The 54,731-nt window shown below is 64.6% G+C and carries 60 protein-coding genes and 2 tRNA genes (3 of these 62 only partly in view); 38 read left to right on the plus strand and 24 right to left on the minus strand.

Features of this window, described 5'->3' with window-relative positions; all coding sequences use genetic code 11:
- Nucleotides 1-1,498 carry the 5' portion of a S9 family peptidase gene (locus tag ATN00_RS04290; protein ID WP_062062562.1) on the minus strand. It extends 563 nt beyond the left edge of the window, so only the first 1,498 of its 2,061 coding nucleotides appear in the window; it begins with the start codon at nt 1,496-1,498; the stop codon falls past the left edge of the window.
- A 114-nt stretch (nt 1,499-1,612) separates the two neighbouring features.
- Here ATN00_RS04290 and ATN00_RS04295 point away from each other — a divergent pair, with 114 nt between their 5' ends.
- A complete protein-coding gene (locus ATN00_RS04295; protein ID WP_062062565.1) occupies nt 1,613-3,394 on the plus strand; it encodes an aminopeptidase P family protein in 1,782 nt (593 codons plus the stop codon).
- A 3-nt stretch (nt 3,395-3,397) separates the two neighbouring features.
- Here the strand turns inward: ATN00_RS04295 and ATN00_RS23600 are convergent, their stop codons facing one another.
- Nucleotides 3,398-3,547 carry a hypothetical protein gene (locus ATN00_RS23600; RefSeq protein WP_184204970.1) on the minus strand — a complete coding sequence of 50 codons (150 nt, stop codon included), beginning with the start codon at nt 3,545-3,547 and terminating at the stop codon, nt 3,398-3,400.
- Between the two features lie 113 nt (nt 3,548-3,660).
- Between ATN00_RS23600 and ATN00_RS04300 the strand changes: the two genes are divergently transcribed.
- A tRNA-Thr gene (locus tag ATN00_RS04300) sits at nt 3,661-3,735 on the plus strand.
- Nucleotides 3,736-3,807: 72 nt separating this feature from the next.
- Here the strand turns inward: ATN00_RS04300 and ATN00_RS04305 are convergent.
- Nucleotides 3,808-5,829 carry a TonB-dependent receptor plug domain-containing protein gene (locus ATN00_RS04305; protein WP_062062568.1) on the minus strand — a complete coding sequence of 674 codons (2,022 nt, stop codon included), beginning with the start codon at nt 5,827-5,829 and terminating at the stop codon, nt 3,808-3,810.
- A gap of 338 nt (nt 5,830-6,167) precedes the next feature.
- Between ATN00_RS04305 and ATN00_RS04310 the strand changes: the two genes are divergently transcribed.
- The 4 genes from ATN00_RS04310 to ATN00_RS04325 all read left to right on the plus strand — a co-directional run bounded on the left by ATN00_RS04310 (nt 6,168) and on the right by ATN00_RS04325 (nt 8,663).
- Nucleotides 6,168-6,242 (plus strand) — tRNA-Gly (locus ATN00_RS04310).
- A gap of 344 nt (nt 6,243-6,586) precedes the next feature.
- The gene (locus ATN00_RS04315) at nt 6,587-6,784 is read left to right on the plus strand and encodes a hypothetical protein (protein WP_062062570.1); all 198 of its coding nucleotides are present in this window, start codon (nt 6,587-6,589) and stop codon (nt 6,782-6,784) included.
- Entirely contained in the window at nt 6,784-7,962 is a 1,179-nt protein-coding gene (locus ATN00_RS04320) for a nucleoside triphosphate pyrophosphohydrolase family protein (protein WP_062062572.1), read from the plus strand. The genes ATN00_RS04315 and ATN00_RS04320 overlap by 1 nt, the downstream gene beginning before the upstream one ends.
- Complete coding sequence (locus ATN00_RS04325) at nt 7,959-8,663, plus strand: uracil-DNA glycosylase (protein ID WP_062062574.1); 705 nt, start codon at nt 7,959-7,961, stop codon at nt 8,661-8,663. The genes ATN00_RS04320 and ATN00_RS04325 overlap by 4 nt, the downstream gene beginning before the upstream one ends.
- Here the strand turns inward: ATN00_RS04325 and ATN00_RS04330 are convergent.
- From ATN00_RS04330 to ATN00_RS04350, 5 genes are read right to left on the minus strand one after another with little or no spacing between them, the layout of a single operon-like run.
- Nucleotides 8,630-9,409, minus strand: coding sequence for a hypothetical protein (locus tag ATN00_RS04330; protein WP_062062576.1), 780 nt, complete (start codon nt 9,407-9,409; stop codon nt 8,630-8,632). The genes ATN00_RS04325 and ATN00_RS04330 overlap by 34 nt on opposite strands.
- The gene (locus ATN00_RS04335; RefSeq protein ID WP_062062578.1) at nt 9,381-10,061 is read right to left on the minus strand and encodes a C1 family peptidase; all 681 of its coding nucleotides are present in this window, start codon (nt 10,059-10,061) and stop codon (nt 9,381-9,383) included. Before ATN00_RS04335 ends, ATN00_RS04330 begins: the two co-directional genes overlap by 29 nt.
- Before the next feature lie 5 nt (nt 10,062-10,066).
- Nucleotides 10,067-11,077 carry an ImmA/IrrE family metallo-endopeptidase gene (locus tag ATN00_RS04340; protein ID WP_082635089.1) on the minus strand — a complete coding sequence of 337 codons (1,011 nt, stop codon included), beginning with the start codon at nt 11,075-11,077 and terminating at the stop codon, nt 10,067-10,069.
- A gap of 2 nt (nt 11,078-11,079) precedes the next feature.
- Entirely contained in the window at nt 11,080-11,454 is a 375-nt protein-coding gene (locus tag ATN00_RS04345) for a helix-turn-helix domain-containing protein (protein ID WP_062062580.1), read from the minus strand.
- A complete protein-coding gene (locus ATN00_RS04350) occupies nt 11,451-11,789 on the minus strand; it encodes a hypothetical protein (RefSeq protein WP_062062582.1) in 339 nt (112 codons plus the stop codon). Before ATN00_RS04350 ends, ATN00_RS04345 begins: the two co-directional genes overlap by 4 nt.
- 481 nt (nt 11,790-12,270) lie before the next feature.
- Here ATN00_RS04350 and ATN00_RS04355 point away from each other — a divergent pair, with 481 nt between their 5' ends.
- The gene (locus ATN00_RS04355) at nt 12,271-14,352 is read left to right on the plus strand and encodes a ParB/RepB/Spo0J family partition protein (protein ID WP_062062583.1); all 2,082 of its coding nucleotides are present in this window, start codon (nt 12,271-12,273) and stop codon (nt 14,350-14,352) included.
- 104 nt (nt 14,353-14,456) lie between these two features.
- On the opposite strand, the gene ATN00_RS04360 is transcribed toward ATN00_RS04355, so the two are convergent.
- Nucleotides 14,457-15,257, minus strand: coding sequence for a TIGR02391 family protein (locus tag ATN00_RS04360; RefSeq protein WP_062062585.1), 801 nt, complete (start codon nt 15,255-15,257; stop codon nt 14,457-14,459).
- Between the two features lie 379 nt (nt 15,258-15,636).
- On the opposite strand from ATN00_RS04360, the gene ATN00_RS04365 reads away from it, so the two are divergent.
- A complete protein-coding gene (locus tag ATN00_RS04365; RefSeq protein ID WP_062062588.1) occupies nt 15,637-15,936 on the plus strand; it encodes a DUF736 domain-containing protein in 300 nt (99 codons plus the stop codon).
- 43 nt (nt 15,937-15,979) lie between these two features.
- On the opposite strand, the gene ATN00_RS04370 is transcribed toward ATN00_RS04365, so the two are convergent.
- Both ATN00_RS04370 and ATN00_RS04375 read right to left on the minus strand, forming a co-directional pair.
- Nucleotides 15,980-16,741, minus strand: a complete 762-nt coding sequence (locus tag ATN00_RS04370) for a hypothetical protein (protein WP_062062591.1) — start codon at nt 16,739-16,741, stop codon at nt 15,980-15,982.
- A 398-nt stretch (nt 16,742-17,139) separates the two neighbouring features.
- Complete coding sequence (locus ATN00_RS04375) at nt 17,140-18,351, minus strand: IS256 family transposase (RefSeq protein WP_062062594.1); 1,212 nt, start codon at nt 18,349-18,351, stop codon at nt 17,140-17,142.
- Nucleotides 18,352-18,463: 112 nt separating this feature from the next.
- Between ATN00_RS04375 and ATN00_RS04380 the strand changes: the two genes are divergently transcribed.
- The 11 genes from ATN00_RS04380 to ATN00_RS04430 all read left to right on the plus strand — a co-directional run bounded on the left by ATN00_RS04380 (nt 18,464) and on the right by ATN00_RS04430 (nt 26,946).
- Nucleotides 18,464-19,291 carry a DUF932 domain-containing protein gene (locus tag ATN00_RS04380; protein ID WP_062068398.1) on the plus strand — a complete coding sequence of 276 codons (828 nt, stop codon included), beginning with the start codon at nt 18,464-18,466 and terminating at the stop codon, nt 19,289-19,291.
- Between the two features lie 228 nt (nt 19,292-19,519).
- Nucleotides 19,520-19,771, plus strand: a complete 252-nt coding sequence (locus ATN00_RS04385; protein WP_062062597.1) for a helix-turn-helix domain-containing protein — start codon at nt 19,520-19,522, stop codon at nt 19,769-19,771.
- Between the two features lie 135 nt (nt 19,772-19,906).
- Nucleotides 19,907-20,170 (plus strand): DUF2285 domain-containing protein, encoded by a 264-nt coding sequence (locus tag ATN00_RS04390; protein ID WP_062062600.1) that lies wholly within the window; start codon nt 19,907-19,909, stop codon nt 20,168-20,170.
- Between the two features lie 147 nt (nt 20,171-20,317).
- Nucleotides 20,318-21,097, plus strand: a complete 780-nt coding sequence (locus ATN00_RS04395) for a DNA -binding domain-containing protein (protein WP_062062602.1) — start codon at nt 20,318-20,320, stop codon at nt 21,095-21,097.
- Between the two features lie 120 nt (nt 21,098-21,217).
- A complete protein-coding gene (locus tag ATN00_RS04400) occupies nt 21,218-21,484 on the plus strand; it encodes a helix-turn-helix transcriptional regulator (RefSeq protein WP_062062605.1) in 267 nt (88 codons plus the stop codon).
- Between the two features lie 5 nt (nt 21,485-21,489).
- Nucleotides 21,490-22,383: a replication initiator protein A gene (locus tag ATN00_RS04405; protein ID WP_062068400.1), complete on the plus strand. Its 894-nt coding sequence runs from the start codon at nt 21,490-21,492 to the stop codon at nt 22,381-22,383.
- A 269-nt stretch (nt 22,384-22,652) separates the two neighbouring features.
- Nucleotides 22,653-23,174, plus strand: a complete 522-nt coding sequence (locus tag ATN00_RS04410) for a DUF2840 domain-containing protein (RefSeq protein WP_062062607.1) — start codon at nt 22,653-22,655, stop codon at nt 23,172-23,174.
- Entirely contained in the window at nt 23,171-23,749 is a 579-nt protein-coding gene (locus ATN00_RS04415) for a S26 family signal peptidase (RefSeq protein WP_062062610.1), read from the plus strand. Before ATN00_RS04410 ends, ATN00_RS04415 begins: the two co-directional genes overlap by 4 nt.
- Nucleotides 23,730-24,062, plus strand: coding sequence for a DUF736 domain-containing protein (locus tag ATN00_RS04420; RefSeq protein WP_062062612.1), 333 nt, complete (start codon nt 23,730-23,732; stop codon nt 24,060-24,062). Before ATN00_RS04415 ends, ATN00_RS04420 begins: the two co-directional genes overlap by 20 nt.
- A gap of 3 nt (nt 24,063-24,065) precedes the next feature.
- A complete protein-coding gene (locus ATN00_RS04425; protein WP_062062614.1) occupies nt 24,066-24,956 on the plus strand; it encodes a lytic transglycosylase domain-containing protein in 891 nt (296 codons plus the stop codon).
- A gap of 259 nt (nt 24,957-25,215) precedes the next feature.
- Entirely contained in the window at nt 25,216-26,946 is a 1,731-nt protein-coding gene (locus tag ATN00_RS04430) for a relaxase/mobilization nuclease domain-containing protein (protein WP_062068402.1), read from the plus strand.
- Nucleotides 26,947-27,161: 215 nt separating this feature from the next.
- Here ATN00_RS04430 and ATN00_RS04435 read toward each other — a convergent pair whose 3' ends face one another.
- The 6 genes from ATN00_RS04435 to ATN00_RS04465 form a co-directional block, all read right to left on the minus strand.
- Complete coding sequence (locus ATN00_RS04435) at nt 27,162-28,331, minus strand: SAVED domain-containing protein (RefSeq protein ID WP_231746453.1); 1,170 nt, start codon at nt 28,329-28,331, stop codon at nt 27,162-27,164.
- On the minus strand, nt 28,235-28,711 hold the full coding sequence (locus ATN00_RS04440; protein WP_062062617.1) for a Mov34/MPN/PAD-1 family protein: 477 nt from the start codon (nt 28,709-28,711) through the stop codon (nt 28,235-28,237). Before ATN00_RS04440 ends, ATN00_RS04435 begins: the two co-directional genes overlap by 97 nt.
- Nucleotides 28,701-30,437 carry a ThiF family adenylyltransferase gene (locus ATN00_RS04445; protein WP_062062620.1) on the minus strand — a complete coding sequence of 579 codons (1,737 nt, stop codon included), beginning with the start codon at nt 30,435-30,437 and terminating at the stop codon, nt 28,701-28,703. Before ATN00_RS04445 ends, ATN00_RS04440 begins: the two co-directional genes overlap by 11 nt.
- On the minus strand, nt 30,434-31,648 hold the full coding sequence (locus ATN00_RS04450) for a nucleotidyltransferase domain-containing protein (RefSeq protein WP_062062623.1): 1,215 nt from the start codon (nt 31,646-31,648) through the stop codon (nt 30,434-30,436). Before ATN00_RS04450 ends, ATN00_RS04445 begins: the two co-directional genes overlap by 4 nt.
- A gap of 156 nt (nt 31,649-31,804) precedes the next feature.
- Nucleotides 31,805-32,562 (minus strand): IS5 family transposase gene (locus tag ATN00_RS22765; RefSeq protein WP_156415217.1). Its coding sequence is split into 2 segments (ribosomal slippage): nt 31,805-32,229 and nt 32,229-32,562, totalling 759 coding nucleotides; the frame shifts between segments, so codons are not numbered across the junction.
- A gap of 44 nt (nt 32,563-32,606) precedes the next feature.
- Nucleotides 32,607-33,509, minus strand: a complete 903-nt coding sequence (locus ATN00_RS04465) for an AbiJ-related protein (RefSeq protein WP_231746379.1) — start codon at nt 33,507-33,509, stop codon at nt 32,607-32,609.
- A 157-nt stretch (nt 33,510-33,666) separates the two neighbouring features.
- Between ATN00_RS04465 and ATN00_RS04470 the strand changes: the two genes are divergently transcribed.
- Nucleotides 33,667-34,782, plus strand: coding sequence for a DUF3800 domain-containing protein (locus ATN00_RS04470; RefSeq protein ID WP_062062630.1), 1,116 nt, complete (start codon nt 33,667-33,669; stop codon nt 34,780-34,782).
- A gap of 623 nt (nt 34,783-35,405) precedes the next feature.
- On the plus strand, nt 35,406-36,455 hold the full coding sequence (locus ATN00_RS04475) for a PAS domain S-box protein (RefSeq protein WP_082635061.1): 1,050 nt from the start codon (nt 35,406-35,408) through the stop codon (nt 36,453-36,455).
- A gap of 28 nt (nt 36,456-36,483) precedes the next feature.
- Here the strand turns inward: ATN00_RS04475 and ATN00_RS04480 are convergent, their stop codons facing one another.
- Genes ATN00_RS04480 through ATN00_RS04495 form a run of 4 tightly spaced genes read right to left on the minus strand, consistent with a single transcriptional unit; the run spans nt 36,484 to nt 38,879 of the window.
- The gene (locus ATN00_RS04480; RefSeq protein ID WP_231746361.1) at nt 36,484-37,344 is read right to left on the minus strand and encodes a trypsin-like peptidase domain-containing protein; all 861 of its coding nucleotides are present in this window, start codon (nt 37,342-37,344) and stop codon (nt 36,484-36,486) included.
- On the minus strand, nt 37,341-37,586 hold the full coding sequence (locus ATN00_RS04485) for a hypothetical protein (RefSeq protein WP_062061368.1): 246 nt from the start codon (nt 37,584-37,586) through the stop codon (nt 37,341-37,343). Before ATN00_RS04485 ends, ATN00_RS04480 begins: the two co-directional genes overlap by 4 nt.
- Nucleotides 37,583-38,224, minus strand: coding sequence for an HdeD family acid-resistance protein (locus ATN00_RS04490; RefSeq protein WP_062061365.1), 642 nt, complete (start codon nt 38,222-38,224; stop codon nt 37,583-37,585). The genes ATN00_RS04485 and ATN00_RS04490 overlap by 4 nt, the downstream gene beginning before the upstream one ends.
- A 16-nt stretch (nt 38,225-38,240) precedes the next feature.
- Nucleotides 38,241-38,879, minus strand: coding sequence for a Bax inhibitor-1/YccA family protein (locus ATN00_RS04495; RefSeq protein WP_156415324.1), 639 nt, complete (start codon nt 38,877-38,879; stop codon nt 38,241-38,243).
- 435 nt (nt 38,880-39,314) lie between these two features.
- Here ATN00_RS04495 and ATN00_RS04500 point away from each other — a divergent pair, with 435 nt between their 5' ends.
- The 4 genes from ATN00_RS04500 (at nt 39,315) to ATN00_RS04515 (ending at nt 41,465) form a co-directional block, all read left to right on the plus strand.
- Nucleotides 39,315-39,788: an Hsp20 family protein gene (locus ATN00_RS04500; protein WP_062061360.1), complete on the plus strand. Its 474-nt coding sequence runs from the start codon at nt 39,315-39,317 to the stop codon at nt 39,786-39,788.
- A gap of 84 nt (nt 39,789-39,872) precedes the next feature.
- Nucleotides 39,873-40,394, plus strand: a complete 522-nt coding sequence (locus tag ATN00_RS04505; protein ID WP_062068276.1) for an Hsp20/alpha crystallin family protein — start codon at nt 39,873-39,875, stop codon at nt 40,392-40,394.
- Between the two features lie 94 nt (nt 40,395-40,488).
- Nucleotides 40,489-40,866: an NADH dehydrogenase ubiquinone Fe-S protein 4 gene (locus tag ATN00_RS04510; RefSeq protein ID WP_231746454.1), complete on the plus strand. Its 378-nt coding sequence runs from the start codon at nt 40,489-40,491 to the stop codon at nt 40,864-40,866.
- A gap of 35 nt (nt 40,867-40,901) precedes the next feature.
- On the plus strand, nt 40,902-41,465 hold the full coding sequence (locus tag ATN00_RS04515; protein WP_062062632.1) for a hypothetical protein: 564 nt from the start codon (nt 40,902-40,904) through the stop codon (nt 41,463-41,465).
- A gap of 43 nt (nt 41,466-41,508) precedes the next feature.
- On the opposite strand, the gene ATN00_RS04520 is transcribed toward ATN00_RS04515, so the two are convergent.
- Genes ATN00_RS04520 through ATN00_RS04530 form a run of 3 tightly spaced genes read right to left on the minus strand, consistent with a single transcriptional unit; the run spans nt 41,509 to nt 42,382 of the window.
- On the minus strand, nt 41,509-41,883 hold the full coding sequence (locus ATN00_RS04520; RefSeq protein WP_062061351.1) for a hypothetical protein: 375 nt from the start codon (nt 41,881-41,883) through the stop codon (nt 41,509-41,511).
- Nucleotides 41,880-42,149 carry an usg protein gene (locus ATN00_RS04525; RefSeq protein ID WP_062061348.1) on the minus strand — a complete coding sequence of 90 codons (270 nt, stop codon included), beginning with the start codon at nt 42,147-42,149 and terminating at the stop codon, nt 41,880-41,882. Before ATN00_RS04525 ends, ATN00_RS04520 begins: the two co-directional genes overlap by 4 nt.
- Nucleotides 42,146-42,382 carry a hypothetical protein gene (locus ATN00_RS04530; RefSeq protein ID WP_062061345.1) on the minus strand — a complete coding sequence of 79 codons (237 nt, stop codon included), beginning with the start codon at nt 42,380-42,382 and terminating at the stop codon, nt 42,146-42,148. The genes ATN00_RS04525 and ATN00_RS04530 overlap by 4 nt, the downstream gene beginning before the upstream one ends.
- Before the next feature lie 250 nt (nt 42,383-42,632).
- On the opposite strand from ATN00_RS04530, the gene groES reads away from it, so the two are divergent.
- On the plus strand, nt 42,633-42,947 hold the full coding sequence (groES, locus tag ATN00_RS04535) for a co-chaperone GroES (RefSeq protein WP_062061342.1): 315 nt from the start codon (nt 42,633-42,635) through the stop codon (nt 42,945-42,947).
- Nucleotides 42,948-43,002: 55 nt separating this feature from the next.
- On the plus strand, nt 43,003-44,622 hold the full coding sequence (gene groL / locus ATN00_RS04540; protein ID WP_062061339.1) for a chaperonin GroEL: 1,620 nt from the start codon (nt 43,003-43,005) through the stop codon (nt 44,620-44,622).
- 367 nt (nt 44,623-44,989) lie between these two features.
- The gene (locus ATN00_RS04545; RefSeq protein WP_062062635.1) at nt 44,990-47,020 is read left to right on the plus strand and encodes a conjugal transfer protein TraG; all 2,031 of its coding nucleotides are present in this window, start codon (nt 44,990-44,992) and stop codon (nt 47,018-47,020) included.
- On the plus strand, nt 47,017-47,436 hold the full coding sequence (locus ATN00_RS04550) for a CopG family ribbon-helix-helix protein (protein WP_062062637.1): 420 nt from the start codon (nt 47,017-47,019) through the stop codon (nt 47,434-47,436). The genes ATN00_RS04545 and ATN00_RS04550 overlap by 4 nt, the downstream gene beginning before the upstream one ends.
- 140 nt (nt 47,437-47,576) lie before the next feature.
- Nucleotides 47,577-48,563: a P-type conjugative transfer ATPase TrbB gene (gene trbB / locus ATN00_RS04555; RefSeq protein WP_062062641.1), complete on the plus strand. Its 987-nt coding sequence runs from the start codon at nt 47,577-47,579 to the stop codon at nt 48,561-48,563.
- Nucleotides 48,560-48,895, plus strand: coding sequence for a TrbC/VirB2 family type IV secretion system protein (locus ATN00_RS04560; RefSeq protein WP_062062644.1), 336 nt, complete (start codon nt 48,560-48,562; stop codon nt 48,893-48,895). The genes trbB and ATN00_RS04560 overlap by 4 nt, the downstream gene beginning before the upstream one ends.
- On the plus strand, nt 48,892-49,173 hold the full coding sequence (locus tag ATN00_RS04565) for a VirB3 family type IV secretion system protein (RefSeq protein WP_010127353.1): 282 nt from the start codon (nt 48,892-48,894) through the stop codon (nt 49,171-49,173). Before ATN00_RS04560 ends, ATN00_RS04565 begins: the two co-directional genes overlap by 4 nt.
- Entirely contained in the window at nt 49,170-51,659 is a 2,490-nt protein-coding gene (trbE, locus tag ATN00_RS04570) for a conjugal transfer protein TrbE (RefSeq protein ID WP_062062647.1), read from the plus strand. Before ATN00_RS04565 ends, trbE begins: the two co-directional genes overlap by 4 nt.
- Nucleotides 51,656-52,372 carry a P-type conjugative transfer protein TrbJ gene (trbJ, locus tag ATN00_RS04575; RefSeq protein ID WP_062062650.1) on the plus strand — a complete coding sequence of 239 codons (717 nt, stop codon included), beginning with the start codon at nt 51,656-51,658 and terminating at the stop codon, nt 52,370-52,372. The genes trbE and trbJ overlap by 4 nt, the downstream gene beginning before the upstream one ends.
- An 8-nt stretch (nt 52,373-52,380) precedes the next feature.
- Nucleotides 52,381-52,683, plus strand: a complete 303-nt coding sequence (gene trbK-alt, locus ATN00_RS04580; RefSeq protein WP_062062653.1) for a putative entry exclusion protein TrbK-alt — start codon at nt 52,381-52,383, stop codon at nt 52,681-52,683.
- Nucleotides 52,680-54,044 carry a P-type conjugative transfer protein TrbL gene (gene trbL, locus ATN00_RS04585; protein WP_062062656.1) on the plus strand — a complete coding sequence of 455 codons (1,365 nt, stop codon included), beginning with the start codon at nt 52,680-52,682 and terminating at the stop codon, nt 54,042-54,044. The genes trbK-alt and trbL overlap by 4 nt, the downstream gene beginning before the upstream one ends.
- A 6-nt stretch (nt 54,045-54,050) precedes the next feature.
- Nucleotides 54,051-54,731, plus strand: the 5' portion of a protein-coding gene (gene trbF, locus ATN00_RS04590) for a conjugal transfer protein TrbF (RefSeq protein WP_062062660.1). The gene runs 3 nt beyond the window's last position; 681 of the gene's 684 nt are visible here — the first part of the coding sequence; the start codon lies at nt 54,051-54,053; its stop codon lies beyond the right edge, outside the window.
- Nucleotide 54,731, plus strand: a 1-nt sliver of a protein-coding gene (trbG, locus tag ATN00_RS04595) for a P-type conjugative transfer protein TrbG (RefSeq protein ID WP_062062663.1). Its footprint extends 1,010 nt past the window's final position; only 1 of the gene's 1,011 nt is visible here; the start codon is cut by the window's right edge — 1 of its three bases falls inside, at nt 54,731; the stop codon falls past the right edge of the window. Before trbF ends, trbG begins: the two co-directional genes overlap by 4 nt.

The raw sequence follows: 54,731 nt of genomic DNA on the forward strand, positions 1-54,731 counted from the left end.
CCAGATACCATTGCTGCCCCAGATCGTCCCCGCCCCGGATATGCGCCAGCGCAAAAGCGAAGCCGCGGTCCAGCAGCGAGAGCCGCGTGGTCGAGAAACCCGGCTCCATCGCGATGCCATAAGCGCCATAACCATAAAGATGCAGCGGCGCGCTGCCGTCGCGGGGCAGGTCCTTGGGATAGACAATGGAAACGGGGATCGGCGTCCCGTCCCGCGCCGCGATCATCAGCCGCTCGGTCTCATAACGGGTCGCGTCATAGCCGGACGGGATTTCCTGAACCTTCAGCACCTCCAGCTCGCCCGTCGCCAGATGATAGTCGTAAATGGTGTCGGGCGTGACCATCGATTCATAGCCGATCCGCAGCTTGGTCACATCATATTCGGGATTGTCGTCCAGCGACGCCGAATAGCTGGCTTCGGGGAAGGGGATGCGTTTCGCCCGGTGAGTGGCGTAGTCGCGCAGTTCGATCTGATCGAGGCCGTCCTGCCGCCCCTCTGTGACGTAGAAGCCCTTGAACAGTGTGAAATCGGTCAGGTAGAAATGATCGTCCGGTCCGATCACTTCCTCCCACTGATCGGGCGTTTCCAGCGATGCCTTCACCAGCCGGAAGTTGGGATGGGCGTCATTGGTGCGGATGTAGAGCGTGCCGTCATGCTCATCGACTTCATATTCGCGCCCCGGCTTGCGCGCTGACACCAGCAGCGGCTGCGCGGCCGGATTGTCGGCGGGGAGCAGCCACACCTCGGTCGTCACATGGTCGCCGGTCGCGATGACGATCCACTTTTCCGATGACGTAAGGCCCACCGACACGCGGAAGCCCTCGTCATCCTCGTGGAACAGCTCGACGTCGCTTTCCACGCTCTGCCCCAGCCAGTGCAGCCGCGCATTGTCCGTCCGCCAATTCTCGTTGGCGAGGCCGTAGAGCAGCCCCTTGCTGTCGCTGGTCCACACCAGCGCGGACAGGGTGCCGGGGATCACCTCCGGCAGCAGTTCGCCGGTCGCCAGATCCTTGATCCGCGCCTCGAACCGCTCCGATCCGTTATTGTCGATGGCATAAGCGAGGTAGCGCCCGTCCGGGCTGACCGACATCGCGCCCAGCCGGAAATAATCATGCCCCTCCGCCAGCGCGGGTTCGTCGAGGATCAACTGGTCCGCGCCGCCCGCGACGGGCCTGCGATACCATTTGCGATATTGCGCCCCGATCTCGAACGCGCGCCAGTAGACATGGTCGCCGTCCTTTTGCGGCACCGAACTGTCGTCTTCCTTGATGCGGCCTTTCATCTCCGTGAAAAGGGCATCGGTCAGCGCCTTGCGCGGGGCCATGGCCTGCTCGAACCAGCCATTCTCCGCTTCCAGATAGGCCAGGACATCCTTGTCCTGCACATCGGGATAGCCCGGATCGCGCAGCCATGCCCAGGGATCCTCCACCGTGATGCCGTGGCGGGCGAAGCTGTGCGGACGGCGTGCGGCGACGGGCGGCTTGGCGGTATCGGTCATGCAATTCCCATATTCTGTCATGCGGCGGGCGGACACTGGCAGAAGCGCCGCGCCCTCTCTATGTTGGCGGCATTACAGCCAATGCCAAGAGGCTCGTTAAACGAGGAAGCTTCCATGTCCACCTATGAAGATCGTCTCAAGGCCCTGCGCGCGCAACTGGCGCGCGACCGGCTGGACGGTTTCGTCGTGCCGCTGACGGACGAGCATATGAGCGAATATGTCGGCGCCTATGCCCAGCGCCTTGCCTGGCTCACGGGTTTTCAAGGATCGGCGGGCAGCGCTGTCGTGCTGCCGGAGGAAGCGGCGATCTTCGTTGACGGGCGCTACACCTTGCAGGTGCGCGAGCAGGTGGACGCCGCGCACTGGCAATATGAGAGCGTGCCGCAGACCTCCATCGCGGCGTGGCTCAAGGATCATGCGTCGCAGGGCGCGCGCATCGGCTATGATCCATGGCTCCATACCCGCGCATGGGTGCGCCAGGCGAGCGAGGCTCTGGCCGAGCGCGGCGCGGAACTGGTCGCGGTCGACACCAATCCGGTGGACGCGGTCTGGCCCGACCGCCCCGCGCCCAGCGCCGCCAGGCTGGCGGTGCATGAAGACCGCTACGCCGGAAAGAGCGCGGCGGAAAAGCGGCAGGAGATGGCCGACTGGCTGACGGCGAAACATGCCGATGCGGCGGTGCTCTCCGCGCTCGATTCCATTGCATGGACCTTCAACATCCGGGGCAAGGACGTGGACCGCACGCCGGTCGCGCTCGCCTATGCCGTCGTGAACGCCGATGCGACCGCCGATCTTTATGTCGCGCCCGAAAAGATCGACGAGGCCGTGGTGCAGCATCTGGGCAATGCCGTGCGCGTGCACGACCGCGCGGCCTTCCCCGACGCGCTCAAGGGCTTCGCGGGCAAGACGGTCGTAGCCGATCCCGAGCGTGCGGTCGCCGCGATCTTCGAAGGATTGGAGGAAGGCGGCGCGCATGTGCTGGCGCTGCGCGATCCCGCCATATTGCCCAAGGCGATCAAGAACCCGGTCGAGATCGCCGGACACAGAGCCGCGCAAAGCCGCGACGGGGCGGCGCTGTCCCGCTTCCTGCATTGGGTCGCGACCGAAGCGCCCAAGGGCGGCGTCGATGAACTGGGCGCCGCGGCGAAGCTGGAATCCTTCCGCCGCGACACCGGCGCGTTGCAGGACCTGTCCTTCGACACGATCAGCGGCGCGGGGCCGAACGGCGCGGTCGTGCACTATCGCGCCGAGGAAAAGACCAACCGCCGCATCGAACGCGACTCTCTCTATCTGGTGGATTCCGGCGGCCAATATCGCGACGGCACGACCGACGTGACCCGCACCATCGCCATCGGCACGCCGACGCCGGAAATGAAGCGCCGCTTCACGCTGGTCCTGAAGGGGCATGTGGCGCTCGCCCGCGCCGTGTTCCCCAGGGGCACGCGCGGCGGACAGCTCGACGTGCTGGCGCGGCAATATCTCTGGGCCGACGGGCTGGATTATGCCCATGGCACCGGCCATGGCGTGGGCAGCTTCCTGTCGGTGCATGAAGGGCCGCAGCGGATCGCGACCTTCGGCGGCGGCGACGAGCCGTTGCAGGCGGGCATGATCCTCTCCAACGAGCCGGGCTATTACAAGACCGGCGAATATGGCATCCGCATCGAAAATCTGGTGCTGGTGGAGGAATGCGCCATCCCCGGCGCGGAAAAGGAGATGCTGGGCTTCGAAACGCTGACCTTCGCGCCCATCGATCGCAACCTTGTCGCGGTCGAACTGCTGAGCATGGAAGAACGCGCCTGGCTCGACGCCTATCATGCCAGGGTACTGGATGTCGTCGGGCCGCAACTTGAAGGCGCGGCATTTGCATGGCTGACGGGGGCCTGCGCGCCGCTGTGAAGCTCAGTCGCGTCGCTGGGCGTCGCCGTCCCGGCCGGCCTCGGCTGGCTTCGATTCGGCGGCGTCCGCACGCGCCTGCGCCTTGCGGCGCCGCAGATTGTCGCGCAGCGCCTGTGCCAATCGCTCTTTGCGTTCGTCCTGTCCGCTGCTCATGGGATGCGCTTAAGCAAATTGCCGGACCTGTCGCAAGCCGCCTTGACAAGGGCAGCGCGCGCGGCCATAGGCCCGGCTCCGCCGCCTGATACGGGCCGCGCGAAGAACAGAGTGCTGCCGTAGCTCAGTGGTAGAGCGCATCCTTGGTAAGGCTGAGGTCGTGAGTTCAATCCTCACCGGCAGCACCATTTCTCCCCGACGGAAGATAAAGCGCAGCGGCGTTCGGCGGATGCCTTCAGAACGGGAACCCGCTGCGCCCGTCATCCCGCGAATTTGAAACCGATCCAGAGCGTGCGCGGCGTGCCGAGGTCCATGGACCCGCCTGCATTGCGTGTGACGACCTCCTCATCGAACAGGTTTTCGCCGCGTGCGACAAGGGTGATCCCATGGCCCAGCGGCAGGCTGGCGACCGCATCCACCGTCAGCGCATGGGGCAGCACATCGGTCTGAAGATCGTCCTCATATTGCTTCGACACATAACGCAGCGTGGTCGATAGCGCCGGTCCCTGCGCCGGTTGCCATGCCAGCGTTGCGCTGGCGGCATGACGGGGGCTTTGCGCGGGCCTTAACCCATCGAAGCCCCTGCCCGGTGCCCGCACCTTGCTGCGGCTATAGGCATAGGAGGTCGACAGCAGGAAATCGCCGATATGACCCGAAGCAGTCAGTTCCACGCCCTTGGCGATCACCGCGTCCACATTCCGGCGCTGACGAAGATTGGGATTGGCCGGATCGGTCACATTGGCGATGGCGTCGTCCAGCCGATTGTAGAAAGCGGTCGCCGCCAGCGTCAGGCCGGGCAGGGGGGTGAAGTCGACTCCCGCCTCAACCCCTTTCAGCTTTTCCGGCGTGAGCGCCGCATTGGCTTCGGTCCTGACCCGAAACACGGTGAACGGCCGGTATAATTCGTTGAGCGTAGGCAGGCGGAAGCCGGTATAGCCCGCCGCCCGCACCGCCAGCGTCTCGCTGACCCGGAACAGCGCGCCCGCGCGCCCGGAAAACTGCCAGTCGGACCGGTTGTCGAAGTCGTCGTTCACCGTGACGACGCCATTGGCCCCGACCTGCCGGTAAAAGCCGCCGCTGATGCGCCAATAGTCGGCCCGCACGCCGCCGGTCAGGATGAGGCTGCCGATCGTCCAGTCATCCTCCGCGAAGAAGCCGGTCGTGATCTGGTCCCCGCCCGCATGGCGGCGGGCCGTTATCGGATTGGCGGGGTTGCCGGCATCATAGGCGTCCTCATACATGTCGCCCGTGGCGAAGCGCGTGTCGGTGCCGATGCGCAGCACATGGTCCGGGCCGACCGGCGGCCGCAGTTCGATCTTGCCGCCGATGCCGGTGGAGGGTGTGTTCCGCTGATCGAGCGACTGGCGATAGGGCGCGTTGGCCGAGATCACGATATTGGAGAAATTGCGCGCCTGGATATAGGCCAGCGCATCGACCTGCCATGCGCCGCGCGCGATATAGCGGATCGAGGCGTCCTGCCCCTCGCTCATGCTGTCCGCGCCGCGAAAGCGCAGCGTGCGGTCATCGTGGAAGAGGGTCGCGCGGAATTGCAATTCGGAGGTGGCCGACAGGGGCGCGACGGCGCGCAGATTGCCGGACCAGCCATCATAAGCGGCTGGCACGGTAGCCGCGACCCGCTGATCGCGCGGTGTGGTCATGAAGCCGTCGCCCCGGTCCCAGCGGCCCGACAGGGAAACATAGCCGCCGCCCAGATCGGGTGTGAGGGCGGCGGCCAGTTCGGTCGCATCCTTACTGCCGTAAAAGGCGTTGGCGGCAAAAGAAGGGAGCTGATCGCGGGTGGCACTGGCAAGCTCGATGGTGCCCGCGACCGCCCCGGCTCCAAAGGCCCCCACGCCGCCGCCGCGCGTGACCCGTACGACCGACAGCCGGTCGGGAACCAGGGCGCTAAAGGGAATATAGCCGAAAAAGGGATCGGCCATCGGCACGCCATCCAGCAGCACCAGCGTGCGGCTGGAGGCATTGCCGCCCAGCGCCCGCAACGTGGCGCCTTGAGCGGACGGGTTGGCCGACCGGCTGTCGGATCGGCGAAACTGCTGAAAACCCGCCACGTCGCCCAATATATTTTCGATGCGCCCCGACGCGCCGTTGATCAGCCGGTCCCGATCGATCACCACGGAGCCATAAGCGGGACTGCCCGGCGGGAGAGGCAGGCCCGCTCCGGTGACGACGATATTCGCCTGCGATGCCGTATCAGGCTGCGTCTGGGCGAACGCGATGCCGGGGAGCGCTGCCAGGGCGATGGAAAACGGCAGATATTTCACGACGGATTTCCCTTTTCCACTCGGTTGGCGCGGCTCGAAAGGGGCTCGACCTGCCTCGATTATCATTTGTGCGGGACGTAGGGCGACGGCTGAATCCGAGTCAAGCGGCAGACCTTAAACGGGCGGGACATGTCGATGCCGCCGCAAGGTTGGAAAACGTGGCCGGCAGAGGAGCATCCCTGTCGATGACAATGCAAGCGGCGCGGCTCAATGGATTTGGAGGAGGCGTTGGGGGAAATAGAATTTTCTAGGAAAGCAAATTCTTCCCTTGCCGAGCCGTCAAACCGCTGCTAGTTGCCCGCCTCACCCGCCGAGAGGAAGCTCCTCCGGCCGCCAGAGCGGGCGTAGCTCAGGGGTAGAGCACAACCTTGCCAAGGTTGGGGTCGAGGGTTCGAATCCCTTCGCCCGCTCCAGATTTTCCTTATAAATCAGATAAATACTTCCTCCATCGGGAGGGGTTTTCCGTTACGCCGGCCTTGCGTGAGGGCCGCGTAATAAGGACGTAATAGGCTCGAAGCGTGTTTTCGGGCTATCTTGGCGTGCAATCGGTGGCTTGGGCTCGAGGTCGTGTCGAATCCGGGCCTGACGGTAAGCTGGCTGTCCCACCGGACCCCTTCGGCCGGGGGCGACCCGCAGCGCCCCATTTCGCAATCCGCCTTGGCTCTGATCAGCCGCAACGCAGCCGCTCCCAGGGTCGCATCCTGCGCAGAGCCAATTTGCGCTTCATAGTTTCATGAAACTATGATTTAACGTTTTCATGAAACAGGCGGAGGCTCGCAGCGATGCCGATGACGAGCATCTTCAGATTCAAGTCCCAGGGGTGACCAAGCGCGATCTTGGTCAGAGGGCGCTCGATGCTCGCGAACCGATCCGCATGATCGTGCTGCGCGCGCTCCAGGCCTACGGCGTCAATGTGCCGGCCGAGGCAATCTCCGACCGCCGGAAGCGCAGCTAATGTCGGGCGATTTCGAGGCGCTGACCATCGACGACTACGCCAAGCAGGCTGCCCGCACGGACCAGCGTAGCGGAAAGAGCACTCTGGGTTTCTCGATGCTCGGATTGTTCGGCGAAGCGGGCAGCCTTCTGAGTGAGGCGAAAAAGAAACAGCGCGATGCTACCTCCTACCTCGGCTATGCCGATGCCGTCGCTGAAGAGCTCGGCGATGTTCTTTGGTATCTGGCGGCCGTCGCGCGCCGCAGCGCACTGGCGCTAAGCGACATCGCGGCAAATGCCGCGAGGGGCGACGACGAGTGGCGGGCCGGAGGCAATGGCGCCTTGAGCTTCCATGCGCTCCAGCCAGCCCACATTCCGCTGGCCAAGGCGCCCATGCCGCAGTTCGAGCACACGCTCCTCGCGCTCGCCGGCGAGGTCGGCGTCCTCGTCAATGGCTTCCAGTTGGGGGCGTTGACGCGAGACAAGGCGATGCTCGCTCGCCAGCTCGCGGCGGTCATGCGCAGGCTAATTCAGGCTGCCAACGATTCCGGGGTCACGATTGAGGCCGCCGCCGTCAAAAACCTTCACAAGATCTTTGACCGCTGGCCCCGCGAGAAAGTTTATCCGGCTCCGTCCGATTCGACGATGGACCCCGAGGAGCAGCTCCCGCGACGGATGACGATCGACGTCTATGAGCGCAAGGTTCGCGGACAGACCTTCGTCTATCAGCGATCGAGCGGCGTCTATGTCGGGGACCGGCTCACCGACAATGCGGTCGAACCCGACGATTATCGCTTCCACGACGTCTTTCACTATGCGCATGTCGCGGTCTTGGGCTGGTCGCCCGTCATCCGCGCATTGCTGCGCTTGAAGCGCAAGAGCGACCCCAAGCTCGATGATGCGGAGGATGGTGCGCGGGCGATCCTGATCGAGGAAGGCGTCACCTCATGGATTTTTGGCCAGGCCCAGCAGCTCCGCTACTTCGACAAGGTAAAATCAGGCGGCCTGCCGCTGGACATGCTCAAGCATGTCCGCCAGTTCGTCGCCGGTTACGAATCCGAACGCTGTCCGTTGTGGCTCTGGGAGGAAGCGATCCTCCAGGGCTACGCGGCCTTCCGCTTTCTCCAGAAACACCGGCGCGGTCGCGTCACGATCGACTTCGCCCATCGTCGCCTGCGTATCAAGGAACTGCCGTCATGACCCCCAAGCATTTCGTTTCTACTCTGGCGGCAACCGAACTTCCTTCCGTTTTCAATCCCTGGCGTGACCGCTGCGCCGTTCATGACCGGCGCGACGCGGCGGCCAAGCGGCGCGATAATTTGGAACGGCTGCTGACCGCTGCCTTGGACGCGAAGGTCGAGACCATCTGGATTGCCCGCGACCTCGGTTATCGCGGCGGCCGGCGCACGGGCGTCCCCCTCACCGATGAGGTTCATCTCGACCGGGCGGGTGCGTTGATGGGCGGCATCGCCCTTCAACGTGCGACGGAAGGCCCGGCGGTCGCCGAGCGGACAGCGGCGATTGTCTGGCGCGTGCTCGAACAGATCGGGCAGCCGGTCATGCTCTGGAACGTCTTCCCGTTCCATCCGCATGAAGTGGGCGATCCCTTGTCGAACCGTTGTCATACCCGCGGAGAACGCGAGGCGACCTGGCCTTTGCTTCAGGCGCTGATTGCGATGCTACAGCCCCGGCGCATTGTTGCGATCGGGCGCGATGCTCACCTAGCCCTTGGCGATGTCGGTATCCCGACGACGGCTGTCCGCCATCCGAGCTATGGCGGGCAGCGCGACTTCATCGAAGGCATGTTTGCGATGTACGGGATCGACGGCGACGCTCTCGAAGCGCCGCGTCTGCCGTTGGAGGCGCCTTATGCCGCGGCGAGGAGTTGCGCGCTCGCCTGATCGCAGCGCGCAAAAAGCTGCTGGAGATCACCGCGATTCCATTTGCCGGTATCGATTTCGGCGTGGGTAGAGACGATCGTCAGCGGTCCAAGTCCAACCCCACCCTCCTTGGCGATGAACGATTGCAACCTACCGAGGCCGATCAGATTGCCCAGTAGCTTTTCGATGTAGAAATGGTTGCGGTAGAACGCGGTCATGGCGATCCGGCGTTGATCGCCTTTGCCGATCAGCTTGAGACTCGTAAAGCTCAGACACTGCCCGCCGTAAGGCGAATCGTTCACGTCGCGGGCAGGGTCGAAAACGCTCAGCTCGAACTTGTTGAGCGCGCGCACCTTCGGATTGCGCAGGCGCTCGACGATCCCCCAAATCTGATTGATCGGCGGCCCGTCGAGCTGCGGCAATTGCATCATTCGCTCGAAGTAATAGCCCGACCATGCTTCCTTCAGTCTGACCTTGGGCAGCACATTGTCGCGGAACCGGTCGAAGAACAGCGGCGCGCCATGGCGGTGATAGAGCGCTGCCGGGAAGATCGTGTTGGCAACCGTCTCGATCGGCTTCTTGCCTCGACCAGCGAGAAAGGCGTCCACTTCGGCGACGACAGGATCAGCAAGGTTCGCACGCGCTGAGGGATCGGCAACGTCGATGATCACGTTGTAGGCCTGATGGCCGGCTGCGCCGTCAACGAGACGCACCGCCTCGCGCCACGCGGAAACGCAGTCAGGCTGCGAGGGTACTGGAAGATACATCGACTTCCTCCATCAAATTCGCGGTGGCGAAGAGCCGCGGCGCCAGGAACCGTTCCGTGAGCCATGCGTGTCCGTCGAGGCCCCATCCTGTACCCCAGCTATTACGGACGAGAATTGCGGTCGTGCCGTCGACCTTGCCGTGGCCTACGGCGATCACGGCATGGCGCTGGCTCGGCTCAGGCTGTTCGTCATTGGCCGGATCGACGACTCCATCGCCTGCCGGCATGAAGAAGGAGCGCGAGAGCATCGTCAGAATTACGACTGGCCGACCCGTGTCGAGCAAGGCGATGATCGAGGCGAGATTCTTCGTTCCCGACTGGCTATCGCGCCCATAGCGATCCCCGACCACAGCAGGCGGGTTCCACAGGCCGTGATCTTCGGGGACGGCTTCAAGATAGGGCCAGCCATGTTCCTCGGGTTGCCCGTCGCCGCGTAGTGCATCGAGCATCGCCGACAGCAGCGCGCCTTGTGCGGGCGAGCGGCCCGCACGCCGCTGGGCGTGATAGAAGGCAAATTCGCAGGATAGCGGCGCCCATCCATCACGCAGCCCGGCATGAGCATCGCTTGCGGCAAAGGCCATGCAGGTCGGTCGCGCGCCCTGATCGCGCGCAGCACCGAACAAGAGCCGAAGATCGGTCGTGATCTCGATCATGGGAGCTAGGCGGCCTCGAGCAGATGCCGCCGCTCGGCGCGCGAAAGACCTTCGGGTTCGGGGCCGGTCAGGTCGAAGTCGAACGTCAGATGGGCCAACGCCGGCACCGGCTGCCATGGCCGCCGTTCCTCGATCGACATCCGACCTCTCTGCGCCGCCTCGATGGCGGCCGTGACCCGCCGAACGATCGGCCCGCCGATCCCATCAGCATCGACCGCTTCGCGGTCGTCGCGGACGATGGCGAAACCGCTCGCGATAAGCTGGTCGAAATCCCACAAATACCCGCCACCGCTATGCTCCTTAAGCCGGAGCACGAACAGGTCGTTGCGGCTGCCGTCGATTCTCGTGCTGGCATCGCGTTCGGTCAGGAGCCAGACGTCGCCACGATAATTGGCCGGGCGATAATCCTTGAGCAGATCGACTTTCAGCGCGCGCGGCTGTGTCCGCAGCAGATCGGTCATAGTCGATTGCGAGATCAGATTGTAGCGCAGCAGCGTTCGGGACGTCGCTTCGTAGCTGGCCCCCAGGCGAAGCGAGAGTTGGTACACGACGTTGGGACGGCGAAAATCATCGACCTGCCAATCCTGGCGCGCGCTGTGCGACAGGATCAGCCATTTTGGCATCATGAAGGCGATGGCAAAGGCGTCCGCCTCGGTTTCCTGAAACAGCCCACCCGGTTCGGGCGAGTTCGGCATCCGCCGCAAGATGCTTTCGTCATCCAGGCTGGGTTGATGTTGCATCGAGAAATGGCCCAGCTCATGAGCGGCCGTGAAGCGCTGAATGCTCATTGGCCGCTCCGTCGTCACCAGGACGCCATGCGCCGGCACGCTCAGATAGGCACCGAGCAGCCCCTTCAGTGGCCGGAGCAACAACGGGAGGTCAACGGCGTGGATCGCGCTGAACACATCGACATTGCCGCCCTGCTGTTCAATCACTTCGCGCGTATTCAACTGCCGATGAAGCCGCCCAGCGGCCATGGCCCCGGCTCGAACCGCGCTCGCGTAGTCGAGCGCCATGGTCAGCCCTGTCCTCCGCCCGACCGCGCGCGCAGATAGTCGGCGAAGCGGCCCAACTCTTCGCGGTCCTGCGTGGACAGATCAGCAACGCGCCGCGCCAAATGTGCGACATCTGCCGGCAGGCTGGCCGAGGCTTCGTCCTCGCCAGTGAAATAGCCGACCGACTGCCGATATAGCCGCGCGAGGCGAGTCAACTCGATCGCCTCGACGCGGCGCTGCCCGTTTTCAATATCGGTGAGTCCTGTGCGCGGGATCTTGAGATAGGCCGCCACCTCTTCTTGTTTTAGGCCCAGATATTTCCGGGCCTCGCGCAGCCGCTCTCCCAAGCGTCGCCGCTCCTCCTCGTCGTCCTCGTGACGCAATGCGAGATTGGTCATGGCTTCGATCCTTTCTTGCGAATCCATACGCGCTCGATCTTGGGAACAAGATGTTCGAGCGCAGCTTCGATCGAACTGTAGCCACCCGTGCGGACGATGCTCTCGCGCAGCTCGAAGCCGACAACAGGTTCAAGCGCGCACAGCGTATCGACGACCGACAGCGAATCCATCGGAATGGGAGCCTTGATGATCTTCGGCTTATCCGGGGGAAGCGGAATGCCGCGAACCTGCGCCTCCGCCTTTGCCACTTCGATGAGCTCAGCCACGAGCGTTGCAATGACGTCGCTCTTGGGGAATGCTACCGTAACCGGCTTGGTAGGTGCAATTGTCGCCATCTACGCCTCGCACGATTTGCCTACATGGGTTACATATAGTGTCTGATATTCAGACATGCAAGAGAGAAGTAATCGTGTGAAAGGGCATGGCGCCTCCCTGCGGGATCGCCGCTCTATCTCCGCTTCGCTCCGACCGAACCCCTGACGGGTTTCGTCCGATTCCGGTGACGATCAGCCTGGCGGGACGGCGTATCCACGCCGATCCGTAAATCCGCCCCTGCGGATTTGCGCTTTTCCGTATCTGCGGAGATCGGGCCAGGGCGTGCGCCGGCCCATTCGCGTTGATTTGGCACTCCCGCTATGGGGTGGGCGACGCTTCCCTTTAGGCCCGCCGCGCCGGGCCGCAACGCGCGCAGGCGCGCTTACCTCCTCTTCGTTCCGGCCCTGCGGGTGCTGCCCGGCTCCGCCGGCGGGCCTGCCGGTCGCTCTTTCGCCGCCCACCCCATTCCGGGGTGTGTGTGGTTTTAGAAGGAGTAGTGTGATGAACGCTGTTACCGAAACCATTGCCGCCGATCCTGTGTCAGGCATCGAGATTTTCGTGCCGCTCGCCAAGCTCAAGAAGTCCCCGCGCAACGCCCGCAAGGTGCCGCATGGGGGAGCCGCTATCGAGGCGCTGGCTGCGTCGATCCAGCACAAGGGGCTGATCCAGAACCTTGTCGTGGAACCCGAGGTCAAGGAGGACGGGACGCCGACCGGCTATTATCTCGTCACCGCTGGCGAGGGCCGCAGGCTGGCGATGCTGCTGCGCGCCAAGCGTAAGCAGATCAGGAAGTCCGAGCCTGTCCGCTGCTGGCTCGATACGCAGAACGATCCGTCCGAGATCAGTCTGGACGAGAACGTGACCCGGACACCGATGCATCCCGCCGACCAGTTCGAGCGGTTCGCGGAGCTTGCGGACGGCAAGGGCTGGGGCGCGGAAGAGATCGGCGCGCGGTTCGGCGTGTCGGCTGGCGTGGTGAAGCAGCGGCTTCGCCTTGGTGCCGTCAGCCCGAAGCTGTTGCAGGTCTATCGCGAGGATGGCCTGACCTTGGACCAGCTTATGGCCTTCGCCATCACCGAGGACCACGCCCGGCAGGAGCAGGTGTTCGAGAACCTGCATCATAATCGCGAGCCGTGGATCATCCGGCGCGACATGACCGCCGCCAACGTGCCTGCCGCCGACCGGCGCGCGGTGTTCGTCGGGGCCGACTCCTATATCGAGGCGGGCGGCACCATCATCCGTGACCTGTTCAGCGAGGACCGGGGCGGTTTCTTCGAGGATGCGGGCTTGCTCGACATGCTCGCCATCGAGAAGCTGCGCGAGATCGCTGGGACCGTGCAGACCGAGGGCTGGAAATGGGCCGAGGCGCATATCGACTATCCCCACGCCCACGGGATGCGGCGCTTCTATCCGCAGTCCGTCGCCCTGTCCGACGAGGACGAGGCCCGGTTGGAGGCGCTGTCCACCGAGCATGACGAACTGGCCGAGGGTTATTCGTCCTATGACGAGATGCCCGAGGACGTGGCGACGAAGCTGGAGGCGGTGTCCGACGAGATCGACGCCATTTCGGCCAAGCGTTACGCCCACGACGCCAACGTGATCGCGCATGGCGGCGTGTTCGTGGTGCTGAACCATGACGGCGTTCCCCGTCTCGAGCGCGGTTTCGTCCGTCCCGAGGACGAGGCGCTGGCCGACCCGCAGCCCGAGGATGAGGGCGAAGGCGAAGCCATCGACCCGGAAGCCGTCGCGGACGAGCAGGCCGGGGACGGCGACGAGGACGAGCAGCAAATCGAGGAAGAGGACGAGGAACCGGGCAGGCCGATTTCCGACAGCCTCACCCGCGACCTGTCCGCCCATCGGACGCTGGCCTTGCGTGTCGCCCTTGGCGAGCGGCCCGATCTGGCGCTGATCGCCCTGACCCACACGCTCACGGCGCAGTTGTTCTACAGCTACACCGAGGCCGGTTGCCTTGAGGTTCGTCCGACCGCGACGCCACTTGGCAGCCATGCGGACGGGATCGAGGATACGCCGCTTGCAGCCAAGGCGAACGAGTCCCGCGAGGCATGGGCCGAGCGGATGCCGCGTGACGTGGTGGACCTGTGGGGCTTCGTCGCCGGGTTGGACGACGGGAAGCGGCTGGCGCTGCTGGCGCATTGCGCGTCCCGTACCGTCAATGCGCTGCGCCTGCCGTGGGACCGCAAGCCCCGCTCGCTGCAAACGGCGGACAGGCTGGCGAGCGCGCTGGCGCTGGACGTGGCGAAGGACTGGACGCCGACCGTGGACAGCTATCTTGGCCGCGTCACCAAGGCGCATATCGTGGAGGCCGTGACCGAAGGCGTGTCGGAGGACGCCGCCCGCCGGATCGCGGACATGAAGAAGCCCGATATGGCGCAGGCGGCCGAGCAGCTTCTGGTCGGGACCGGCTGGCTTCCCGCTATCCTGCGGACGCCCGAGCCAGAGGCGGAGCAGCCCGCACCCGACGAGGCCGAGGATGCCGGGATCGTGGAGCAGCCGTCCGAGATGGAGGCTCCCGATACCGAAACGGAGGAAAGCGAAGCGTCCTACGCCGTCGCCGCCGAATAGCGGCATTGGGCCGGGGCCGCGCGAGTGGTCCCGGCCTGCCTTCGTCGGCCCTAAAAAATCGCGGCCGCGCCCTTTCCGGGCGCGGCGCTTTTCGTCGCGCAAGATCAGGGACGCGGCGGCATATGGCCGGCATCGAGCCGACGATGGATGAGGGAGACGAGCGTCAGAAGATCTTCGGCGTCGGTCTTGGTCATAGGCCAATGGATACGCGCTTCATGGGCGGTCGGATTACGGAACATCCCGAACACCCCTTTGACCAGGTTGGCGAAACCGCCTTGCTCGCTGCGCTCGCTGGCCGTGCCGCGCGGATTGATCGCCAGCATCGGGGGATCGCCGCCCAGCACGCGGTCCACCAGCGTTCCCCCATCATCTGACAGGCCCGTCCTGACCCGCATCTTGTCGGCGACGCTTTTCACCGCCTCCTGAACCGCGTGGAAATAATCGTCGGCTAGCAGCTCCGCGCGGCAGAAGCGCAGCACGTCCGGGTGAACGCCGCGCGTCTCCAAATCGGTGCGCAATTCCTTCGCGCGGCGCTGCGCTTCCGGCAGGGTGGTCGCCTGTTCGACTGTTCCGATCTTTCCGGCTTCGCTAACCACGAGGCCGGCGAAGGCGAGGGCCTGGTTGAGACTGGCGCGCATGGGCTCGTAACGGTGCGGCTCGCGACTATAGCGGGCGGGGCTCATCGCATGGCGGATGAAGCCGAGGATGCGGGTGCGGTCCTGCCGGGCGTTCTGGCTGGCGGCGAAGGCGTTGTAGATGCGGTGCCGCTTGGTCATCTCGCCCGGATCGGTCATCTGACAGGTCGCTATCAGCATCGCGATCTCGGTCCCCTTGAGCCCCGCTTCCGTGTCGCCGAGCGCGCCAGCGATGGCTTCGAGCTGATCCTGCGAAAATAGTTTCGTCACCTGTCCTACTCCCCCGCGTGTCTCCACGGCCTCCCTTGGTCGAATCGGCAGCACCTTGGAACGTAGGATGAACATCGCGCAAGGCTGTTGGCGGAGTTGCCGACACAAACGTCAGCCATAGCAAATCCCATCTTTCCGAGCCGAACATCCCGGCGGCCTCTCCAATGGCTTGTCTGGCCGAGGCCGATCGCCTTCCCGCAAGGGCGTCGTTCGGCTTTTTTCCGCCGCCTTCGACTTTGCATCGCGAAGCAAAAAAGCCGCCCGTCGTCCAACCTCCTCTGCGTTCCGGCCGCAAGCGGTGCGGGTCGATCGTGCCCCGGCCGACGCCGAGCCATCGAGGCCGCGATGGGCGCGGTCCGAGCAGACAGGAGATCACGACATGGCCACGATCGGCACGTTCACCGCCAACAGCAAGGGCGAGTTCACCGGCGTCATCAAGACGCTTACCCTCAACACCAAGGCCAACTTCCGCCCGGTCGAGAAGGACGGCGAGAAGTCCCCCGACTTCCGCATCAGCGCCGCCAACATGGATATCGGGGCCGCCTGGAAAAAGACCAGCCGCGAAGGCCGCGACTATATCTCGGTCAAGCTGGACGATCCGAGCTTCCCGGCTCCCATCTATGCCACGCTGTCCGAAACCGAGATCGCTGGCGAATACGCCCTCATCTGGTCCCGCTAACCGGCCGACGACGCCCCGCTCAACCGAGCGGGGCGCTCGGCCGTCAACTTGGGAAAGGAAGGGTCGCCAGATACTCCCGGCTCGTAGCGATCACGCCGGACACAAAGGTGAAGCTGGTCGACAGAACTGACTCCAGCGACGCTTCCTCGATGTCCTCACCAGCGACCCGATAGTTTGTGACAATCTGAACCCCGACGTTCGGAAAGGGCTCAGCGGCTTCGCAGATCGCGTAGCTGTCGTTCGCGGCAAAATGATCCGCTGGCATCTCCACGATCCGGTGTTGCGGCGATCCAGGCGGGAACCATTGAACGGCGAGCGCTCCGGCGGTCCCGGTGGCCAACTCCCAATGTTTCGATTCCCGCGAAAGAATCCGGACCAGTTGGAGATAGTGGAGATAGGGACGGTGTGCCTCGCGTGCAGCGGTAAAGATGTTGATCCAGGGCTGGTCGAGATGAATCGCGACCTTCTTTTCGATGGCCTTGGCATAGTCATCGTCGTCGCGCTCGATCGGGAAATAAAGATTTCTCGGATTGGGGAGACCAGCGGATTTGCGCGCCGCAGCCGTGACATGGTCGAGCGCGTGGACGAGATTGTTGGCGACATCGGCCAGGACCGGCTTGGCCCGACGCTGCGCGCGCCGGTTGATCCGTAACTCGGCGCGATGCTGGCCCTCGGGCGAAATTGAGCGTCCGATGTTCCATAGCAGGTCAGGACCGGCGCCGAGGAGGCCGTTAAGCTCGCGCTTGTGCGCTTGGGCGCGCTCGAACAGCAATTGCGCGTCATCGAGAAGATCGGTGGCCCCCATGGTTCGGCCTTAGCTCCCTGGGCGTCTTCGCGCCATCACAACCCGGATAGCCGACAAACTGGAATTGTGATGCGCCGCAGACGCGGCGGATGCTTGGGGCGCTGCCCCCGGCGCCCTTCGGAGCGGCTTCCGCCCAGCTTCCTCCACGCTTCGCGTTCCGTGCAGCCGGTTCCCCGCGAAGCCGCCCACTCCGGTTGCACCCCCGGTCTCGCCGACGGGCAGGGTTTCAGCGTGGCGCTCCGCTGCGCGAAAACCCAAGCCCAAGGAGGTCAAAATGCACTATCAGCTTGCCACCCGGTTCGGTCGCAACGCCCATCAGATCAGCGGCCGGGAGCCGCTCGACAAGGTCGCGTCCGTCAATGTGGTGTAGAATTGGGTGTGGCCAGCGGACTGCATTTTCAGGCGGCCTTGGGTGTAATCTGTAGCGGCTGTGCCTCCTCGATCATTGGTGTAGCAAGGGCGGCCATGCCCTCGATCTGCATGTAGCGGTGCTGGAGCTGGTATTCGTCATTCTGCTCCAGCAGGACGGCGCCGACGAGGCGGATGATGCTATCCTCGTTCGGGAAGATGCCGACGACATCGGCGCGGCGCTTCACTTCCTTGTTCAGGCGTTCCAGTGGATTGGTGGAATGTAATTTGACGCGGTGCTGCTCGGGGAAGGTCATGTAGGCCAGCACGTCGTGCTCGGCATCGTCCATGCAGGCGCCGAGCTTTGGCCAGCGGGTACGCAACTGGTCGGCGACCTGGCGCCAGACCTGTGTCGCGGCGGCATGGTCGGGCTGGAGGAAGACCTGGCGGATGGCAGCGGCGACGACGGTGTTCTGGCCCTTGGGCACGTAGGCCAGGGCATTGCGCATGAAGTGGACGCGGCACCGCTGCCAGGTGGCGCTGAGCACGCGAGTGATCGCTGCCTTGAGGCCCTCGTGGGCATCGGAGATGACCAGCTTCACGCCGGTCAGTCCGCGGCGTGCGAGGTCCTTGAGGAAGCTCGACCAGAATGGCTCGGCTTCGGAGGGTCCAATGTGAAGGCCAACGATTTCGCGCTTGCCCTCGGTGTTGACGGCAACGGCTATTATCGCGGCGACACTGACGATCCGCCCGCCCTCGCGCACCTTGAGGTAGGTAGCATCGAGCCAGAGGTAGGGCCAGTCGCCGGTGAGCGGCCGCTTAAGGAAGGCATGGACACGTTCGTCGATATCCTTGCACAGCTTGGACACCGAGGATTTGGAGATGCCGGTCATGCCCATGGCCTGCACCAGCTCGTCGACACGCCGGGTGCTGACGCCGGCGATCCACGCCTCCTGGATCACCGCGACCAGCGCCTTCTCGACGGTCTTCCTGGGTTCCAGGAAGCCAGGGAAGTAGGCGCCGGTCCGTAGCTTGGGAATCCTCAGGTTGAGCGTGCCGAGCCGGGTATCGAGGCTGCGGTCGCGGTAGCCGTTCCGCCAGGTCGTCCGGTCGCCGGAGCGCTCGTGTCGGCTAGCGCCGACCAGGCCATCGACGTCGGCCTCCATGATGATCTGTAATACGCTCTCGGCGATCGTGTGCAGGAAATCTCCATCTCCAGTCTTCGCCATCAGCTCGGCAAGCGGTAGTCTGTCGTCGGTCATCGGGATCAACTCCTCGGTGGGCGTGTGAAGTGTGGTAACTCCACCTTACCGATGAGCCCGGTGGCCACCGAGATCGAAATCGCATGGGGTGGGGCATGCCCCACCCCATGCGATCATCTCAATCTACACCAGAAATTACACCACGAGCGCGGACGCTAACCTCGACAACGAGGCGCTCTATCGGCACGTCCCGTCCATCTTCGCCCGCGAGCCGCACGGCAGTCGTTCGGATCGCTATGTCTATGTCCCGACCATCGACATCGTGGAGGGACTACGCCGTGAGGGATGGTTCCCGTTCTTCGCCGTCCAATCGGTGCCGCGTGACGGCTCGCGCCACGGCCACGCAAAGCACATGCTGCGCCTGCGCCGGGACGAAGGCATCGGCAAGCCCGAAGCCGCCGAAGTCATTATCGTCAACAGCCATGACGGGACCAGCGCCTATCAGATGTTCGCCGGGATGCTGCGTTTCGTTTGCACCAACAGCATGATCGCGGGTGAGCGGTTCGAAGAAGTCCGGGTGCCGCACAAGGGCAATATCGAGCACGACATTATCGAGGGCGTTTATACCGTCGCGGAAGACTTCCCCCGCCTGATCGACGCCAGCGAGACGATGAAGGAGGTCCGGCTTTCCGAAGACGAGCGGCGCTTGCTCGGAGAGGTGAGTTTGGTCGCTCGCTATGGGGAAGACGAAAGCCCGCTGCGGCCCGAACAGATCATCGAACCGCGCAGGCGTGAGGATGTTGGCGATAGCCTGTGGAGCACGTTCAACGTCATTCAGGAGAATGTGGTGCGGGGCGGCTTACAGGGCCGCAAGCGTAACGCCGAGGGCCGTATCCGCCGGGCGCAGACGCGCGCAATCAACGGCATCGACCAGAACGTGACGCTCAACCGTGCGCTCTGGACGCTGGCCGAGGGGATGCAGCGCTTGAAAGCGGGATGACCGTGACCGCCGCAGGGCTGGGCTTTCGGTCCTGCGGCGAACCTCCCCATTACCGCATAACCATCGACCCATCGACGGCCGCGCGTCCCGATGGTCCGCGCGGCCGTAAACGAAGCGGGCTCGCCGGGCGGATGCCCGGCTCGCGATTTAGATGTTTCCAATATTCAAAGACGACTATAATAGTCGTTTTCATGGCGTATAGCACTCGGCTCGTGAACGTGATCGTACATGATCACTTCCCGCCAGGTGCGGGCCGCTCGTGCGCTTCTCGGTTGGACACAGGAGATGCTTGCGGACAAGGCCCTTGTTGCTCTGACGGCACTCAAGCGTCTGGAGTCCGAGAACAAGCTGCCTGTGCGAGAGGATACACGCCATCAGGTGGCAAAGGCGCTGGAAAGTGCAGGGATCGTCTTTCTCGATTCGGACCGTGGCGAGGGTGTGATGGTGGTCCGCGGCGCGGCGAGCAAACCGTCAAAGTAAGATGCGCCGTCGCACGGGTTATCCCTGAAGCATCAACGGTCCATAGCGTGAGCGGTCTAATTACTTCGCTCCATTATGGTGTATATTCTGTGAAGCAGCGTCTGCGGGGGCGGGCGCTGAAATCGGAGCTTGGCGATGGCGATAGCCTCTTTCGAGGATCACGCTCCCGATGCGCCGCATGTCACCGACTATGACGAGCGCCACCATCAGACCTATTGGCGGCTGCTCGATGCGGCTGCGGAAAAGGCGGACTGGTGCGAGGTCGTTCGGATCATCTTCGGTATCGATCCCGCCGCCGAGCCCGAGCGCGCGCGCCTGATCTATGACTCTCATCTCGCCCGCGCGCGATGGATGACCGAGACAGGTTATCGCCACTATCTGAAACCGCCGCGTCTGTAGCTTTCTCGGCCGCATCCCTTTGATTAGCTTCCCATATGCTGACTTCGCGCCGCTATGGGGCGCGACGGCCGACAGGACTTCTCCCCTTCTCTCCAGCCGGGAAATTCTTGCGTGCGCTCGGCCGGATGTCGGGCTGGGAGCTACCGAATGCCGTCTGCGAAGGACTGGCGCACGCCGGTGGACGAAACCGGCGATGACGCGCTTCAATATCGCGACATTGCCATTGGCTATCTCAGCCGCAATTCTCGCTATCAGGCTGACTACGTCCGCGCACTGCGCCGTGTGAAGCGCCGCGAAATCACGGCCGACGAAGCCACGAGCGCCTTGGTACGCCGTTGGGGCATGAGCTTTCATGCCGCGCCGTCTTGGGCTTTCGACCCAAAACTTGCGATAGCGCGACCCGACCTCGCACCCGATGACATCGTCCTGGCCCGCGCACCGCCGGACCTCGCGTCAGCGCAACCCTTCGATGTCGCGGCGTTAGGCTCCGTTCGTGCGAAGATGACGTTTGAAGGCCGTCTTCATGTCATTCTAGCCGACGCTGATGGGGACGCACACGTCTGGGTACTCGATTCACCTGACCGGCCTCTCGCGGCGATGTTGCCGTTCGGTGCCAATCTCGCCATCGGCTTGGCTGCGGTCGAGCGTCTGCGTCGCCGCTTGCGCGGCCTTTCGGCAGGAGCTCCGCCGCTCAGGCCGCCGCCATCCCGCCGTCGGCATCTTCTGACCCTGCTTCGGGCACTGGATGGCCACCAGATAGGCGCGAGTCGTAGGGAATTGGCTGCCACACTAATCGATGCGGCCGTGCGCGCCTTCAGCGCAGCCGAATGGGTCGAAAGTCGCGAGCGCAAGCGGATTGGCCGATGGCTTGCCGAAGCCATCGAGCTAAGAGACGGCGGCTATACTCGCCTGCTTCGCGGCGATTAGGGGGGACATTCCCAGACCCCCTCGATGCTGTCCCTTCTCCGCGGCGGGGCGAATTCGCCACCATGCCCTCCTGTCCGCCGGTCCTGCTTTCCGGGGCCGGTCATCATCAGGAGGATCATCATGGACCAGCCTGTGGCCGTTACGACGCCGCGCTATCTCAAAACTCCCGACGCCGCGATTCACCTGGGGTTGTCGGCACGCACGCTGGAAAAGCACCGCTGCTATGGCACTGGTCCGGTGTTCCGCAGGCTCGGCGGTCGCATCGTTTATGCGATCGACGACCTTGAGGCCTGGGCGGCACTCGGCACCCGCCGCTCGACCTCTGATCCGGGCACCGGCGTCGTCCATCCGGCCAAGCGCCTGTCCACCGATTGCGTGCGTCGCTGACGATCATGCGCCGCGCCAACCCTTTTTCCGGGACGCCCAGCGTCGAGCGAACGCAGCTTGAGCTGTTCCGCTCGGTCCCCGGCGATCTCGCGCCCCGTGATGCGCAAGACCTCATGGCTTGGCCGTTCTTCAGCCTCGCCAAAACCCGGCGAGCTGTCCCGATCGAGTTCCGCATAGGCGCAACATGGATCTCCGTCGAGGCTGTCGCCGAGCATGGCATGGCGACTATTTGGGACGCCGACGTGCTGATCTGGGCGGCGAGTCAACTCATTGAGGCGCGTGACGCCGGGCGGCCAACCTCGCGCCTTATGGTGACGACGCCGCACGAGATATTGGCGTTCACGCAGCGCGGCACCGGTAAGGCGAGCTACGAGCGGCTGAAAGCCGCGCTCGACCGCCTGCAATCCACTACTGTCGCCACCTCGATCCGGCAGGAGCATCAGCGGCGGCGGCATCGCTTCTCGTGGATCAACGAGTGGCGCGAGTTGGCGGATGGCAACGGTCGCGCGCTCGGCATCGAACTGATCCTGCCTGACTGGTTCTACGCCGGCGTGCTGGACCGCGCGCTCGTGCTGACCATCGACCGCGCCTATTTCGAGCTGACCGGCGGTCTTGAACGCTGGCTCTACCGCATCGTGCGCAAACATGGCGGGCGGCAGCAAGGCGGCTGGAGCTTCGATGTTCCTCACTTGCACCTGAAGTCTGGCGTGCTTTCGCCGCTGCGCCGGTTCGCGTTCGAGTTGCGCACCATCGTCGCGCGCCAAGCGCTCCCCGGTTACGTCCTCTCGCTCGAACATGCGCTCGGTTGCGAGCGCCTGAGCTTCGCGCCTGTGCCGCCCGATCCGTTCGACGCCGCCATGCGCCGCGTCGGTCTCAAGCCTGTGGAGAACCGGCGATGAGACTCGGACGATCGGGAACAGCCGGATTCGGACCATCGGGAACGCGAAACACGGACTATTGGGAACGCCAGAGCTTCGGAAAGCCGCAGAAATCCTCGCGGAATCGAGGCCCCTCTAACAGTGCTAATAGATTCGAATCCTTCGGATTCTTGCTAACGGCGCGCGCGGCTGTGGACGGTCTGGCCCGTTCGGCGCGTCGCGGTTCGGTCGGCGGACCATCCGCTGGCTTCGTACCATCCTATCGCGACCCGTATCCCAGGAGACTCTCGATGATCGACGACCGGCCCCCGGCCGTGCGCGGTGGCGGCGCGTTCAGCGCGCTCGCCCGCGACGGCCTCACCCATGTCGAACTGACCTGGATCGAGAAGAGGCTCGAGCATTGGATACGCTTCGGCCGCATCGCCCAGGATCGCATCCTGACGCGCCGCACGCGCATCGTCAGCTTCCGGCCGGGCGCTGTCTTCGCCTTCGTTCTTTGGGCGTCGAACGACTTCGGAACCATCATTTCGCGCATTGACGTGGTGCGCGCGGTCGCGGCCAACGAGTCATACACAACGCTGCCGTTCGTGCGGCCTGGCGGGGATATCCTGCTCAAGATCGAGGGCTGGCCCAAGGTCCAGCAGGTGCTCGCCGTCATTGACGCGGTGGAGTCGGCCGGCGTCGATCCCTGCGATGCAGCCGCCGATCACTGGCGCCATGTTCACAACCGCATCGTCGCCGGTCATCAGCCGAGGCCCTACACGGCGGAGCGCCATCGCGCCTGGCTCAAGCGTCGGGAGATCGAGGGATGACGCGCCGCCGCTATATCATGGCAACCGCCATTGTCGCATCAGCCTTCGCAGTTTCGTTCGTCGCCATCGCCGTCGTTGATCCGTTTCCGCGCGTCATCTGGAACGCCAGCGCGAGCGCGCCGATCGGACTCTACCGCATCCATCCCGATCATGATCCACCCGCTGGTGCGCTGGTCGCGGTCACGCCGCCCCGGCGGTTGGCGCGATGGATGGCCGAGCGAGGCTATCTGCCCGAGGGCTTGCCGCTCCTGAAGCATGTCGCGGCGAAGGCCGGGCAGCGCCTCTGCCGGATCGGCGACGTGCTGAGCGTCGATGCGCGGCCGGTTGCCATCGCCCTTGCGCACGATCGCCGTGGCCGTCCGCTGCCCATCTGGCAGGGTTGCCGCACGCTCCGAACGGGCGATCTGCTGCTCCTCAACCCCGCCCATCCCGACAGTCTGGACGGCCGCTATTTTGGGCCGCTGCCGGCCTCAGCCGTCATCGGACGCGCGACGCCGCTGTATCTGTCCGCGCCGTCCTCAGCGCATCCTTCCGCCAACCACAAGGAGACTGGCCGTGCCCACCACGCACTTTGAATCCACCGGCGACGGCTATGCAGGCCGCGTCAGGCTGTTCGGCATCGACGAGGCGATTGTGCTCGTTCCGCTTGAACCGAACGACGCCGAGAATGCGCCCGACTACCGCATCCATCTCGATGATGAGGATGGCCCCGAAGTCGGCGGCGCCTGGAAACGGGTCGGCGAACGGGCGGGTGATTACATCGCGCTGGAGATCGACAGCCCGATCTTCCCGGCCCCGTTCCGGCCCGTGCTGTTCCGCGCCGATCCCGAGGGCCGGACGCTTTGGCTGTCGTGGCGGCGTCCGCGACCGCGCGAAGACCGGAGCTGATCGGTGCCTGTTCCGATCATCCATTTGTTCGCGGAAATGCCGTCTCATCCCTTCGTCCCGCTCGGTCGCAGGTCGGCCGGCGCGCACAGCGAAGGTCAAGGGCGGTTCCCGGCCGGCGCTTCGCGCGAACCCTTTACCGCAGCGAGCACGCTGGCAGGCTGGCGTCAGAGCGGGGGCGGATCGGCCGTCGTGGCCGCGATCCTGCTGCTGCTCGCGCCGGGCGCTGCGCTGGCACAGAATGCGCCGGCCGAACGGGTTGCGGCGAGCCATCCCCATGCCGGCCATGTCGCCGATGCGGCGCAGCGGTTCCGCATCCCGGAAGCCTGGATATGGGCGGTGGTGCGCGTCGAGAGCAACGGCAATTCCCGCGCTGTCTCGACTGCCGGGGCGACGGGTCTGATGCAGATCATGCCCGGGACCTGGGCGGGTCTACGCGCGCGCTATCGGCTCGGCTCCGATCCATTCGACGTGCGCGACAACATTATGGCGGGCGCGGCCTATCTGCGCGAGATGTTCGACCGCTACGGCAATGCGACCGCCATGCTCGCCGCGTATAATGCGGGACCGGGCCGCTACGACGAGCATCTCGCGCGCGGCCGTCCGCTGCCCGCCGAGACACGCGCCTATCTCATGAAACTGGCGGCGATCACCGGCGGTTCGGACGACACTCAGTTTGCTGCGGCACCAGCTCCCGATTCGCTTGCCTGGCGTCGTGCCGCACTGTTCGCGGAGCGTTCAGGACCGGCTTCGACTATGCCGGTGGACGCTGCAAACGATGCCAGGGCCGCGCAACCCGGACGCCCGCTAGCCGGCCGCACGGAGGTTGCGATGGTCGCAGCCACGCCACCCTCGACCGGCCTCTTCGTCCCGCTTTCTGGCCGGTCTCCGCCATGAGCCGCTCTCGCGCGTTCTGGCGAGCTTCGTCGCAGCCTTTCGCAGTGCCGGAAGCGGGAAGGCTTCAGGTTCTGCAGGCGAAGGGTCGAGGGCAAGATAAAGGGCGGCAATGTGCGACGCCATTTTGCCCCGGTCGTGGCCTTGTTTCTCAAGGCTTTTGGGCATTGCTGCGCAATGTGCGCGGAAACCGCGCAATGTGCGGCCACCGATGGACGCCAGCAAACAGCCGGGTTTGCCGCACATTGCGGGGCGTCGCGCGATGAGCCGCGACGACAATTTCCGCATCCGGCCAGGCCGCATTCGCTCGCAGGGAAGCCAGCGCTCTCGACCGATCATCGTCCAGGCGCTCGCCGCCGCCCAGCGTGCCGGCGGTCATGTTTCACGACGTGGCCGGATCGTCGCGCCGGGCAGTTCAACCTTCGGGCGTGGCCGGGTTGCGAGCGTGCGCGCGACCCACCGGCTCGGCCACCGATCGCGTCAGGTTATCGTCAAGGCGCGCGTGGTCCGGCAGGGCGGCCGGGCCTCGCTCGCTGCCCATCTCAATTATCTGCAACGCGATGGCGTCACCCGCGACGGCGAGAAGGGCGTGCTGTTCGGCGCCGAGGCGGACAGCCTCGACCGCAATGAATTCGCCGCTCGCTGCGAAAACGACCGGCACCATTTCCGCTTCATCGTCTCGCCCGAGGACGCGGACCACATGCGCGACCTCAAGGGCTTCACCCGCCAGCTTATGACGCGGATGGAATCGGACCTCGGCACCCGTCTCGACTGGCGAGCCGTCGAGCATTGGAATACCGACAACCCCCACGTCCACATCATCGTGCGCGGCATCGGTGAGGACGGGCAAAACCTCGTCATCTCGCGCGATTATATCGGCGAAGGGATGCGGGCGCAGGCGCGCGAGATCGTGACCCGCGAACTGGGCCTTCGTAGCGACCTCGACATCCGGCAATCGCTGGAGCGGCAGGTCGAGGCCGAACGCTGGACCGAGATCGACCGCGACTTGTCGCGCACCATGCAGCGTGATGGGCTGATCGACACGGCGCCTGCGCCCGCCGTGCAGCCGGATGGCGACCATGCGCTGCGAATGGGACGACTGCGCAAGCTGGAGCGGCTCGGTCTCGCCAACGAGATCGCGCCAGGCCAGTGGACGCTCGCGGACGACGCGCAGGCAGCCTTGCGCGAGCTGGGCGAGCGCGACGACATCATCAAGCGAATGCACAAGGCGATGACCGAGCGCGGCATCGATCGAGGCGCCGCCAGCTATGTGCTCGACGCCGATTCGGGCCGGCCGGTGATCGGGAAGTTGGTCGACCGCGGCTTGCATGACGAGCTGACCGGCGGCGCCTATGCGATCGTGGACGGGATCGACGGGCGCACGCATCACATCCGCTTTTCTGACATCGAGGCGACCGGCGATTGCAAGCCCGGCGCCATCGTCGAACTGCGCCGTTTCGAGGACCGCAAGGGCCGGCAGCGGGTGGCGCTCGCCGTCCGGTCGGACATGGACTTGTCAGCGCAGATCCATGCACCGGGCGCCACCTGGCTCGACCGCCGCAACCTTTCGAGCGATGGCCGCGATCTTGGCGGCGGTTTCGGAACCGAGGTGGGTGTCGCGATGGAAGCGCGCGCCGAGCATCTCGCCGACGAAGGCTTGGCGCGGCGGCAAGGCCAGCGCGTCATCTTCGCGCGCAATCTGCTCGACACGCTCAGGCGGCGCGAGCTGGACGCAGCCGCCAAGGACTTGTCGGCCGAGATCGGCTTGCCGCACGCGCCGTCCAAGGCCGGCGAATATGTTGCGGGCACGCTGCGCCAGCGTGTCACCCTTGCCTCTGGCCGCTTCGCCATGATCCACAACGGCTTGAGCTTCCAGCTCGTGCCCTGGTCGCCTTCGCTCGACCGCCAGATCGATAAGCACATCTCCGGCGTCATGCGCGGCGATGGCGGCGTTGACTGGTCGTTCGGGCGTGGGCGGGCGTTGGGACTTTAGGTCCGTGGTTGCGGACGATCCGGAACGGCAGCTCATAGGAAGATAAATCGGGATAGCGGACGTTTTTCGCCGCAAGTTCGGGAGTCAGCTTCGCGCCCTCTTATCAGACGTCCAAGGGCCCCTCGACTCTGCCCCAAAGCGGACATCCAATTCGCTGCTCTACACCATCTTCCGGTTTCGCCCTTGTGGCACTCGACGAGCCGAAGATTTCAAATTCATGAGCGAACAAGCGTTGCGCCTGGCGCGTTCGCGACGGGCATCTTGATACCCCATGGGTAGGTCGCTGGCGATCCATTCTCATATTGATAGACGGTGAGTGCCGGCAGATTGCGCTTGTCGTAGCTGCGGCCGAAGCTGATCACCACGCTGGTCGGCGCAACAAGCACAAGGTGAACTTGCCGGACATTAGTCGCACAAAGCTGGCGCGCCAAGTCGAAGAATTGCTGCGCCCATGCCGCCTGTTTCGCCGCTGACCAATGATGATCGATTGTCGGAGCAGGTAGCCCTAGCCGAATGACCGGCAGGCCTGGGAAGCGATGTGCGATAGCAACCCGATCCTCCGGGTAAGACACCGAGACCGCGACCACAACTTCGCTGGCATCACCGACCGTCTCGAGCCCGGTCAGCACCAATCGCTCGCCGTCGTCTGGTTCGTCGAGACCGCGCCAGCATTCTTGGGCCCGATCCCAGTCCAGCAGGGTCACACGGCCCTCATCATCTAGAAGAACCCCCATCAGAAAGGCGAACGGCACCGCGGCCATGCCGCCGGCAACGACCGTGAGGTCGCGACGGTCCCGGCCTGTCGAGTTCTGATGGATCATGTGCGGTAGGCTCTCGAGCCTGGCCAACGCCTGCTCGGGCGAAAGCAAAACGCCGTCCGCACCCTGCCGGATATCGAGTAGGAGTGAGACGCGCCGGTCCATAATCCCCGTGGGGACCGCGGAGATGAGCGGTTGTCCACTCATGTCCCGTAGCCCTCGCAGCTCGATCGCCAGCACTTGCTTGCGGCTCTCGCGTCGCAGATCGACAATCAGCCATAGTGCTCCACCGATAATCATTAGGGAGGCGAGCGTGAGGACAAGCGCCAAAACAAAGGCCGGTATGCCGGCACCGGAATCGAAGGACACATCAATCCGGCCGTTCTCGGTCGGGATGCCAACCGTCAGCGCGAACCCGGCAAAGGTCGCGAGGATCAGCGTCACGCCCCATTTGATGAGCCGCATGCCCGGCAGCGGGCGCAGGAAGATGAAATCGATCCAGGAGCGAATGAAATAGTCGAAATGCTTTTTCACGTCTGGTTCCCCTTCGCGCCGTCGATGATCTCGATCGGCTCCGGTGGCGCGCCGCGCTGGAACAGCGTCGCCGACAACAACAGCCGCCGCCACCAAGCCGTGCGCACGATCAGCAGCATGGCGAAGGGAATATCGCGCTCCCCCTCGACAAGATCTTGCATCGATGCGAGGTCGGTGGAGCTCGGAATGGGTAAATGGTTTGGGTGCGAATGCCATTCGCCGAGATAGTTGAACCGCGCGAAATCCGACGCGGTTTCCTCGTAGAATCGGTCGAGCGCGCAGTGGTGATGTTCGACCGATCGCACGAAATGAGCAGCGCTACCCGTCACTTCATCAATCGTAAAGTCGGCGAGCCTGAAATGGCCGGCCTCCACCTGTTCGGCCATGAGGATACCGCCGATCTCGCGCCGTCGCGCCTTGGCCAGCGCCTGGCGCATACGTGCGCGGAGCGGCTGCGTGAACTCAACCTTCATCCGCGGCCTCCTCGGCCTTGGGGAAAAACTCTCGCAGCAAACCGCCCAACTCGTCTCGCGCATTCTCGTCGGCGTCCGGACCCCATTGCCCCTCGGGCACAAGGTCGATCGGATAAGTGTCGAATGGCGCTGCGAAGATCCACTCACGCGCCATCCCGATTGCATAGGCCGAATTCGGAAGGGTGGTCGCGCCACCTTTGAGCAAGTCGATCGCCATGCGTCCGGCGTGAGCGGCGATGACTGAGACATCCGCGTCGTCGGCGATCAGCGGTGGCTTTTCTGCATCGATCTGCAGGCTGTATTGCTCGCCATCGCCACCGGTCCAGGGAATGCCATTGTCGTCGCACCAACGCAGTATCTGCCGCCGCGCAGCGTACGGCGGCGGATCGAGATCGGGGCGCGAGCGTGCGATCATGCCCCCAATGCCGCCGGCAAAGACTTCAGCCCAGATCAACGGCTTCCGTTCGGCACATGCCACCGCGCCACAAAGGTTGAAGATCTGCGCGTCTGCTGTCGCGTCGATGATCAGATCGCACTGGCCAATTTGCTGCAGCGCCGAGTCGGTCGATGCAGAACTTTCCTGTCCGCCGAGCAGCAATCGTCTTACGATCGTCTTGGTGGACGGATTGATGTCGCGGAGCCGCGCCGCCAGCGCATCAGGTTTATTGAGGCCGACCGCGCGCCAGTCGAGTTCATTGCGCACCAGATTGCCCGGTAGCAGCAGATCGCCATCGACCAGCACCAGCGTGCCGACGCCTGCACGGGTAAGGGTTGCCGCGATCTTCGATCCTACCGATCCGCAACCGACGATCGCGACGGATCGGTCCGCAAGCACCCCGTGCTCGGCAGACAGGCGTTGCTCGTTCGCCGGCGCGACGATCGTGCGGTAGACATAGACATCGCGGCTGCCGGTGCCCTGCGCGAGCGAATAGAGCCGCGCCGTCCCGCGATGAACCAGCAGCAGCGGCATCTCGGCGTCGGAAGCTGTCATGCGCTCCAGCGCCGGGGCGAAGTTCAGCGTGGTCAGAATGGTGTTCAGAAAGGCGTAGCTGCCTTCGAACGGGACGTTAGTTTCGTCGGGGAGCCGGACGGCAAATCCCTCGCGCGTGCGCGGCTCCGTGAGCGGCGGCGCGGCGGCCCATATAGGCGGGGCGTCGGGCGATCCCAGCCGGCGTGGATGCGCAAGCCAATGTTTCGCGAACCAATGTTCATCGAGCGTGAAAGGCTGAGCTTGCAAGAGCGGCTGCTCCACAAGGATATCCAGCAAGGCCGTGTTGAGGATCAGGCGCAGCTTGGTGTTGCGCACCTCCTGCGCGACAGTCTGGCGATGGGCGCTGGCGACATCGGCGACCTCACCATCTGAGGGACTTTCGCCCGACAGCAGCCGATAAGCGCTTCCGATCATCATCGCGCCCGTGAACTGCGGTTCCCAATTGTCGGGACGATATTCGAGGCAGAGCTCGCCCCCTGCGCCATATTGGTGACCCGAGATTCTCGCGCCGTCGCGGGGCGTCACCTGCGGCGGCACCGCCGGGAAAAAGTGCGGATAGGTCAGGCTGAGCGGGTAGCTGGCACCGAGATGGACGATGTCGAAATCCGCGACGAACTGGAGATCGTCGGTCAGCCGCCACTTGGCGGACTGGAGCCAGTCGGCTTCTTCAGCCAGCTCGGCGATCGCCTGCCGTTCGGCGCGGGCGCGGGACGGCAGATCGGTCCACCAGATCACGCAAAGCCTTGCGGCTTGGTCGGCGTGCGCGCGGTGTTGCTAAAGCTTGGGGTCGACAGCGCACCGGCGGCCGCCGCCGTCGCCCCGCGGAGCAGCCCAGCGGGCTTGCTGGCGCTCCGATCGGCTGCGCGCTTGGCCAGCTCCTGCCCGAGATGCGGCGACAGCGAGTCAGTGATTGAGTGTCGATCGGCAAGGCTCGCTGCATGGGCGAAGTCCCGCTGCGCCTGGCGCAGCCACGCATAGAAAGCCCGTTCACGCTCGGGGAATTCGGCCCATTTGTCGGCAAAATTCTCGAGCGGGTCACTCGGATTCGCGATCACTGCACGACCGCGCGTGTCACGCGCGATATAGGCTTCCATTCCGCTCAGAATCGACAGCAGCGCGTCGGCGATCTCTTCCTCGCCCTGATAGGCATGCGCCGCGAGCGTGGTGATGATGATCGAGATCGGACAGCAGTTGAGCTCATCCTTTACATACATGATATCGCGGTGCCGCTTCAGGATCATGATCGAGGATTGCAGCGGCGTGCGCACCTTATAGTCCGGGATCGCCTCGACGCTGGCCTTGACTGCATCGGCCATGGCGCGGCGGCGCTTCTCGAGCACGACGCGCATGCGGCTCTTGAACCAATCGAGATAGCCCTTGGGGTTCGAGCGTGGCCAATCGTGGGTGATCTGCTGATAGTCCAGCCGCTCGTTATCGGTGATCGCGATCGCGGTTGCCGCCCGGCTGGCGTCGAGACCCTTGCTATCGAGCAGGATGCGAACGTCCTGCGCATTGGGCAGTGCGGGCACGACGTCCATATGAAACTGCGCGCCATCAGCATAGTTGAGGGTCCAGCACCGGCGCCCCTCGCGGAGCGGCTTGGCCATCGCCTGAGAGCGGCGATAACCCTCCATTTCCGCGCCGACCAGTGCCTTGAGCGTCTCCTGTGAGAGTTGCGGCTTGCTGAGCGCCTTCAGTTCGCAAACTGCATCGACGTCATATTCCTCGTCGGCATGCAGCGGCTTGATTACCGTTCCGAGACCGAAGGAGCCTTGGACATACACGGCGGGATCATAGTCACGCAGCGTCGAGGCAGGACGATTGAACCATCGACCGAGCGACTGATAGCTCTCCTCCGCCTGCTCGTAGCGCGTATCGCTGATCTCGAGCTCATCGGCAAGCGCATCGAGATAGGTCTTGGCAATCGAGGTGGCTCTGGTCGCCATGAAATAACCCCCAAATAATATCGCCGGGCTATTCGCCCGCTATTGCCCCCGTGGGACGACAATGTAGTTACGCAGCATTAACGATCAAGATTTGTCGGAAAAAGGTGCGCGAGAACATGCGATCGGGCGGGTCGCGCTAGGCTCAGGACTCACTGATCACAGCCAGAAGAGCACGGTGGCCGCCAGTGCGAGCGCGGAGAAGTAGACGGTTGGGCAGCGGTCATATCGCGTTGCCACGCGGCGCCAGTCCTTCAGACGGCCGAACATGATCTCGATGCGGTTGCGCCGTTTGTACCGCCGCTTGTCGTATGTGACGGGCAAGGAGCGGGATTTGCGGCCCGGAATGCACGGTTTGATGCCCTTTTGCTCCAGCGCATCTCTGAACCAGTCAGCGTCATAGCCGCGGTCGGCGAGCATCCATTTGGCCTTGGGCAATTCGTCGAGCAAGGCCGCGGCACCGGTGTAATCGCTGACCTGGCCGGCTGTGATGAAGAAGCTCAAAGGGCGGCCGTTTGCATCAGTCACGGCGTGCAACTTCGTGTTCATGCCGCCCTTGGTCCGTCCGATCAGGCGCCCGAGATCCCCTTTTTTACCCCAAGGCTGGAAGCCGTGCGGTGGGCCTTGAGATAGGTCGCGTCGATCATGACGGTCTGCGGATCGGCCCTCTGGGCGGACAGGCCTTCCATCATCCGAGCGAACACACCCATCACGCCCCACCGTTTCCAGCGGTTATACAATGTCTTGTGCGGCCCGTATTCCCTGGGCGCATCCCGCCACCGCAGGCCGTTCCGGTTGACGAAGATGATGCCGCTCAGGACCCGCCGGTCATCAACCCGGGGCCTGCCGTGGCTCTTGGGAAAATATGGCGACAGACGCGCCATCTGCTCGTCCGTCAGCCAATACAGGTCGCTCATGCTCGGTCTCCCCGCGGAGCCTGAATCACATCGCCATCAGCCAATCAATGGGTCCTGAGCCTAGCCGTACCGATCGCCAACGCCGGATCTCGATCAACCGCATTTTCGAGCCGCTCGATCTCGCGGTGCATCCAAGCGGCGTCGAGCGCGTCAGCGACAGTCCGCGCCCGCATCACCGACCTGCCGCCCAACTCGCCGATGGCCTTTGCAACAAACCGCGGCCGCCCAGCAATCTTCTCGACCTCGACCAGCATCCAGCCTTCGGGCCGCAGCTGGTCGTTGAAGTTGCGAACCATATCCAGCGCTTGATTGCGGTCTGGCCGCACGACCGGGTGGACCATCTCGGCAAGAAAAGCGAGGAAACGGTCAGCCGGCCCGTCGATCAGATCGAAACGCTTGTCCTCGAAAATCCAATCGTCTTCCCAGTCGTTATTGTTCCAGCGGTGCTGCCAGATATCGCCCGCAGCATCCTTGTACCGTGAGTCATGCGACGGCAGTGTCTCTAGATCCCAAAGCCGCTGCAGGAATTCGACATCGTCCAGCGATCCCATCCAAGCGATGTTGTCGACCTTGAGACCGTCAATGATGTTGCGGCGTGCTCGGCGCGAGACGTTCGCAGGCGCCGAACGCCAGTCGGGACGCGCTTGAATGCGCGGCCTGATCGATGCGCTGAACCAGATATCTCCGTCGCGCTCATATACGGCCTTCACCCGCGCCGTAATCTGCTCCTCCAGCGTAGCGCGCTTTGCGCCTAGACGGCCGTAGTGCGCTGGGTCGATCGACAGAAAGAGCGTATAGATCGGCGTCCCGCCGTTCCAATTGTCCCAGCCCGTCTCTGTTGTCTCGCAATCGGCTTCGCGCAGCAATTCGGCTGCTTCGGTCATGCCTTCGGCGGCCAGCATCGCCTCCACCGCCGCCAGATGCGCCTCGTCGTCCTGGCCTTCCACGTCACCACTCCTTCGATCCTCATTTGTTTACACGGAACGAAGATGGAACGAAAGTAACATCGGTGCATGTGGGGTGCGAGGCTGCGGCCTCGTCGGCAGGCTGCGGCCTGGAAGCCTGCGCTGTTGATCTGGTCAGGTTAACCGATGATTATGGGGCATGAGCCCCTCCGCACAGACGTCAATCTTCTATCTCGACGAGAGCGGCAACAGTGGCGATCTCACGCGGTCGGGCCGAGACATGGACTTTGGCGGCCAGGAAATCTTTGTTTTGGCCAGCATCGGCACAGACGATCCCGATGCCCTTGCCCGGGAGCTGGAGCACTTACGCTACCATCACCGCGTCCAAGCGGTAGAGCTGAAATCCTCGGCGCTCAAGAACAAGCCGGCGCTGGTTGGCGACCTGCTTGCTTTCCTGCGGCTGCACGAGCTGCCGCTTCTCTTGGAGGTGGTCGACAAAAGATTCATGATCGCCGCCAACATGATCAACAATCTCGTGCTACCCGCAGTTGGCGCGTGCGACGTCACACCTGAGGCACAATGGTTTCGGAACGAACTTGCCGAGTATTTGCACGCACAGGCGTCGCCGAGCGTGATCGCTGCTTATGTGGCCGCGTGCGATGCGCCCTCGGCAGCGAGCATCGTCCGCGCATTCGACACGCTGCTCGATTGGCTCGATGAGCGGAAAGCTGGCGACGAGCGGGCGGAAGCCATGCGCTTCTTCACTCGTGACAGTCTCAGCGATTTCATGACCGCTGGCCCAGAAACGGAAACGGCTCAGCTCCGCTGCCTTCCGCCACCCGATTTGGGGAAGAAAGGCCAGTCGATCTGGATGTTGCCGAATTTGACTTCGCTCACCAACGTATATGCCCGGATCAATCGTTATCGGCGACGCCGGCTGGCGGACGTCATCATCGTGCATGACGAGCAGGCGCATTTCGATGAAATTTTGGCTGATGCCAAGGCGCTCGCCGAGCGGCTGGCCGCCGAAGGGGCGGCGATGCCAGCGCGTTTCGCCGACTATCATTTCGTCGAACAGGCTACCTTGCGCTTCGCCAGTTCCGGCGCCACTTCGGGTATCCAAGCGGCCGACATCATCGCTGGCTTCCTGATGCGCTATGTAAAGTCGGTACTCCATGGCCTGGCCACGCCCGACCCGGTGGTACAAGACGTCTTCGATGCGCTGATGGATTTCACGGACCCGGCGCAGGGGCTTGGCGTCAATTTTGTTCTGGCCCGCCACGATGTCGTTAGGCTTGGAGTGCGGCCGCTGTGAGCAACTCGGACACCCCGGATAGGGTCTGCAGTTCGATCGTCTGCATTATCGTGACCTCTCACCGAACGCCGCCATTCCGCTACCGGCCAGGAGATGCAAAACCCACTGTGTGAATGAACGGCCGGTTTCGACGACCATGCAAGGCGCTGTTAACGGCGGGTTTGTTGGCGGCACTTGCCAGTCCGCTGGCCGGCTTTGCATTGGTCGCTTCCGACCAGGGTCGGTCGTCTAGGTTTGCTCGATCAACGTCCCGTCTCGACGGAAGCTGCCGCCCGGGCTGATCCAAGAAGACAATCGGCAACGTGCCAGAAACGGCCGGCGGCGGGGTGCGTCACCGCGTGAGGTCTGCGATAGCCGGGACAGCAGCGTCCGTATAACGTCACAGGTGATCGGGCGGTTGTTCGACGACCATGCTTTTGTTACGTTTGCTGCGTCGACTCTTGGTGGCACTTCAGACTCTGCGGCTTCGGGGCGGGTCGAAAATTCCAAATCGGTCCGATCTAGCCAGCCATCGCTCCAAGGGGCGTCGCCGGCGCAGCGTTCGAAGGCGGCAGCGCCAAACCCCGGCTAATCTCGGCCGCGAACGCTTTGGAAACGACCTCTTCGAGTGAGTGGAAAAGAGGATGAGTGACCTTGGTGAAAGCCACGCGCCATCTGGCGCGATGCCCGGCCTGCCTTATGAGCGGCGCCGCGCAAGGGACGAGATCGCGCAGCGCCTGGCCGCGATCGTCGAGTCCTCCGACGACGCCATTCTGGCGAAAGATCTGGATGGAACCATCACGAGCTGGAACAGGGGAGCGGAACGGCTGTTCGGCTATCGCGCCGCCGAGATCGTCGGAAAGTCGGTCATGCTTCTCCTGCCAGATGATCGGCAGGACGACGAGGCACCGATCCTGGCACGGCTGCGCCGAGGCGAGCGCGTCCGTCACTATGAAACGGTCAGGCGCCGCAAGGACGGGAGTCTGATAGACATCTCGCTCAGCGTATCACCGTTGCGCGATGCGAACGGCACGGTTATCGGCGCCTCCACGATCGCGCGCGACATTACGGAGCGCAAGCAAGCCGAGGAGCGGCAACGCTTGTTGCTGCGTGAGATGGACCACCGGATGAAGAACCTGTTCGCGCTTGCAGGCAGCCTCGTCGGCATGAGCGTGCGCGATGCTGCAAGCCCACAGGAACTGGCCTCCATCGTCCAGGAGCGTTTGAGCGCGCTGGCGCGTGCGCACGCTCTCACAATGCCGAAGGACTCCGCTGCCGGCAGTAACGATTCGGTTAGGCTCCACGTATTGCTTCGGACGATTTTGGCACCTTACGAGGGTGCTGGCGGTGGCGATGACCGGCTGCGAATCAACGGCGATGATGTGACGTTACCCGGAAACGCGATGACCACGATCGCACTCATCCTCCACGAACTGGCTACCAATGCCGCGAAATACGGCGCGTTGTCGTCACCATCGGGCACCGTCACCGTCGAATGCGTCGCGAAAAAAGATACGCTTGCTTTGATCTGGGATGAGCGCGGCGGCCCGCGGAGCGATGAGCCGGGGGAAGATGGATTCGGCAGCTTGCTTGGGCGCCTGGCCAGCGGACAGCTTGGCGGCACCATCGAGCGTGAGTGGCGGCCGGAGGGATTGCGTGTCACCCTGACGGTTCTACGTGATCGCCTGAGATGACGCTCTCAAAGCAGCTGGACTTCCCGGTCTAAGACCCGCTTCCACCGTGTAAGCTTACACCGGCTATATGCTCGACGACCTGGCGCGCAGCGCGCGATGGCACGGCCAGGCCGATGCCGACATTACCGCCATTGGGGCCGATGATCGCGCTGTTCACGCCGACCGCTTCGCCACGCATGTTGATCAAGGGGCCGCCCGAGTTCCCCGGGTTGATCGGCGCATCGGTCTGGATGTAGCGAGCGCCGCCGTCGGGCGAGCCGCGCAGCCCGCTGACGATTCCCGCCGTGACGGTCTGCCCCACCTCGAACGGGTTGCCGATGGCGACCACATAGTCACCGACCTGCGTCTTGTCCGAGTCACCCAACGGAAGCTGTTTCAGCCCGCGAGCTGGAATGCGCAGCACGGCGATGTCGGACCGCGGATCGCTGCCGAGAAACTCGGCTTCGACCTGCCGATCACCAATGCCAACGGCAATGGCGCGGGCATTCTCGACGACATGGTGGTTGGTGACAACCAGACCGCGCGCGGCATCGACCACGAACCCGGAGCCCGCCGAGATCCGCGGCGCCAGTGCCTCGTCGGGCACGCCGAGGAAGAAGCGATAATAAGGATCGCGCAGCAGCGGGTTCTGCGCATAGGGCGACGCCTGCAGCACCGCGATGTTTACCACAGCGGGCGCAACACGCTCGACAAGCGGTGCGACCGTCAGCCGATTAAGCGGGACGGCGTCGACGGAAACCTGTGCGCTTTCCGCCCCAATCACCATGTCACGGTCGGACTTGAGCCAAGCCACCCCCACGCCGCCGGCCACACCTGAGGCCAGGCCGATCGCTGCAAGCAGGGCCAGCCAGCCGCGCGGCGGACGCAGGTCCGGTCCAGCTGGGCTCACGGGCGACCATCCTTCAACTCAAGCGGGTCTGCGACGGCTGTGTCGGCGGTTTCGAGGATCTCGCACAGTCGCGACACGGTCGCGGACATGGGGCGCGGCGCCGCCGGAAAATCCAGCGGCTCGCCGCGCGCCCGTGCGACGGCCTCGATCAGATCGGCCCGATCGCCGCCGGCGTCCAATATCTCGACGATAAAGCGGTCCTCCAGCGACCCGGCGATCGCGATCACGTCTTCGCGCGTCATGCCGTCTCTCCTTTCGTTTCCTCCGGCCGCTGGCGCAGCCGCAGCCCGAAGCCGATCAGGACCACACCGGCGATGACAGCATAGATCGCGATCGCCCATGCGACCGACAGGATCGTGGCGGGCGGATTCATATAAAGCGCCACCGGCACCGCAATCCCGAGCAATAGGGAGAGCACGCCCGAAAGCGCGAGCAGCCACTCGCCCTCGATCTCCTTGCGCAGGCGGATCGCGGCGGCGATCTCCAGCACTCCGGTGAGGATGGCCCAGGCGCTCAGCACCGACAGTGTCGCCAGAGCATAGCTGGCTGTCGCCACAAAGGGCATCAGCACGAACAAGACCGCGACCGCGACGCCGATGATGCCGCGCAGGATCAGCGTCCACCAGCGCTCTTCCTTTCGAGTGGCGCCGCGCACGCCAGCGATCGTCGAGAGTAGGCCATCGGCGCCGGCATAGGCGGCGAACACCATGGTGAAGGCGAACAGGGCGCTTACAGGAAACAGGAACGCGACCACGCCTAAGCTCAACGCGAGGACGCCACGAACGACAAACCATCCCCAGTTGTGGTTGAGCAGCGGAACGCCGGTGCGGGCGTCGCTGCCCGCACCGGCATGGGGAACCGTGGCCGATATGCTCGTCATAGCTTGGCCTCCTTCGTCACTCCTCACGCTGCCCGAACAGGCTCAGCAGCAGCTGGAACAGGTTGATAAGATTGAGATAGAGCGACAGCGCGCCCATCACGGCCAACTTGTCCGCCCGCTCGGTTCCAGCATAGGCCAGATACTCGCTCTTCAGGCGCTGGGTGTCCCAAGCGGTGAGCCCCGTAAACACCAGCACGCCGGCGATCGAGAAGACTAGCTGGAGCATCGAGGACCCGATGAACAGGTTGACGAGGCTGGCGATGACCACGCCGATCAACCCGACCATCAGGAAGGTGGACCAACGCGAAAGGTCGACGTTGGTCGTATAGCCCCACAGGCTCATGCCCGCGAACACCGCCGCTGCGCTGAAGAAGGCGAGCGCGATGCTGGTGCCGGTGAAGACGAGGAAGATGCTCGCCATCGACACGCCCATCACAGCTGCGAAGGCATAGAAAGCGGTTCGCGCTTGCGTGGTCGTCATCCGCTCGACGCGGAACGAGAAGAACAGCACGAACGCCAAAGGTGCGAAGATGGCCACCCACTTCAGCGGCGTACCGAAGATCGGCTGGTAAAGCGCGGGCGTGCTCGCGACCAGCAGCGCGACGAGCGCCGTGATACCGAGGCCCAGCGCCATGTTGCGATAGACGCCGAGCATGTGCCGGCGAAGGCCTTCATCATAGATGGCTGCGCCGCCGGCGCGCGCCGGCGAAGGGGGCGGATAGGTGATAGGGTCAAAATGTCTGTTCATGCCTCACTCCATTGATCTTCAAGTCAATGAGGCACTCGGCCGGCTTCACGTTGAAGCTGCGCGATCCTGCACCGAGCGCACTCGATGCGGTCCGACATCGCGGAGGCTTTGCAGCCGCCGCCAGAGGGGCCCGGTCCGCAGGCAAGATCTTGTAACCGCTTCTGTAAATTCAAGAGCACGCGCGGGCAAAAAGTGTGTGCGCAAAAACCTCTTGAAAGCCCTCGATGCCTACCTAGATTTTTGTTGCCGGACGCCGTTCGGGTCCGGTTGGACATAGAGAGCGTCGGCTCTCCGTTTACCGGCGCCTCTCATGCCCAGATCGCTTCATAGGAGGATTTGGAAATGAGAACTAACTTTGATTTCGCGCCCTATCGGCGCTCGACCGTAGGCTTCGATCGCCTGTTCAACCTGCTCGAAGCAGGCGCGCGTGAAGACGATGGCTATCCGCCCTTCGACATCCTGAAGGATGGCGAGGACAGCTATCGCATCACGCTGGCAGTCGCCGGCTTTCGCCCCGAAGACATCGAGGTGGTGGCGCAGCAGAACCAGCTCACCGTCACCGGCAAACGCGCCGAGGATAACGGCAAGGGCGACTATCTGCATCGCGGTATCGCCGCGCGCGCCTTCGAGCGGCGCTTCCAGCTCGCTGACTTCGTGGAAGCCGGCAATGCCAGCTTTGAGAACGGCCTGCTGAGCATCGCGCTCAAGCGTGTCGTCCCCGAGGCGATGAAGCCGCGCCGGATCGAGATCGGCGGCAGCAATGCTGCCCAGGATCAGATCGAGGCGCCCAAGGACAAGGTCCGCGAAGCGGCTTGATCCTTGGTTTAACTGGTTTGCCGGCGCCGCACTCTGCGGGCCGGCAGGCCTTTACCCTTCCAGCCAGAAAAGGAGATGACCATCATGGCTTTTCGTGATCTCATTCCCTGGAGCCGGCAGGAAAACCGGCTCCCTGTCCCGGTCAGTGCCGAGCGCGGCCGCGACAATGATACCCACCCGCTGCTCTCGCTCCATCGCGAGGTGAACCGACTGTTCGACGACGTCTTCCGCGGCTTCGGCGTGCCCGCCTTCGCCGGCCTCGACCGCGCTGCCGGTTGGCCCCATGTGGAGCTCGGCGAGACCGACAAGGAGATCCGCGTCACGGCGGAACTGCCGGGTCTCGACGAGAAGGACGTGGAGATTACCGTCGAAGACGGTGCGCTAACGCTTCGCGGCGAGAAGCGGTCCGAGGTCGAAGACAAGGATCGTGGCTATAGCGAGCGCAGCTACGGCCGCTTTGAACGGCGTATCGGACTGCCCAAGGGGGTCGACCGTGACCAGGCGAACGCGACGTTCAGGAACGGCGTGTTGACGGTCACCCTGCCCAAGACGGAGGCGGCGAACGAAAATGTCCGCCGCATCCCGGTCAATGGCAAGGCGGCGTGACGGTCTGGCCCGGAACCTCGGTTCCGGGCCATTCGCCAACGACAATCACACCGGGCCTGACCCGTCCAGCGCGCTGCCACGCGAGGCCTGTGCCATGATAGAGCCGGTGCTGCCGGCCACTAATCAAGGCGGACGAGGCCGGCGCGAACAGTGGAAGGTTCGCTTCGCGCCTCGCTGGCGGCCAGTGGCGGATCCACTAACCGGATGGACCGGCGGCGGCGATCCGCTCGAGACGATCGAGCTGCGCTTTCCCAACTTGGAGGCGGCGGCGAACTATTGCCAGCGGCAAGGATTGCGTTTCTCAGTCCATGGAGAGGCGCGTCGCCAGCGCCCGCTTCACGCTTACCTGCCCGCGGCGCCCGCTCCAGTGCTGTGCTGCTCGCCGACAGGTCCGCATGCGCGTTGCTGCGGTGCCTATCCGATCGCTGCGGCAGAGCGTGATTGTCATCCAAGGTTCAGCGTGGCCGGTTAGATCTCTCACCCACCAAACCAGCAACGAAAGGACGAATGATGCGAAAATTGCTTCGTACAGCCGTCTTGGCCGGCGCGGCGGCAATCGCCACCGCGGGGACGGCTATCGCGGCCGCAAACCACAACCGGGTCATGACTATCGACTTGCCCGACGGCTCGCTTGCCCGGATCGAGTACCAGGGCGATGTGGCGCCCAAGGTCACCGTTGAGCCGGCGATGAGGTTCGCGCCGGTGCGATTTGCCGATCCGGCGATAACCGCGCCGTTCGCGCTGTTCGACCGGATCGCCGCCGACATGGATCGGCAGATGGATGCGATGTTCCGCCAGGCGCGGATGCTCGAAGCGGCGGCGGCCAGAGGCGCAACGCCCGACCGGGCCGCCTTCGGCACCCTGCCGGCAGGAACCGTGAGCTATCGCTTCGTCTCTACCAGCACCGGAAACGGTACTTGCAGCCGCAGCATCCAGGTAACGTCGCTCGGCGCGGACCAGCAGCCAAAGGTCGTTTCGAGTAGTTCCGGTGACTGCGGCGCACCGTCACGCGGGCCGGTTCAAGCCGTTGCCGATCATGGCAAGCTGGCATCACCAGCGAAGACCATTTGAGCGATGGCCCGGGAGAAGCAATTTCTCCCGGGCCTTTCACGATTCACCCGCGCTGCCGATGGGATGCCCGATCCAGCGCGGCGAGGACCCGGTCGATCACGCCGGCGCTGCTCGCCGCCTTGGGAAGCTCGCGGCGCGCGAAGTGCTGCAGCCGGTCGACGTCGCGCTGCGGCAGGCGGAGCTCGATCGGCATTGCTCCGAGACGATCGGGCGCGATCCGCTGCGCGGCCTTGCCTGAGCGCAGAAAATGATCGAGCAGCCGCTTGCGATCGGCAAAGCTCCAGCCCAGCGCCTCCAGTTCCTCGGGCGGCACCGACAGGAGCGCGAGCGCGAACTCCATGATGTCGTCGAATGGCAAGGCAATGCGGACGCGGCGGCCGCCGCGTTCGCGCCACTTTCGCAGCGGCCCCCTCGTCATTGCATCCTGATCACGCCATCGACGGCGCGCCACTCGGTCGGACGAACGAGCTGGTCGTGCGCGATTTGCACCGAGTGGAGCGCCGCCTCGATCTCGCGCCGCCAATGATCGAGGAAGTCGAACAGCACCGGGAAATCGGGCGCAAGATCATACTCCTGCCAAACGTACAGCTGCAGTAGTGAAGGGGCGTCCGGCCGGTAGTAGTGCACTTCGGCGGTGGTTAGCCCATATCCCTGCAGCTGAGCGAGGAAAGCGCGATCCCTCATTGAAGCCGACTACCCGAATCCCTGCCTTCGTCGAGCGAGCGCATGGCGGCGAGCACTTCATCGATCGGTACGGCGCGTTTTGCGCCCGGGGGTTTGCGAAGCGCCGGCTTGTCTCGCACGGCAGATCGATCCGATGCCCAGGATGCGAGGATGGCACGCTTCACTTCGGGTTCCAAATCCGGATGCCGCGCAACATCAAAGGGGTGAAGAAAACGTGCGTAGGGCTGCGACATGGCCAAAACTCCTTTCCTTGTGTCGCTCCTTTCGTTGATGCGGGACAGACCCGCACCGGAGAATTTTGGTTCCGTTCCGAGTCTCGTCAAGAGGCAAGTTGGACCCGATTGGCACTCCAACGCCAAGAGTGCCAAAAAATTTCATTCCGCCTCTTGAACGGAAAAATCGGTTTTCCTAGCTCAGCGAAACCTGTCGTTCGGATGAACGGCAGGGTCTGTCACATCATGTTTTGCATCTGGAGCTTTTGCCATGCATTTCCGCCCCTTGCACGACCGTGTGGTCGTCCGTCGCATCGACGCCGAGGAGAAGACCTCGGGCGGCATCATCATCCCTGACACCGCCAAGGAAAAACCGCAGGAAGGCGAGGTTGTCGCCGTCGGGCCGGGCGCCCGCGACGACAAGGGCACGCTCGTCGAACTGTCAGTGAAGGCCGGTGATCGGATCCTGTTCGGCAAATGGTCGGGCACCGAGGTCAAGATCGATGGCGAGGATCTGCTCATCATGAAGGAGAGCGATATCCTTGGCGTGATCGACAACGTCGTGCCGCTCAAGCAGGCGGCCTGATCGACCGCCCTCATCCCTCGAACATTCAGGAAGGACATAGAAAGGAGTAGCAGCGATGGCTGCAAAGGAAGTCAAATTTGCATCGGACGCGCGTGACCGCATGCTGCGCGGCGTCGATACGCTCGCGAACGCGGTCAAGGCGACGCTTGGCCCCAAGGGCCGCAACGTCGTCATCGAGAAGAGCTTCGGCGCCCCCCGCATCACCAAGGACGGCGTCACCGTCGCCAAGGAAATCGAACTTGCCGACAAGTTCGAGAATATGGGCGCGCAGATGCTGCGCGAGGTCGCAAGCAAGCAGAACGATAAGGCCGGCGACGGCACCACCACAGCGACCGTGCTCGCCCAGGCGATCGTGCGCGAAGGCTCGAAGGCCGTCGCTGCGGGCATGAACCCGATGGACATCAAGCGCGGCATCGATCTGGCGGTGACCACCGTCGTCGCCGACCTCGAAGCCCATGCCAGGAAGGTGAGCGCCAATAGCGAGATCGCGCAGGTCGCGACAATCTCGGCCAATGGCGACGAGGAAGTGGGCCGAATCCTTGCCGAGGCAATGGAGAAGGTCGGCAATGAGGGCGTGATCACGGTCGAGGAGGCCAAGAGCCTCGCGACCGAGCTCGAGACCGTCGAGGGTATGCAGTTCGACCGCGGCTACCTCTCGCCGTACTTCATCACCAATGCCGAGAAGCTCAAGGTGGAACTGGATGATCCGTACATCCTGATCCACGAGAAGAAGCTGTCGAACCTGCAGGCCCTCGTGCCGCTGCTCGAGAAGGTCGTCCAATCGGGCCGCCCGCTGCTGATCATCGCCGAGGATGTGGAGGGCGAGGCCCTGGCGACCTTGGTCGTCAACAAGCTGCGCGGCGGCCTCAAGATCGCGGCGGTCAAGGCGCCGGGCTTCGGCGATCGCCGCAAGGCGATGCTCGAGGATATCGCCGTCCTCACCGGTGGCAATGTCGTCAGTGAGGAGCTCGGCACCAAGCTCGAGAACGTGACGATCGGCATGCTCGGCCGCGCCAAGAAAGTCACGATCGACAAGGACAACACCACGATCATCGACGGCGTCGGTACCAAGGCCGACATCGACGGCCGCGTCGCGCAGATCCGCCAGCAGATCGAGACGACCACCAGCGATTATGACCGCGAGAAGCTGCAGGAACGGCTCGCCAAGCTTGCCGGCGGTGTCGCGGTGATCCGCGTCGGCGGTGCGACCGAAGTCGAGGTCAAGGAGAAGAAAGACCGGGTCGACGATGCGCTGCATGCCACCCGCGCCGCGGTCGAAGAGGGCATCCTGCCCGGCGGCGGCGTGTCGTTGCTGCGCGCGCTCAAGGCCTTGGATGGCCTCAAGGCCGCGAATGACGACCAGCAGTCGGGCATCGACATCGTCCGCCGGGCGCTACGCGCCCCCGCCCGACAGATCGCCGAGAACGCCGGCGAGGACGGCGCCTGGATCGTCGGCAAGCTGCTCGAGAGCGACGACTACAACTGGGGCTTCAACGCAGCGTCCGGCGAGTACCAGGATCTCGTCCAGGCCGGTGTGATCGACCCGGCCAAGGTCGTGCGTACCGCGCTGCAGGACGCGGCCTCTGTCGCCTCGCTCCTCATCACTACCGAGGCCCTCGTCGCCGAAGTGCCGAAAGAGGAAAAGGCCGCGCCGATGCCGGCGATGGACTACTGACGTGAGACGGGGAGCCCGATACTCGGGCTCCCCGGAGCTTAAGAGCTTAAGAGCGACAAGTCCCTTTCTATTATTCTTCGATGCCGGTCAGGCAACTGCTGGATGTCGGCTCCTGGCAACAGCTGTCGGTCGACTTATTGCTGTGGGACGGCGGCTCTGTCCCAGACCAAGTCTTTCATCCTTCTCAAATGCGTGATGAACGAAAGGCAGGAATCGATCACGGCAATCTGAAACTCGAATGTCTGGAATGTTGGCGGGTACAGAAGCTATAGAGGCGCATACGCCATTGCCTGTATTTCTGCGCCACGCTTTTCGCCCCGGCGCTTGGGGCTTGATTCATTAGCCAGCGCCCACCGATCTAAGCGTGATGTCCGCGACAAAAATCCTTTGGGGTCAGGTCATCACGGTCTTCCTGATCGTGCTAGCCGGCATATGGGCCGCGACGCAGTGGACGGCCGCGGCGCTCGCCTATCAGCCTGAGCTTGGGGCGCCTTGGTTCATGCTTGGCGATTGGCCTGTCTATCCGCCGCCGGCCTTCTTCTGGTGGTGGTTCTCGTTCGAAGCCTATGCGCCCGAGATATTCCAGACCGGCGCGTTCATCGCCGTGTCGGGCGGATTCGCCGCGATCGTCGTCGCCATCGGCATGTCGGTATGGCGCGCACGCGAGCTGAAGAACGCCGAGACCTACGGCTCGGCGCGCTGGGCAACGCGCAGTGAGGCGAGCGCCGCCGGGCTGCTTGGACCGAACGGCGTCATGCTGGGGCGGCTCGGGCGCGACTATCTGCGGCATGACGGCCCCGAGCATGTGCTGTGCTTCGCGCCCACACGGTCGGGCAAGGGTGTTGGCCTCGTCGTGCCCACGCTGCTGACCTGGCCCGGCTCAGCGATCGTTCATGACATCAAGGGCGAGAATTGGCAGCTCACGGCCGGCTTTCGCGCCCTGCACGCGCGAGTGCTGCTGTTCGATCCGACCAACGCCGCTTCAGCCGCCTACAATCCCCTGCTCGAAATCCGCAAGGGCGCCTGGGAAGTGCGCGACGTGCAGAATGTCGCCGACGTGCTGGTCGATCCCGAAGGCAGCCTAGAAAAGCGCAACCATTGGGAGAAGACGAGCCACGCCCTTCTGGTCGGCGCGATCCTCCATGTCCTTTATGCCGGCGAGAACAAGACGCTCGCGGGTGTCGCCGCCTTCCTGTCCGATCCGCGCCAGCCTATAGAGTCCACGCTGCGCGCCATGATGACCACGCCGCATCTTGGCGAGGCCGGCGTCCATCCCGTCGTTGCCAGCGCGGCCCGCGAGCTGCTCAACAAATCGGCCAATGAGCGGTCGGGCGTCCTGAGCACCGCCATGTCGTTCCTCGGCCTCTATCGCGATCCCGTCGTCGCGCAGGTCACGCGCACCTGCAAGTGGCGCATAGCGGATCTCGTCGAGGGCGAGCGGCCGGTGACGCTTTATCTCGTCGTGCCACCATCCGACATCTCGCGCACCAAGCCGCTCATTCGCCTCATCCTCAACCAGATCGGGCGCCGCTTGACCGAGGACTTGAAGGCGCGGCAGTCGCGCCATCGCCTCCTGTTGATGCTGGACGAGTTTCCCGCGCTGGGGCGGCTGGACTTCTTCGAGAGCGCGCTGGCGTTCATGGCCGGCTACGGCATCCAGAGCTTCCTGATCGCGCAATCGCTCAACCAGATCGAAAAGGCATATGGGCCGAACAACGCGATCCTCGACAACTGCCATGTCAGGGTGAGCTTCGCCACCAATGACGAGCGCACCGCCAAGCGCATATCGGACGCGCTCGGCACTGCGACCGAGATGCGAGCGATGAAGAACTACGCCGGGCATCGCCTCTCACCCTGGCTCGGGCATTTGATGGTGTCGCGCTCCGAAACCGCCCGCCAGCTCCTCACCCCCGGCGAGATCATGCAGCTCCCGCCCGACGACGAGATCGTCATGGTCGCTGGCATCCCGCCGATCCGAGCGAAGAAAGTCCGGTATTTCAAGGATCGGCGGTTCACGCAGCGCGTGCTGTCGCCGCCGGATAGGAATGTCGGGGAAGGCCCGCCGCGCCCGAACGACTGGAGCGGCTTGCCACCGATCGAGGCTCCGCCGATGCCCCAACCGATCGAGCATGATGCGCCGAAAAAGCCGAAGAAGAAAAAGGCCGCCAAGAAGGCTAGTGCGGCGGACGATGCCGCGAACGCGGACCTGCGCCGCGAACCGGAGATGGAACGTCATATCGACATCGCGCCGGCGCCCATGCCCGTTTCCGCCAATGAGTTTGAGCTGGACGAGCCCGAACCCGATGTCGACGCGGCACGGCAAGCGACGGCGCGCCGTCAGACGCAGCGGCTGGCCCGGCAGGCGTCCCTCGATCCCGACGACGGCATCGAGCTATGACCACCAAGTCACCTTTGTCCGTCTATCTCGAACAGGACCTCAAGGACGCGCTTGAAGCCTATGCGGATAGGCGCGGCCAGTCGCGGTCGCTGATCGCCGAGGCTGCCATTGCGTCCTTCTTGTCGCCCGATGCAGACGAACAGCGCGAAGCGGCCATCTCCAAGCGCCTCGACCGGCTGGACCGGCGTATGATCCGGTTGGAGCGCGATGTGGGGATCGGTGTCGAGATGATCGCAATGTTCGTCCGATTCTGGCTATCGAACACCCCGCCGCCACCCGAAGCGGAACGGGGCGCCATGCGCCGACAGGGCGGTGATCGCTACGATGCCTTCATCGACGCGCTTGGCCGTCGACTCGCGAAAGGTCCGAAGGTCAGGCAGGAAATCAGCGAGGACTTTCCTGCCCGGGAAGAGTGAGCGAACTACGCTGCTCCCTGTCGTTCTTCGCCAGCCTACGACAGCCGAATCTATCTGTTGAACTCTGATCCTTTTTGTCTCTCTTGATGTGTCCCTGACGCCGGGCGGCGGTTCGCCCGGTCCAATTCAGGGGCCTCTTCTTGATCATCCATCCGATCCGTTCCGAGGCGAAGGCACGCGGCGCGCGGATGCTGCGCACGGCGCTCGGCCCGTCGATCGCCGCCTGGCTCGACGATGCCGCTGTCATCGAGGTGATGCTGAACCCGGACGGGCGGCTGTGGGTCGATCGGCTCGGCGAAGGCATCAGCGACACCGGCATGACGCTGAGCGCCGCCGATGGCGAGCGCATCGTCCGCCTGGTCGCGCATCACGTCGGCGTCGAGGTCCATGCCCGGTCCCCGCGCGTCTCGGCCGAGCTGCCGGAAGGGGGCGAGCGGTTCGAGGGGTTGCTGCCGCCCGTCGTCGCCGCGCCGGCCTTCGCAATCCGTAAGCCCGCCGTCGCGGTGTTCACGCTCGACGACTATGCGGCCGCCGGGATCATGTCGGCGGCCGAGGCGGCGGCGCTGCGCGATGGCGTGCAGACACGCGCCAACATCCTCGTCGCGGGCGGGACCGGCAGCGGCAAGACCACGCTGGTCAACGCGCTGCTCGCCGAGGTGGCGAAGACCACCGACCGCATCGTCCTGATCGAAGACACGCGCGAGCTGCAATGCGCCGCGCCCAACCTCGTCGCCATGCGGACCAAGGATGGCGTCGTCTCGCTGTCCGATCTCGTCCGATCCTCGCTGCGGCTCCGCCCCGACCGCATTCCCATCGGCGAGGTGCGCGGCGCCGAGGCGCTCGACCTTCTCAAAGCCTGGGGCACCGGCCACCCCGGCGGCATCGGCACCATTCACGCCGGGACCGCGCTCGGCGCGCTGCGCCGCATGGAGCAGCTCATCCAGGAGGCCGTCGTCACGGTCCCGCGCGCGCTGCTGGCCGAGACCATCGACCTGATCGCCGTGCTGGTCCGCGACGGGCACGGGCGCCGGCTGATCGAGCTGGCCCGCGTCGACGGACTCGACCCCGCGACCGGCGACTACCGCCTCGCACCGCTCACCACCCCCCACCCCGGAGACCTGCCATGATCCATGCCCTTCGGCATGGCGCGCGTCGCGCCATGCTCACCGCCACCGCCAGCGTGATCGCGCTAACCTTCGCCGTTCCGGCCCACGCTGGCGGCTCGTCTATGCCGTGGGAAGCCCCGCTGCAAAGCATCCTCGAAAGCATCGAGGGGCCGGTGGCGAAAATCATCGCCGTCATCATCATCATTATCACCGGCCTCACGCTCGCCTTCGGCGACACGTCGGGAGGCTTTCGCCGCCTCATCCAGATCGTGTTCGGCCTGTCCATCGCCTTCGCCGCGTCGAGCTTCTTCCTGTCGTTCTTCTCGTTCGGCGGCGGGGCGCTGATCGCATGACGGGCGCGGCCGATCCCGTCGAGCCGATCGCCGGCTTCTATGCTCCGGTCCATCGGGCGCTGACCGAGCCGATCCTGCTCGGCGGCGCCCCGCGCGCGCTCGCCATCGTCAACGGCACGCTGGCAGGCGCGATCGGCCTCGGCCTGCGCCTCTGGATCGCCGGCCTCGCCATCTGGGCCATCGGCCACGCGCTCTCGGTATGGGCCGCGCGCCGCGATCCGCAGTTCGTGGACGTGGCTCGCCGGCACCTCCGCTATCCGGCGTGGATGCGGCCATGATGAGCCTGCGCGAATACCGGAATCGCGCCGCCCACCTGGCCGACTTCCTGCCTTGGGCCGCGCTGGTCGGCGAAGGCGTCGTTCTCAACAAGGACGGCAGCTTTCAGAGGACCGCCCGTTTCCGCGGTCCCGATCTCGACAGCGCCACGCCGGCCGAGCTGGTCGCGACGAGTGCACGGTTGAACAGCGCGCTCCGCCGGCTCGGTTCGGGCTGGGCAATTTTCGTCGAGGCGCAGCGCACACCCGCGCTCGACTATCCCGAGTCCGCGTTCCCCGATCCGGTGTCGACGCTGGTGGATATGGAGCGCCGCGAACAATTCCGCGAGGAAGGTGCCCACTTCGAGAGCGCCTACTACCTGACGCTGCTGTGGATGCCTCCAGCCGAGGAAGCCGCGCGTGCCGAAGGCTGGCTCTACGAGGGCCGCTCGACAACCGGCGTAGATCCGTGGGAGCTGCTCAAAGGTTTCACCGATCGCAGCGATCGCGTGCTGGGACTGGTCGAGGGCTTCGTCCCCGAGGTCCGTTGGCTCGATGATGCCGAGACGCTGACCTATCTGCACAGCACGGTCTCGACGCGGCGCCAGCGCGTCCGCGTGCCGGAAACCCCGATGCACCTCGACGCGCTTCTCGCCGATGAACCGCTGACCGGCGGGCTCGAACCGAAGCTCGGCGACCATCACCTCCGCACGCTGACGATCACGGGTTTCCCGAGCGTCACGTTCCCCGGCCTGCTCGACGAGCTGAACCGGCTCGCCTTCGAGTATCGCTGGTCGACCCGTGCGATCATGCTCGACAAGACCGACGCGACCAAGCTGCTGACCAAGATCAGGCGGCAATGGTTCGCCAAGCGCAAATCGGTCGCCGCGATCCTCAAGGAAGTGATGACCAACGAGGCATCGACGCTGCTCGACAGCGACGCCTCGAACAAGGCTGCCGACGCGGACACCGCCCTGCAGGAGTTGGGCGCCGACTATGCCGGCATGGCCTATGTCACCGCCAGCGTGACGGTGTGGGACCGCGATCCGGCCATTGCCGCCGAAAAGCTGCGACTGGTGGAGAAGGTCATCCAGGGCCGCGATTTCACCGTCATTCCCGAGGGCATGAACGCGATCGAGACATGGCTGGGGAGCCTGCCCGGCCACACCTACGCCAATGTCCGCCACCCCCCGATCTCCACCATCAATCTCGCCCACCTGATCCCCCTGTCAGCGGTGTGGGCGGGGCCGGAACGGGACGAGCACTTCGGCGCTCCCTCCTTGCTTTACGGCAAGACCGAAGGCTCGACCCCGTTCCGGTTTTCCCTTCACGTCGGCGATGTCGGCCACACCTTGATCGTCGGGCCGACCGGCGCGGGCAAGTCGGTGCTGCTCGCGCTGATGGCCATGCAGTTCCGGCGCTATGCCGGCGCACAGGTTTTCGCCTTCGACTTCGGTGGCAGCATCCGCGCCGCCGCGATCGGCATGGGCGGCGACTGGCAGGATCTCGGCGGCATGTTGGCCGACGAGGCAGAAACCGGCGTCCAGCTACAGCCGCTCGCCCATATCGACGATACCGCCGAACGAGCCTGGGCGGCGGAATGGCTGGCTGCGATCCTCGCGTCCGAAGGCGTCGCGGTCGATCCGCAGGCCAAGGAGCATATCTGGTCGGCGCTCGGCTCGCTCGCCAGCGCGCCGCCTTCCGAACGCACACTGACCGGCCTGGTGGTGCTGTTGCAGAGCCAGCAGCTCAAGCAGGCTATTGCCCCTTACTGCCTCGGCGGACCGTGGGGCCGCCTGCTCGACGCCGAGGCCGAACGGCTCGGCGAATCGTCGGTGCAAGCGTTCGAGACGGAGGGATTGGTCGGCGCCGGTTCGGCGGCCGCGGTCCTGTCCTATCTGTTCCACCGAATCGAAGGCCGGCTGGACGGCTCGCCCACGCTCATCATCATCGACGAAGGCTGGCTGGTCCTCGACAGCCCGGATTTCGCAACCCAGCTCCGCGAATGGCTCAAAACCTTGCGGAAGAAGAACGCCAGTGTCGTGTTCGCGACGCAGAGCCTAGCCGACATCGAGACCAGCTGCATCGCGCCGGCCATCATCGAAAGCTGCCCGACGCGCATCTTCCTGCCGAACGAGCGCGCTGCCGAACCGCAGATCGCGGCCATCTATGAGCGCTTCGGCCTGAACGCCCGGCAGATCGAAATCCTCAGCCGGGCAACGCCCAAGCGCGATTATTACTGCCAGTCGCGGCGCGGCAACCGGCTGTTCGAGCTGGGGCTGGGCGAGGTCGCGCTCGCCTTCACCGCCGCCTCGGCCAAGGCCGACCAGCTCCGCATCGCCGAGATCATCGAAGCCTACGGGCAATCCGCGTTCGCCGCCGAATGGCTGCGGCATCGCGGCTGCGCCTGGGCGGTCGAGCTTCTTCCCGAACCCCAACCCGATCCGCTGGCCGGCCGCCGGGAAGATACCGGCCAGCTTCCCCTTGCCTTGAAGGACATCGAACCATGAAGCCCTCCATTCTACGCCGCGCCGTGCTGGCCGGCGCTATCGCCACGTCGAGCATGATCGGCATCACTGCCGCGACGCCGGCTCACGCTCAGTTCGGCGGGATCGTCTATGATCCGACCAACTATGCGCAGAACGTGCTGACCGCCGCCCGGTCGCTCCAGCAGATAAATAACCAGATTCAGCAAATCCAGAACCAGGCGACCAGCCTCATCAACGAGGCGCGCAACCTCGCTACGCTGCCGTTCAGCTCGCTTCAGCAGTTGCAGCAGCAGGTGCAGCGCACCCAGCAGCTTCTCGGCGAGGCGCAGCGCATCGCCTACGACGTGCAGAGCGTCCAGCAGGTTTTCGACGGCCGCTACAAGGGCGCGGCGCTCACCGGCACCCACGCGCAGATGGTCGCCAACGCCAATGCGCGCTGGGAGGATAGCGTCGGCGCGTTCGAGGACGCGCTACGCGTTCAGGCCGGCGTTGTCGGCAACATCGACGGCGCGCGCACGACAATGGACGGCCTGGTTTCGTCCAGCCAGTCGGCGACCGGTGCGCTTCAGGCTGCCCAGGCGGGCAATCAGCTTCTCGCGCTGCAATCGCAGCAGCTTGCGGACCTGACCGCCGCCGTTGCGGCACAGGGGCGGGCGCAGGCGCTGCAATCCGCTCGCCAAGCCGCCGAGGAAGCCGAAGGCCGCGAGCGGTTCCGCCGCTTCATGGGCAACTGAGACGCCCGATGTCGCGCACGGCGAAGATCGCAGGGGTAGCGGCGCTGGCCGGGTTGATGATGACGGTGGCGATTGTCGCCGCCGTTCAGCCCGATGAGCCTGCACCCGCGCCTCCGCTCCTCCTGCCGGTGGACGAAGGCCAAGCTAGGGTCGCTCGCGAGCTGGACCGCTGCGCCACGCTTACCATGCCGGATAGCGGCTGCGAGGCGGCCTGGGCCGCCAATCGCCGCCGCTTCTTCCGCCAGGAAGAGTCCGCGCCCGAGACGGAGCGCGGCAGCGACATGGCGCCGGATGAAGGCGCCACACCATGAACGACACCGGCGTCATCGACACCTTCCTCAATGTCTTCACCAGCTACATTGACAGCGGGTTCGGGCTGCTCGGCGGCGAGGTTGCATTTCTCTCGACCACGCTGATCGCCATCGACGTAACGCTGGCTGGCTTGTTCTGGGCCTGGGGGGCGGATGAGGATGTGCTTCAGCGCCTCGTCAAGAAGACGCTCTATATCGGCACCTTCGCCTTCATCATCGGCAACTTCTCAGGTCTGGCCACCATCGTTTTCGAGAGCTTCGCCGGCCTGGGCCTCCAGGCCAGCGGCGGCGCGATGTCGATCGCTGATTTCATGAAGCCCGGCACGATCGCTGCGACCGGGCTTCAGGCCGGCAAGCCGCTGCTCGATGCGGCGGGGCAATTCTCCAGCCTTTGGGCCTTCTTCGCCAACGCCGCGCTGATCCTCGTGCTGCTGATCGCTTGGCTGATCGTCGTGCTCGCATTCTTCATCATCGCCGTGCAGGTCTTCATCACCCTTATCGAGTTCAAGCTGGTGACTCTGGCCGGGTTCGTCCTGCTGCCCTTCGCCTTCTTCAACAAGACCGCCTTCATGGCCGAGAAGGTGCTGGGCCATGTCGTCTCGACCGGCATCAAGGTGCTGGTGCTCGCGGTCATTACCGGCATCGGCACGACGCTGTTCAGCCAGTTCACCACCGCCGGCCTTGGCGCCGAACCCGACATCAATCAGGTCATGGCGATTGCGCTGGCCGCGCTGTCGCTGCTGGGCCTCGCGATCTTCGGTCCCGGCATTGCCAATGGCATCGTCTCGGGTGGCCCGCAGCTTGGCGCCGGTGCGGCGGCCGGGACCGCGCTCGCAGCGGGTGGCGCTTTGATCGGCGGCGCGGCCGCAGCTCGGCATGGCGTGGGGGCGGCCGGCAGGATGACCGGAGCCGCCGCGCGTGGCGGCGCTCAAATGGCGGGCGGCGCGACCAGCGCCTACAGCCTCGGTTCGTTCGGCAAGAGCGGCCCCGGCGCTGTCGCGGGCGGCGTGGCCGCGGTCGGTCAGGCGGCGGCGGGGAGCGCGGCGAACGCTGTCCTCTCGCCGCTGCGTAAGGCGGCCGCCAAGGGCGGCGAGGCGATGAAGTCCAACTTCCGCTTGGGCGCACGCGCCGGGTTTACAGCCACCGGCGGTACGATCACCGGCGGACCCGCGCCCGCCACCCCGGCCGCCGCGACCGTTGGCGCTGCCGTATCGGCCGGCTCGTCCGCCCAACCTGGTTGGGCGGCTGCGATGAAGCGCCGCCAGTCAATGACCCACGGCGCCACCGTTCTCGCGCACACGATGAAGGCCGGCGACAGCCACGGCGGCGGCGCCGGTCCCGACATCAAAGAGAAGGACTGACCCTCCATGTTCCAACGTCCCACCATCCGCTATGGCCAGACCCCCGAACCCACGACGCCCTATCAGCGAGCCGCCCAGGTGTGGGACGACCGCATCGGCGCCGCGCGCGTCCAGGCGAAGAACTGGCGGCTCGCCTTCTTCGGCGCGCTCACCCTGTCCAGTGGCCTCTCCGCCGGACTCGTCTGGCAGTCCGCGCGCGGGCATATCGTGCCCTGGGTGGTTCAGGTCGATCGGCTGGGCGAGGCCCAGGCCGTCGCGCCGGCCGAAACCGGCTATCGTCCGACCGATCCGCAGATCGCGTTCCACCTCGCCCGCTTCATCGAGCAGGTCCGCGCGATCCCGGCCGATCCGGTGATCGTCCGTCAGAACTGGCTCCGGGCCTACGACTTCACCACCGACAAGGGCGCGCTGGCGCTCAACGACTACGCGCGCGCCAATGACCCGTTCGCCAATGTCGGCCGGGTGCAGGTCGCGGTGGACGTGTCGAGCGTCATCCGGGCCTCGCCCGACAGCTTCCGGGTGGCCTGGACCGAGCGCCGCTATCAGGACGGCAACCTCACCGCCACCGAACGCTGGTCGGCCATTCTCACCATCGTCGTGCAACCGCCGCGCACGCCCGATGCGCTGCGCAAGAACCCGCTCGGCGTCTTCGTCAACGCCCTCAACTGGTCAAAGGAGCTGTCGCAA

Source organism: Sphingobium baderi (genome assembly GCF_001456115.1).
GTDB classification, from domain to species: domain Bacteria; phylum Pseudomonadota; class Alphaproteobacteria; order Sphingomonadales; family Sphingomonadaceae; genus Sphingobium; species Sphingobium baderi_A.

Bases quoted from the DNA above. Each gene is read 5' to 3' on its own strand.
- trbJ (WP_062062650.1), top strand. From the start codon at position 51,656: ATGAAGCCCTCCATTCTACGCCGCGCCGTGCTGGCCGGCGCTATCGCC.
- trbK-alt (WP_062062653.1), top strand. From the start codon at position 52,381: ATGTCGCGCACGGCGAAGATCGCAGGGGTAGCGGCGCTGGCCGGGTTG.
- ATN00_RS23600 (WP_184204970.1), bottom strand. From the start codon at position 3,547: ATGAGCAGCGGACAGGACGAACGCAAAGAGCGATTGGCACAGGCGCTG.
- ATN00_RS04385 (WP_062062597.1), top strand. From the start codon at position 19,520: ATGATCACTTCCCGCCAGGTGCGGGCCGCTCGTGCGCTTCTCGGTTGG.
- ATN00_RS04410 (WP_062062607.1), top strand. From the start codon at position 22,653: ATGATCGACGACCGGCCCCCGGCCGTGCGCGGTGGCGGCGCGTTCAGC.
- ATN00_RS04510 (WP_231746454.1), top strand. From the start codon at position 40,489: ATGATAGAGCCGGTGCTGCCGGCCACTAATCAAGGCGGACGAGGCCGG.
- ATN00_RS04515 (WP_062062632.1), top strand. From the start codon at position 40,902: ATGATGCGAAAATTGCTTCGTACAGCCGTCTTGGCCGGCGCGGCGGCA.
- ATN00_RS04370 (WP_062062591.1), bottom strand. From the start codon at position 16,741: ATGGGGGCCACCGATCTTCTCGATGACGCGCAATTGCTGTTCGAGCGC.
- ATN00_RS04525 (WP_062061348.1), bottom strand. From the start codon at position 42,149: ATGAGGGATCGCGCTTTCCTCGCTCAGCTGCAGGGATATGGGCTAACC.
- ATN00_RS04550 (WP_062062637.1), top strand. From the start codon at position 47,017: ATGACCACCAAGTCACCTTTGTCCGTCTATCTCGAACAGGACCTCAAG.
- ATN00_RS04470 (WP_062062630.1), top strand. From the start codon at position 33,667: ATGAGCCCCTCCGCACAGACGTCAATCTTCTATCTCGACGAGAGCGGC.
- ATN00_RS04475 (WP_082635061.1), top strand. From the start codon at position 35,406: ATGAGTGACCTTGGTGAAAGCCACGCGCCATCTGGCGCGATGCCCGGC.
- ATN00_RS04450 (WP_062062623.1), bottom strand. From the start codon at position 31,648: ATGGCGACCAGAGCCACCTCGATTGCCAAGACCTATCTCGATGCGCTT.
- ATN00_RS04415 (WP_062062610.1), top strand. From the start codon at position 23,171: ATGACGCGCCGCCGCTATATCATGGCAACCGCCATTGTCGCATCAGCC.
- groL (WP_062061339.1), top strand. From the start codon at position 43,003: ATGGCTGCAAAGGAAGTCAAATTTGCATCGGACGCGCGTGACCGCATG.
- ATN00_RS04390 (WP_062062600.1), top strand. From the start codon at position 19,907: ATGGCGATAGCCTCTTTCGAGGATCACGCTCCCGATGCGCCGCATGTC.
- ATN00_RS04320 (WP_062062572.1), top strand. From the start codon at position 6,784: ATGTCGGGCGATTTCGAGGCGCTGACCATCGACGACTACGCCAAGCAG.
- ATN00_RS04400 (WP_062062605.1), top strand. From the start codon at position 21,218: ATGGACCAGCCTGTGGCCGTTACGACGCCGCGCTATCTCAAAACTCCC.
- ATN00_RS04345 (WP_062062580.1), bottom strand. From the start codon at position 11,454: ATGACCAATCTCGCATTGCGTCACGAGGACGACGAGGAGGAGCGGCGA.
- ATN00_RS04365 (WP_062062588.1), top strand. From the start codon at position 15,637: ATGGCCACGATCGGCACGTTCACCGCCAACAGCAAGGGCGAGTTCACC.
- ATN00_RS04340 (WP_082635089.1), bottom strand. From the start codon at position 11,077: ATGGCGCTCGACTACGCGAGCGCGGTTCGAGCCGGGGCCATGGCCGCT.
- ATN00_RS04560 (WP_062062644.1), top strand. From the start codon at position 48,560: ATGATCCATGCCCTTCGGCATGGCGCGCGTCGCGCCATGCTCACCGCC.
- ATN00_RS04485 (WP_062061368.1), bottom strand. From the start codon at position 37,586: ATGACGCGCGAAGACGTGATCGCGATCGCCGGGTCGCTGGAGGACCGC.
- ATN00_RS04530 (WP_062061345.1), bottom strand. From the start codon at position 42,382: ATGTCGCAGCCCTACGCACGTTTTCTTCACCCCTTTGATGTTGCGCGG.
- ATN00_RS04565 (WP_010127353.1), top strand. From the start codon at position 48,892: ATGACGGGCGCGGCCGATCCCGTCGAGCCGATCGCCGGCTTCTATGCT.
- ATN00_RS04505 (WP_062068276.1), top strand. From the start codon at position 39,873: ATGGCTTTTCGTGATCTCATTCCCTGGAGCCGGCAGGAAAACCGGCTC.
- ATN00_RS04440 (WP_062062617.1), bottom strand. From the start codon at position 28,711: ATGAAGGTTGAGTTCACGCAGCCGCTCCGCGCACGTATGCGCCAGGCG.
- ATN00_RS04545 (WP_062062635.1), top strand. From the start codon at position 44,990: ATGTCCGCGACAAAAATCCTTTGGGGTCAGGTCATCACGGTCTTCCTG.
- ATN00_RS04430 (WP_062068402.1), top strand. From the start codon at position 25,216: ATGAGCCGCGACGACAATTTCCGCATCCGGCCAGGCCGCATTCGCTCG.
- ATN00_RS04395 (WP_062062602.1), top strand. From the start codon at position 20,318: ATGCCGTCTGCGAAGGACTGGCGCACGCCGGTGGACGAAACCGGCGAT.
- ATN00_RS04490 (WP_062061365.1), bottom strand. From the start codon at position 38,224: ATGACGAGCATATCGGCCACGGTTCCCCATGCCGGTGCGGGCAGCGAC.
- ATN00_RS04375 (WP_062062594.1), bottom strand. From the start codon at position 18,351: ATGACCGACGACAGACTACCGCTTGCCGAGCTGATGGCGAAGACTGGA.
- ATN00_RS04355 (WP_062062583.1), top strand. From the start codon at position 12,271: ATGAACGCTGTTACCGAAACCATTGCCGCCGATCCTGTGTCAGGCATC.
- ATN00_RS04315 (WP_062062570.1), top strand. From the start codon at position 6,587: ATGAAACAGGCGGAGGCTCGCAGCGATGCCGATGACGAGCATCTTCAG.
- ATN00_RS04495 (WP_156415324.1), bottom strand. From the start codon at position 38,879: ATGCTCGGCGTCTATCGCAACATGGCGCTGGGCCTCGGTATCACGGCG.
- ATN00_RS04500 (WP_062061360.1), top strand. From the start codon at position 39,315: ATGAGAACTAACTTTGATTTCGCGCCCTATCGGCGCTCGACCGTAGGC.
- ATN00_RS04325 (WP_062062574.1), top strand. From the start codon at position 7,959: ATGACCCCCAAGCATTTCGTTTCTACTCTGGCGGCAACCGAACTTCCT.
- ATN00_RS04520 (WP_062061351.1), bottom strand. From the start codon at position 41,883: ATGACGAGGGGGCCGCTGCGAAAGTGGCGCGAACGCGGCGGCCGCCGC.
- trbE (WP_062062647.1), top strand. From the start codon at position 49,170: ATGATGAGCCTGCGCGAATACCGGAATCGCGCCGCCCACCTGGCCGAC.
- ATN00_RS04330 (WP_062062576.1), bottom strand. From the start codon at position 9,409: ATGTATCTTCCAGTACCCTCGCAGCCTGACTGCGTTTCCGCGTGGCGC.
- trbL (WP_062062656.1), top strand. From the start codon at position 52,680: ATGAACGACACCGGCGTCATCGACACCTTCCTCAATGTCTTCACCAGC.
- ATN00_RS04405 (WP_062068400.1), top strand. From the start codon at position 21,490: ATGCGCCGCGCCAACCCTTTTTCCGGGACGCCCAGCGTCGAGCGAACG.
- ATN00_RS04295 (WP_062062565.1), top strand. From the start codon at position 1,613: ATGTCCACCTATGAAGATCGTCTCAAGGCCCTGCGCGCGCAACTGGCG.
- ATN00_RS04335 (WP_062062578.1), bottom strand. From the start codon at position 10,061: ATGATCGAGATCACGACCGATCTTCGGCTCTTGTTCGGTGCTGCGCGC.
- ATN00_RS04350 (WP_062062582.1), bottom strand. From the start codon at position 11,789: ATGGCGACAATTGCACCTACCAAGCCGGTTACGGTAGCATTCCCCAAG.
- groES (WP_062061342.1), top strand. From the start codon at position 42,633: ATGCATTTCCGCCCCTTGCACGACCGTGTGGTCGTCCGTCGCATCGAC.